This window comes from Mycoplasma parvum str. Indiana, from assembly GCF_000477415.1.
GTDB lineage: Bacteria > Bacillota_I > Bacilli_A > Mycoplasmatales > Mycoplasmoidaceae > Eperythrozoon_A > Eperythrozoon_A parvum.
Window position 1 is genome coordinate 1 of record NC_022575.1, and the last position, 57,671, is coordinate 57,671.

Annotated in this window: 57 protein-coding genes and 15 tRNA genes (1 of these 72 running past the window's edge); 59 read left to right on the plus strand and 13 right to left on the minus strand. The window is 26.1% G+C overall.

The genetic code is table 4. The features are described 5' to 3' along the window. The 5 genes from PRV_RS00005 to PRV_RS00025 all read left to right on the plus strand — a co-directional run bounded on the left by PRV_RS00005 (position 1) and on the right by PRV_RS00025 (position 5,523). Complete coding sequence (locus PRV_RS00005) at positions 1 to 1,041, plus strand: helix-turn-helix domain-containing protein (protein ID WP_022768652.1); 1,041 nt, start codon at positions 1 to 3, stop codon at positions 1,039 to 1,041. 76 nt (positions 1,042 to 1,117) lie between these two features. Then, positions 1,118 to 2,269, plus strand: a complete 1,152-nt coding sequence (locus PRV_RS00010; protein WP_022768653.1) for a beta clamp domain-containing protein — start codon at positions 1,118 to 1,120, stop codon at positions 2,267 to 2,269. An 8-nt stretch (positions 2,270 to 2,277) separates the two neighbouring features. Further along, positions 2,278 to 3,183: a hypothetical protein gene (locus tag PRV_RS00015; protein ID WP_043896013.1), complete on the plus strand. Its 906-nt coding sequence runs from the start codon at positions 2,278 to 2,280 to the stop codon at positions 3,181 to 3,183. A 4-nt stretch (positions 3,184 to 3,187) separates the two neighbouring features. Further along, a complete protein-coding gene (locus tag PRV_RS00020; RefSeq protein ID WP_022768655.1) occupies positions 3,188 to 4,258 on the plus strand; it encodes an HrcA family transcriptional regulator in 1,071 nt (356 codons plus the stop codon). Between the two features lie 47 nt (positions 4,259 to 4,305). Continuing rightward, the gene (locus PRV_RS00025) at positions 4,306 to 5,523 is read left to right on the plus strand and encodes an ATP-binding cassette domain-containing protein (protein WP_022768656.1); all 1,218 of its coding nucleotides are present in this window, start codon (positions 4,306 to 4,308) and stop codon (positions 5,521 to 5,523) included. Here PRV_RS00025 and PRV_RS03160 read toward each other — a convergent pair. The 3 genes from PRV_RS03160 to PRV_RS00035 all read right to left on the minus strand — a co-directional run bounded on the left by PRV_RS03160 (position 5,516) and on the right by PRV_RS00035 (position 6,210). Next, entirely contained in the window at positions 5,516 to 5,926 is a 411-nt protein-coding gene (locus tag PRV_RS03160) for an L-threonylcarbamoyladenylate synthase (protein WP_330216746.1), read from the minus strand. The genes PRV_RS00025 and PRV_RS03160 overlap by 8 nt on opposite strands. Then, a complete protein-coding gene (locus PRV_RS03070) occupies positions 5,890 to 6,042 on the minus strand; it encodes a hypothetical protein (RefSeq protein WP_022768663.1) in 153 nt (50 codons plus the stop codon). The genes PRV_RS03160 and PRV_RS03070 overlap by 37 nt, the downstream gene beginning before the upstream one ends. 94 nt (positions 6,043 to 6,136) lie before the next feature. Further along, positions 6,137 to 6,210, minus strand: a tRNA-Gly gene (locus tag PRV_RS00035). Positions 6,211 to 6,305: 95 nt separating this feature from the next. Between PRV_RS00035 and secE the strand changes: the two genes are divergently transcribed. From secE to PRV_RS00105, 14 genes are all read left to right on the plus strand, one after another. Then, on the plus strand, positions 6,306 to 6,542 hold the full coding sequence (gene secE / locus PRV_RS00040) for a preprotein translocase subunit SecE (protein WP_022768667.1): 237 nt from the start codon (positions 6,306 to 6,308) through the stop codon (positions 6,540 to 6,542). A 32-nt stretch (positions 6,543 to 6,574) separates the two neighbouring features. Further along, complete coding sequence (nusG, locus tag PRV_RS00045; protein WP_022768671.1) at positions 6,575 to 7,594, plus strand: transcription termination/antitermination protein NusG; 1,020 nt, start codon at positions 6,575 to 6,577, stop codon at positions 7,592 to 7,594. Between the two features lie 16 nt (positions 7,595 to 7,610). Further along, entirely contained in the window at positions 7,611 to 8,228 is a 618-nt protein-coding gene (locus PRV_RS00050; protein ID WP_022768679.1) for a PTS sugar transporter subunit IIA, read from the plus strand. Positions 8,229 to 8,491: 263 nt separating this feature from the next. After that, complete coding sequence (locus tag PRV_RS00055) at positions 8,492 to 9,640, plus strand: aminoacyl--tRNA ligase-related protein (protein ID WP_022768691.1); 1,149 nt, start codon at positions 8,492 to 8,494, stop codon at positions 9,638 to 9,640. A gap of 12 nt (positions 9,641 to 9,652) precedes the next feature. After that, positions 9,653 to 10,939 carry a glucose-6-phosphate isomerase gene (locus PRV_RS00060; RefSeq protein WP_022768694.1) on the plus strand — a complete coding sequence of 429 codons (1,287 nt, stop codon included), beginning with the start codon at positions 9,653 to 9,655 and terminating at the stop codon, positions 10,937 to 10,939. Between the two features lie 309 nt (positions 10,940 to 11,248). After that, entirely contained in the window at positions 11,249 to 12,547 is a 1,299-nt protein-coding gene (locus PRV_RS00065; RefSeq protein WP_022768698.1) for a phospholipase D-like domain-containing protein, read from the plus strand. A gap of 24 nt (positions 12,548 to 12,571) precedes the next feature. Further along, positions 12,572 to 13,570: a ribose-phosphate diphosphokinase gene (locus PRV_RS00070; protein WP_022768702.1), complete on the plus strand. Its 999-nt coding sequence runs from the start codon at positions 12,572 to 12,574 to the stop codon at positions 13,568 to 13,570. Between the two features lie 41 nt (positions 13,571 to 13,611). Then, complete coding sequence (tyrS, locus tag PRV_RS00075) at positions 13,612 to 14,802, plus strand: tyrosine--tRNA ligase (protein WP_236608085.1); 1,191 nt, start codon at positions 13,612 to 13,614, stop codon at positions 14,800 to 14,802. Positions 14,803 to 14,810: 8 nt separating this feature from the next. After that, positions 14,811 to 16,184, plus strand: coding sequence for a signal recognition particle receptor subunit alpha (locus PRV_RS00080; protein WP_022768711.1), 1,374 nt, complete (start codon positions 14,811 to 14,813; stop codon positions 16,182 to 16,184). 49 nt (positions 16,185 to 16,233) lie between these two features. Continuing rightward, positions 16,234 to 16,311: transfer RNA gene (locus PRV_RS00085), tRNA-Arg, on the plus strand. Between the two features lie 20 nt (positions 16,312 to 16,331). Then, entirely contained in the window at positions 16,332 to 16,757 is a 426-nt protein-coding gene (rpsF, locus tag PRV_RS00090) for a 30S ribosomal protein S6 (RefSeq protein ID WP_043896019.1), read from the plus strand. Positions 16,758 to 16,765: 8 nt separating this feature from the next. Next, positions 16,766 to 17,260 carry a single-stranded DNA-binding protein gene (locus tag PRV_RS00095; RefSeq protein WP_022768717.1) on the plus strand — a complete coding sequence of 165 codons (495 nt, stop codon included), beginning with the start codon at positions 16,766 to 16,768 and terminating at the stop codon, positions 17,258 to 17,260. Between the two features lie 17 nt (positions 17,261 to 17,277). After that, a complete protein-coding gene (rpsR, locus tag PRV_RS03090; protein WP_022768720.1) occupies positions 17,278 to 17,637 on the plus strand; it encodes a 30S ribosomal protein S18 in 360 nt (119 codons plus the stop codon). A 53-nt stretch (positions 17,638 to 17,690) separates the two neighbouring features. After that, complete coding sequence (locus PRV_RS00105) at positions 17,691 to 19,115, plus strand: replicative DNA helicase (protein WP_022768724.1); 1,425 nt, start codon at positions 17,691 to 17,693, stop codon at positions 19,113 to 19,115. A 23-nt stretch (positions 19,116 to 19,138) separates the two neighbouring features. Here PRV_RS00105 and PRV_RS00110 read toward each other — a convergent pair. From PRV_RS00110 to PRV_RS00130, 5 genes are all read right to left on the minus strand, one after another. Next, a tRNA-Leu gene (locus tag PRV_RS00110) sits at positions 19,139 to 19,226 on the minus strand. Between the two features lie 26 nt (positions 19,227 to 19,252). Continuing rightward, a tRNA-Thr gene (locus PRV_RS00115) sits at positions 19,253 to 19,327 on the minus strand. Positions 19,328 to 19,329: 2 nt separating this feature from the next. Continuing rightward, positions 19,330 to 19,404, minus strand: a tRNA-Val gene (locus PRV_RS00120). Between the two features lie 4 nt (positions 19,405 to 19,408). Then, positions 19,409 to 19,484 (minus strand) — tRNA-Glu (locus PRV_RS00125). Between the two features lie 8 nt (positions 19,485 to 19,492). Beyond that, positions 19,493 to 19,567, minus strand: a tRNA-Asn gene (locus PRV_RS00130). Between the two features lie 151 nt (positions 19,568 to 19,718). On the opposite strand from PRV_RS00130, the gene PRV_RS00135 reads away from it, so the two are divergent. The 35 genes from PRV_RS00135 to hprK all read left to right on the plus strand — a co-directional run bounded on the left by PRV_RS00135 (position 19,719) and on the right by hprK (position 46,182). After that, complete coding sequence (locus PRV_RS00135; protein ID WP_022768728.1) at positions 19,719 to 20,945, plus strand: DUF2179 domain-containing protein; 1,227 nt, start codon at positions 19,719 to 19,721, stop codon at positions 20,943 to 20,945. A gap of 20 nt (positions 20,946 to 20,965) precedes the next feature. Further along, complete coding sequence (locus tag PRV_RS00140) at positions 20,966 to 22,417, plus strand: aldehyde dehydrogenase family protein (protein ID WP_022768732.1); 1,452 nt, start codon at positions 20,966 to 20,968, stop codon at positions 22,415 to 22,417. Between the two features lie 86 nt (positions 22,418 to 22,503). Beyond that, on the plus strand, positions 22,504 to 24,462 hold the full coding sequence (locus PRV_RS00145) for a DNA gyrase/topoisomerase IV subunit B (RefSeq protein ID WP_022768736.1): 1,959 nt from the start codon (positions 22,504 to 22,506) through the stop codon (positions 24,460 to 24,462). Between the two features lie 2 nt (positions 24,463 to 24,464). Next, the gene (locus PRV_RS00150) at positions 24,465 to 26,999 is read left to right on the plus strand and encodes a DNA gyrase/topoisomerase IV subunit A (RefSeq protein ID WP_022768739.1); all 2,535 of its coding nucleotides are present in this window, start codon (positions 24,465 to 24,467) and stop codon (positions 26,997 to 26,999) included. Positions 27,000 to 27,322: 323 nt separating this feature from the next. Continuing rightward, complete coding sequence (locus PRV_RS00155; protein ID WP_144062280.1) at positions 27,323 to 28,270, plus strand: hypothetical protein; 948 nt, start codon at positions 27,323 to 27,325, stop codon at positions 28,268 to 28,270. 81 nt (positions 28,271 to 28,351) lie between these two features. Next, positions 28,352 to 28,747 (plus strand): hypothetical protein, encoded by a 396-nt coding sequence (locus PRV_RS00160; protein WP_022768746.1) that lies wholly within the window; start codon positions 28,352 to 28,354, stop codon positions 28,745 to 28,747. Between the two features lie 127 nt (positions 28,748 to 28,874). Then, positions 28,875 to 29,879, plus strand: a complete 1,005-nt coding sequence (locus tag PRV_RS00165; RefSeq protein ID WP_144062281.1) for a DNA gyrase C-terminal beta-propeller domain-containing protein — start codon at positions 28,875 to 28,877, stop codon at positions 29,877 to 29,879. A 44-nt stretch (positions 29,880 to 29,923) separates the two neighbouring features. Next, a complete protein-coding gene (locus PRV_RS00170; RefSeq protein ID WP_022768753.1) occupies positions 29,924 to 30,454 on the plus strand; it encodes a hypothetical protein in 531 nt (176 codons plus the stop codon). 223 nt (positions 30,455 to 30,677) lie between these two features. After that, complete coding sequence (locus tag PRV_RS00175; protein WP_022768757.1) at positions 30,678 to 31,076, plus strand: hypothetical protein; 399 nt, start codon at positions 30,678 to 30,680, stop codon at positions 31,074 to 31,076. Positions 31,077 to 31,167: 91 nt separating this feature from the next. After that, positions 31,168 to 31,728, plus strand: a complete 561-nt coding sequence (locus PRV_RS00180; RefSeq protein WP_022768761.1) for a hypothetical protein — start codon at positions 31,168 to 31,170, stop codon at positions 31,726 to 31,728. Between the two features lie 491 nt (positions 31,729 to 32,219). Beyond that, positions 32,220 to 32,489: a hypothetical protein gene (locus tag PRV_RS02980; RefSeq protein WP_022768768.1), complete on the plus strand. Its 270-nt coding sequence runs from the start codon at positions 32,220 to 32,222 to the stop codon at positions 32,487 to 32,489. Positions 32,490 to 32,638: 149 nt separating this feature from the next. Further along, positions 32,639 to 32,893 carry a hypothetical protein gene (locus PRV_RS00185; protein WP_022768771.1) on the plus strand — a complete coding sequence of 85 codons (255 nt, stop codon included), beginning with the start codon at positions 32,639 to 32,641 and terminating at the stop codon, positions 32,891 to 32,893. Between the two features lie 388 nt (positions 32,894 to 33,281). Then, positions 33,282 to 33,626 (plus strand): hypothetical protein, encoded by a 345-nt coding sequence (locus PRV_RS00190; protein WP_144062282.1) that lies wholly within the window; start codon positions 33,282 to 33,284, stop codon positions 33,624 to 33,626. Between the two features lie 114 nt (positions 33,627 to 33,740). After that, positions 33,741 to 34,283, plus strand: a complete 543-nt coding sequence (locus PRV_RS00195; protein WP_022768784.1) for a hypothetical protein — start codon at positions 33,741 to 33,743, stop codon at positions 34,281 to 34,283. A 160-nt stretch (positions 34,284 to 34,443) separates the two neighbouring features. Further along, positions 34,444 to 34,590, plus strand: a complete 147-nt coding sequence (locus tag PRV_RS03020) for a hypothetical protein (RefSeq protein ID WP_158430844.1) — start codon at positions 34,444 to 34,446, stop codon at positions 34,588 to 34,590. After that, a complete protein-coding gene (locus PRV_RS00200) occupies positions 34,569 to 35,525 on the plus strand; it encodes a hypothetical protein (RefSeq protein ID WP_022768792.1) in 957 nt (318 codons plus the stop codon). Before PRV_RS03020 ends, PRV_RS00200 begins: the two co-directional genes overlap by 22 nt. Positions 35,526 to 35,650: 125 nt before the next feature. After that, positions 35,651 to 36,607, plus strand: a complete 957-nt coding sequence (locus tag PRV_RS00205; protein ID WP_022768795.1) for a V-type ATP synthase subunit I domain-containing protein — start codon at positions 35,651 to 35,653, stop codon at positions 36,605 to 36,607. Positions 36,608 to 36,805: 198 nt separating this feature from the next. Continuing rightward, a complete protein-coding gene (locus tag PRV_RS00210) occupies positions 36,806 to 37,303 on the plus strand; it encodes a DpnII family type II restriction endonuclease (RefSeq protein WP_022768798.1) in 498 nt (165 codons plus the stop codon). A gap of 118 nt (positions 37,304 to 37,421) precedes the next feature. Then, entirely contained in the window at positions 37,422 to 38,135 is a 714-nt protein-coding gene (locus tag PRV_RS02845) for a TRM11 family SAM-dependent methyltransferase (RefSeq protein WP_407937399.1), read from the plus strand. Then, a tRNA-Cys gene (locus PRV_RS00220) sits at positions 38,126 to 38,200 on the plus strand. The genes PRV_RS02845 and PRV_RS00220 overlap by 10 nt, the downstream gene beginning before the upstream one ends. 4 nt (positions 38,201 to 38,204) lie before the next feature. Beyond that, positions 38,205 to 38,280 (plus strand) — tRNA-Arg (locus tag PRV_RS00225). Between the two features lie 7 nt (positions 38,281 to 38,287). Then, a tRNA-Pro gene (locus tag PRV_RS00230) sits at positions 38,288 to 38,365 on the plus strand. A 7-nt stretch (positions 38,366 to 38,372) separates the two neighbouring features. Next, positions 38,373 to 38,449, plus strand: a tRNA-Met gene (locus PRV_RS00235). 7 nt (positions 38,450 to 38,456) lie between these two features. Further along, positions 38,457 to 38,546, plus strand: a tRNA-Ser gene (locus PRV_RS00240). An 82-nt stretch (positions 38,547 to 38,628) separates the two neighbouring features. Next, a tRNA-Met gene (locus tag PRV_RS00245) sits at positions 38,629 to 38,706 on the plus strand. A gap of 3 nt (positions 38,707 to 38,709) precedes the next feature. Continuing rightward, a tRNA-Asp gene (locus PRV_RS00250) sits at positions 38,710 to 38,786 on the plus strand. 13 nt (positions 38,787 to 38,799) lie between these two features. After that, a tRNA-Phe gene (locus PRV_RS00255) sits at positions 38,800 to 38,875 on the plus strand. Between the two features lie 56 nt (positions 38,876 to 38,931). Beyond that, positions 38,932 to 39,099 (plus strand): 50S ribosomal protein L33, encoded by a 168-nt coding sequence (gene rpmG / locus PRV_RS00260; RefSeq protein ID WP_022768801.1) that lies wholly within the window; start codon positions 38,932 to 38,934, stop codon positions 39,097 to 39,099. A 6-nt stretch (positions 39,100 to 39,105) separates the two neighbouring features. Beyond that, the gene (locus PRV_RS00265; protein WP_022768805.1) at positions 39,106 to 39,321 is read left to right on the plus strand and encodes a hypothetical protein; all 216 of its coding nucleotides are present in this window, start codon (positions 39,106 to 39,108) and stop codon (positions 39,319 to 39,321) included. Between the two features lie 264 nt (positions 39,322 to 39,585). Next, the gene (locus PRV_RS00270) at positions 39,586 to 41,484 is read left to right on the plus strand and encodes an RNB domain-containing ribonuclease (protein WP_022768809.1); all 1,899 of its coding nucleotides are present in this window, start codon (positions 39,586 to 39,588) and stop codon (positions 41,482 to 41,484) included. Then, positions 41,457 to 41,882: an SsrA-binding protein gene (locus PRV_RS02905; protein WP_022768813.1), complete on the plus strand. Its 426-nt coding sequence runs from the start codon at positions 41,457 to 41,459 to the stop codon at positions 41,880 to 41,882. Before PRV_RS00270 ends, PRV_RS02905 begins: the two co-directional genes overlap by 28 nt. Positions 41,883 to 41,887: 5 nt before the next feature. After that, complete coding sequence (locus tag PRV_RS00280) at positions 41,888 to 42,901, plus strand: aminotransferase class V-fold PLP-dependent enzyme (RefSeq protein WP_022768816.1); 1,014 nt, start codon at positions 41,888 to 41,890, stop codon at positions 42,899 to 42,901. Positions 42,902 to 42,915: 14 nt separating this feature from the next. After that, positions 42,916 to 43,929, plus strand: a complete 1,014-nt coding sequence (gene gap / locus PRV_RS00285) for a type I glyceraldehyde-3-phosphate dehydrogenase (RefSeq protein ID WP_022768820.1) — start codon at positions 42,916 to 42,918, stop codon at positions 43,927 to 43,929. A gap of 16 nt (positions 43,930 to 43,945) precedes the next feature. Further along, on the plus strand, positions 43,946 to 45,184 hold the full coding sequence (locus PRV_RS00290; RefSeq protein ID WP_022768824.1) for a phosphoglycerate kinase: 1,239 nt from the start codon (positions 43,946 to 43,948) through the stop codon (positions 45,182 to 45,184). A 44-nt stretch (positions 45,185 to 45,228) separates the two neighbouring features. Next, positions 45,229 to 46,182 (plus strand): HPr(Ser) kinase/phosphatase, encoded by a 954-nt coding sequence (gene hprK / locus PRV_RS00295; protein WP_022768828.1) that lies wholly within the window; start codon positions 45,229 to 45,231, stop codon positions 46,180 to 46,182. Here hprK and PRV_RS00300 read toward each other — a convergent pair whose 3' ends face one another. Genes PRV_RS00300 through PRV_RS00310 form a run of 3 tightly spaced genes read right to left on the minus strand, consistent with a single transcriptional unit; the run spans position 46,183 to position 49,661 of the window. Next, on the minus strand, positions 46,183 to 47,121 hold the full coding sequence (locus PRV_RS00300) for a P-loop NTPase family protein (RefSeq protein WP_022768832.1): 939 nt from the start codon (positions 47,119 to 47,121) through the stop codon (positions 46,183 to 46,185). A 22-nt stretch (positions 47,122 to 47,143) separates the two neighbouring features. Next, positions 47,144 to 48,670 (minus strand): methionine--tRNA ligase, encoded by a 1,527-nt coding sequence (locus PRV_RS00305; protein ID WP_022768835.1) that lies wholly within the window; start codon positions 48,668 to 48,670, stop codon positions 47,144 to 47,146. 10 nt (positions 48,671 to 48,680) lie between these two features. Then, positions 48,681 to 49,661 (minus strand): recombinase RecA family protein, encoded by a 981-nt coding sequence (locus PRV_RS00310; RefSeq protein WP_043896122.1) that lies wholly within the window; start codon positions 49,659 to 49,661, stop codon positions 48,681 to 48,683. Positions 49,662 to 49,734: 73 nt separating this feature from the next. On the opposite strand from PRV_RS00310, the gene tmk reads away from it, so the two are divergent. The 5 genes from tmk to PRV_RS00335 all read left to right on the plus strand — a co-directional run bounded on the left by tmk (position 49,735) and on the right by PRV_RS00335 (position 56,137). Beyond that, positions 49,735 to 50,391 carry a dTMP kinase gene (gene tmk, locus PRV_RS00315; protein WP_022768843.1) on the plus strand — a complete coding sequence of 219 codons (657 nt, stop codon included), beginning with the start codon at positions 49,735 to 49,737 and terminating at the stop codon, positions 50,389 to 50,391. Between the two features lie 3 nt (positions 50,392 to 50,394). Further along, the gene (locus PRV_RS00320; RefSeq protein WP_022768846.1) at positions 50,395 to 52,248 is read left to right on the plus strand and encodes a M3 family metallopeptidase; all 1,854 of its coding nucleotides are present in this window, start codon (positions 50,395 to 50,397) and stop codon (positions 52,246 to 52,248) included. Positions 52,249 to 52,334: 86 nt separating this feature from the next. Continuing rightward, positions 52,335 to 53,612, plus strand: coding sequence for an aminoacyl--tRNA ligase-related protein (locus PRV_RS00325; RefSeq protein WP_022768850.1), 1,278 nt, complete (start codon positions 52,335 to 52,337; stop codon positions 53,610 to 53,612). A 3-nt stretch (positions 53,613 to 53,615) separates the two neighbouring features. Beyond that, positions 53,616 to 54,743: a hypothetical protein gene (locus PRV_RS00330; RefSeq protein ID WP_022768854.1), complete on the plus strand. Its 1,128-nt coding sequence runs from the start codon at positions 53,616 to 53,618 to the stop codon at positions 54,741 to 54,743. A gap of 53 nt (positions 54,744 to 54,796) precedes the next feature. Beyond that, positions 54,797 to 56,137 (plus strand): M17 family metallopeptidase, encoded by a 1,341-nt coding sequence (locus PRV_RS00335; RefSeq protein ID WP_022768857.1) that lies wholly within the window; start codon positions 54,797 to 54,799, stop codon positions 56,135 to 56,137. A 79-nt stretch (positions 56,138 to 56,216) separates the two neighbouring features. Here PRV_RS00335 and PRV_RS00340 read toward each other — a convergent pair whose 3' ends face one another. Both PRV_RS00340 and PRV_RS02855 read right to left on the minus strand, forming a co-directional pair. Further along, a complete protein-coding gene (locus PRV_RS00340; protein WP_144062283.1) occupies positions 56,217 to 57,347 on the minus strand; it encodes a hypothetical protein in 1,131 nt (376 codons plus the stop codon). A gap of 200 nt (positions 57,348 to 57,547) precedes the next feature. Beyond that, positions 57,548 to 57,671, minus strand: the 3' end of a protein-coding gene (locus tag PRV_RS02855) for a hypothetical protein (RefSeq protein WP_022768867.1). The gene runs 926 nt beyond the window's last position; only the last 124 of its 1,050 coding nucleotides appear in the window; its start codon lies off the right edge, out of view; the stop codon is at positions 57,548 to 57,550.

The following is a 57,671-nucleotide window of genomic DNA, read 5'->3' on the forward strand; positions in this document are numbered from 1 at the left end:
TTGTCGAAAAAAAAATTTTTTAAAAAGTTAGAAAAAGAGTTAATAAATGAATTAGTTAAATTTAAGAGATTTTCTGAAAATGATTTTTATATAGAAAATTTAGAAAATAAATTAATTATCTCGAAAATAAACAGATTATTAAAAGAAGGGTCAGGAAAAACTTATCTTATATTAGGGGAAAAAGGTTCAGGAAAAACTTATCTTTTTAAATGATTATTAAAAGATTTAGAGAATTTTTTATATATTGATTTAGAGAATTTTCAAAAAAATTTTCTTTATTTATTGAATAATTCAAAATTATTTATTTCTTTTTTAAAAAAATGAAATATTATATTGTTAGATAATTTTGAATTATTAGATTCAAAAAGTAAGTTTTATAAAGTAATTGAATTACTTAAAAAAGAAAGAGAAGAAGAGGGAAAATTAAATATTTTTATAGAAAGTTCAGATAAAAATTTATTTGAATATCAAAATTCTTTTTTTGATAAAAATAATATTTTTTATTTAAATTCTCCTAATTCTATTTTTTTAATAGAAATAATAAAAAAATTACTTCAAAAATATTTCAATGAATTGAAAATTACTGAAAGTTCTATTTCTTTTTTGTCTTTATATTTAGGTAAAGATTTAAAAATTTTTATTAATAAATTATTTAAATTATTTTTCTTTTTGCAATGTTTTGAATATAATGTCAAAATTTTAGATATTGATAATTTAAAAAAAATATTAAATGAATTATTTAATTTAAAAGAAAAAAAAGAATTAATTAACTATAAAAATAATTCACAAATAGAAATTATTTGTAAGAAAAAAAATTTTGATTTAAGAAAAATAAAAAGTAAATCTAAAAAGAGAGAGATTGTTTTTGAAAGAGATCAAATTATTTATATTTTGAAGGAAAAATTAAATTTTTCTATTCAAGATATTTCAAAAATTTTATTTAAAAGTGAATCAGGAATAATTTATTCACTTAAAAAAATTTATAAGAGAAGAGAAAGTAATTATTTTAGAGAATATTTTGATTTTTTAATACAAATTTAATTAATAAATTAATTTTTATATTTATGTTTTTGTATTATTAATTAATTTATATATATTTATTAATTAATAATTAATTATGCATTTTTCAATTAATAATAAAGTTAATTCAAAGATTAGAGATTTTTTGAATATGAATATAAGTACTAATTTTTTAACTCAAGATAAAGAAGAAATATTAATTAAAGCTCATAAAGATGAATTATTATTTTTTTCTAATAATGGATTTACTGAATGTAAATTAATTTTCAAAAATCAAGAAATTAAGTATAAAAAACAAGGAGAATCTGTAATAAATGCAAAAATTCTTTTATCAATATTAGAAAATTTAAAAGCTTCTGAAGAAATATGTTTCAAAAAAATAGAAAATTCTCTATTACAAATTTCTTCAAAAAAATTTGAATGTAATCTAATTTGCTTAACTAAAAAAATATTATTTAAGGATATTCATATTGAAGAAGATATGAAAAAAATAACTTTTGAATTTGATTTTCTGAATTTAATAAATTCAAAATTTAAAGATTTTTATAAAAGTTCTAGTAGTCAAATGCAGAAAAATTCAGTTTTTAATACTATAAATTTCAAAAAAGAAAATTTTTCTGAAGAAATCAATATCACTATAACTGATTCTTTTAGAATTCTTTTAGCTATTTTTGAATTACCAAAACTAAAAGAATTGAATAATTTTGAATTTAATTTACCCGTAGAAGTATTGGGTAGTATAGTTAATTTATTTAAAAATGAAAATAATTTAAAAGAACTTGATTTTTATTTAAAAAATGATTATTTATTTATTATTTCAGAAACTTTAAGATTTAAAACCAAACTTTATTCTGGTGGTTATCCTAATTTAATAGTCTTATTTTCTCTACAAGAAAAAATTAATTTTTCTGTAAATAAATCTGTTTTAATTTCAGCAATAGATAGAAATCTATTGCTTTCAGAAAAAAATTTAAATATTACTCTCTACAAAATAATAGACAATAATTTAGTGCTAGAATTTAGAGACTCTTCTAAAGGTTTTTTAAAAGAAGAAATAGAAATTGATAAAAAGAAAGGAGATTTCATTGATTTTTCTTTAAATAGTCTTCATTTAAAACAATTATTGAAGAATATACCTGATTCTGAAATAATTTTTATGATTTCAGAGCCTTTTAAACCAATAATTCTTTTCGGGAAAGAAGAAGGTAAAAATTTTAGACAAATAATATTACCTCTGAAATATAGTTAATTAAATAAGTGAAAATCCTTAATAATTCGATATTTAATTACGACACTAATTTCAGTACTTTTGTCAGAAAAGAAAAAAATTTCAAAATATTAACACATATTTTTATAACTATTTCTGTAATAGTAATTGCCATTCTTACTTCTACAGAAATTAAAAATCTCTTGTATGAATATGTATTTAGATTTTTTATTGTTTTTAGAATGCCTGAATATATTGGAGAATTTTTTAAGAAATTTGTAATTTCAGATTGAAGTAGTATTTCTGAAGATTTTGAGAATTTATTGACCAACTATAGAAGATATGTTTATGGAATAATTTTGGTTTTCACTATGGAAAAAATTAGATTATTTTTTAGATATTTTTATTCCATTAAGAGATGAGATAGATTTGGTTTATCTTATGGAATATATGAAAATAGTAAATTTTTAAAAGTCAAAAAAGAATTACTTTCAACATTAGGAAATGTTTTTAGTTTTGGAGTTTCTTTAATAGTTTTTTTTGTAATTATTGCTTTTTCTATTTATCAACAATTAATTAAAGGAATATCTTTTGAACATAACTTTATGTTTGAAGGAATTATTTTTGCTTGCTTTTTTTGAATAGCAATTGTTGTTTATTTTGCTTTAAATCTTTATCAAAGAATTCATAACTATTATCGAAATTATTTAAAAAATAATGTAATAAATCAAAAAAAAGATGCATGACAAGCTATTCAAAGCTTGTTATGACATTACTTTTTAAATATTTTTGCTTTTGTAATTATTTCTATGAATTTCCCTATAGATCTTTTCTTATTATTTGCTTTCTTTAAATTCATTCCTTGAAAGCTTATTTTCTCTTATTTGAGAGAAAAAAGAGCAGAAAAAAAGAATAATAAATTCTTTTATTACACTAATTCTTTTTTAAATTTCTAGGATAATGTCTTTTTATCCAGTTAAATGTAAAAATTTACCTATTCATGAAAAAGATTCTTTGAATACTAGACAAAAAGAGATTATGAGAATGATAGTAGAGATGTATATAAATGAGAAAGAAGCTATTAGTAGTTTAAATATCAAATCAAAAAAACTTTTTAAATGATCTTCAGCGACAATAAGAAATGAAATGGTAATTCTAGAAAATAAAGGTTTTTTAAAGAAAGAACATAAATCTTCTGGTAGAATTCCCACCAGAGAAGGCTATAAATTGTATATAGATTCTTTAATGGGAAAAATAAAAAGTGTAGATGGAGAAATTAAGACTAAATTAATTGAATTATTTTCTTATAGAAATGAATCAATTGATAATACTTTAAATAAAAGTGCTGAAATTATTTCTAACTTCCTAAATTTACCAATAGTTTTATCTGGAAAAACTAATTTAGATTTAGAAATATTAAAGAAAATAGATTTAGTTGAAATTTCTACTCATGAATTTATTATTCTTGCTGTAACTTCTTCTGGAGAAATTTATAAAGACAAAATTTGAGTAGAAAGATTTAAAGAAAAAGAAGACTTGAGTACATGTGTTTCACTACTGAATGAAAATTTAGTAGGATGTCCATTATCAAAAGTGAATATTGAAGTTAATAAATTATTACCTAGAATTAGAAAAAGTGTTCATCACTATGAATTTGTTTATGAAACAATAATTGCTAAGATTTGTTCTAATATTGTAAATAAAGAGCAATCTTTTTTCAAAATTTATAACAAGAATGCTATTATTTCTCAACCAGAAGTTAAAAATAATCAAATTAGTTTAGAAAGAGTTTTTAATGTTTTGGAAGATTATTCAACTTTTTCTCAATTAAATTTGAATTATTCTAGAACTGGAAAAACTCTAATTAATTTAGAAGGAGCTATGGATGGAATTTCTGTAGCTACTACTATTTTGGATAGTAAAGCTAAAACTAGAAGTATTTCTATTATAGGTCCTTTACGTATGGATTATTTATTAATTAGGAGTTTATTTGAATTTATTAATGATAATTTAGTATTGAATACACAATAATAAACAATAAGATCTAAATGTAATGGTTAAGTTTTAATTTAGTAAGTTTGGCAGAGTCTACACGTAAAGGAAAAAAAGAGGGAAAGTTAGGTGAATTATTACAGTTAAAGAAAGAATATAAAGATTTAGAAAAAGAGAGTAAACAACTAAAGAGTTATTTAAATCAGAATATATTCAGTGCTTTTGATAGCACTGAAAACTCTTCTGAACTTAAATTAGAAGAATTATTTAAAGCAGAACAAGGTTCTTTTGCATTCTTTAAGAAATTATCTAAGAGTGGAGTTTTTGACTTTAATTTTCCGGCTTTGGAAGTTAATAATTTAACAAAATATTATGGAAATAAAAAGCTCTCTTCTTTAACTAATATTTCTTTTAAAGTATTTTTTGGTGATTTTCATGTAATTGTTGGTCCTTATTCTTCTGGTAAAACAACTCTATTTAATTGTTTAATTTCCAAAGAAGAATATGAAGGAGAAATACTATTTAATTCCATTGATTATAAAGGAGATATTTCTAAGATAACAAAAGTTTGTGCAAGTATTAGTTATGAACATGATTTTGATTTATTTAGTAGTCTTGAAGATGTAATTAATACTAAATTGCAAATAGTTGGAGTAGAAGAAAATTGCATGAAGAATTATTTAGATATTCAATTAAAAGCTTTTGGTTTGGAAGATAAAAGAGGTTCAATGATAATAGATCTTTCATTATTGGAAATAAGAAAAGCTCAATTAGTAATTGCTTTAATTTTCGATTCTCCTATTATTCTTTTAGATCAACCTCTTTTGGGGTTACAACATTCAGAAAAGATAGAACTTTTGGAAATTCTATTTAAATTGAAAGCGCAAGAAAGAGCAATTATTTTGACCTCTCATGAACTTTCTGATTTAGCTTCATATGCTAATTCTTGTACTCTTCTATTAGAAGGTAAAACTTATTATTCTGGTTCTCTAGAAAATTTACTATTAGAAAGTAAAAATAAATATTTTATTTCTACTTCAGATAATGAAACTTGCTTAAAACTTCTTGAAAAATATAGTGAAAAACACTATATTAATGAATTGAAAAATTCAATTTATTGTGTTTTTGATGGTAAATTAAATTTCTTATTATTTCAAAGAGATTGTTCAGAACAAAATATTATTTTCTTTGAAATTAGAAAGGTAAGTCTTGAAATTGAAGATATTTATTCTTCAATTTCTAAATTAGGTAGTAAAACTGCTAGATTAGAACTTAATAAGAAAAAATATTTTTCAACTAATTAAAAATTTTCAATTTAGGGATTTCTCCTTCTCTAAGAATTTCTTTTCTATCGTAATCATAAATAGTAGAAGCAATATTAGAGACAGGGCAGCCTGAATAAACAATAATAAATTTATCTCTATAAGTTTTAAAGATATATTTGGCCTCTCTTAAATTTTTTATAGGCTTGCAGCCTGAGATATTAGCGCTGGTGGAATAAAGTGGTCCTAAATGTTCACATAATTTAAGAATTATGGGATTATTGGGCATTCTATAAGAAATGCCTTTATAAACAATAGTTAGAGGTCCTGGTCAGAACCTCTTTAGAATTTCCTTTAAATCATCTGGTATTGGATTAGGTAGTTGATCAAATTTACTTACAAAGAAGATTAATTTTTTTTTAAAGGTCTTTTTTTCATTTCATAAAGTAAATTTTTATTGAGAGAAACTAAAGCAATTTGAGTATCTGTTTCAATTACTAGTGCTTTACCAGTCATTAAGGTTCTATAAATAGTTACATAATTGCTTAAAAATTTTTTCATAAATTTATTACTAATTGAGTTTTTTCTTTTAATAAAAGAAATATTTAATAGAAATAATTTATTTTTTTATTTTAAAGCAGTTAGGGAAATAATATGGAGCAGAATATGAGAATCAAACTCACGACTCAACCTTGGCAAGGTTGTATTTTATCACTAAACTAATTCTGCGAATATTTCAAAATTTAATAAGATAGAAAGAAATTCTACCCTTATTAAATTATTTATTTAGAATAAAGTTTATTTTGTAAAAAATAAATAATAAATTGGAGGAAAAAGAAAGAACTTTAAATGAATATTCTTGATGACAAGTTCATTGATATTATGGAAAAATGAGAGCAATTACTTTTATTGAAGAATTTATTAAAAATTTTCAACGAATTCAATGAAGTGATAAAAAAAGAGTAATAAAAGAAACTTGTTTTGTTCTAATTATTACTGGAGTTTTAACAATTTTCTTTTATTTAGTTTTTTTATTTAAAAATTACATAATTGGTAATTAATTCTTTAACATTTTTTAAAGTTTTTATTTAGATTGGAAGACAAGTACTATGAAATTCTCAAAATAAAAAAAAGTGCTACCATAGAAGAAATTGAAGCTTCTTATGAAAAGCTTAGCGAAGAAATAGTTTTAAGTAAATTGACTAAAGCTGATAAGAATATTCATTTAGAGTCATTAAGGCAAGCTTATTCTTCTTTAATAGATCTAAAAATGGAAGAAGAGAGAGAAAATACTGGAATTCCCTTTCAGTGATATGTAGCTAGAAGTTATATAGCTAATGAAGATAGATTAATAGAGTCATTATGAGATAAATTGAGACAACATAATTTATCAGATTGTGTAAAAGAAATTATTTCTTTTAAAGAAACAGTAATAGTTGAAAGTGAAGAGATGACTCATGATTCTTCAGAATTACCTAAATTAGCTTTTAAAAATAGTCCTAGTTCTGTTTGAGTTAAGTTAAAGAATGGTAATTTCAAAAGAATTAAATTAACAGTTAAAAGACCTTATAAATGTTTCATTTTCTTTAATATGTTGAGTGATTTTGATTTATTTACCAAAATCAATAGTTGATTACTAGGTTTAACTTTTTTAGATTTCCCTAATTTAAAGGTAATTTCGGAAGAGGACATTAAGAAAATGAAAAGTAATGTCAAAGAAGAAATCCCTAATTTGATGGAATATATAGCTGAAAAAGAATATGAAGTTATTTCAGGTCCGGTAGCTGATCATACTAATGAAAGCTCATATATTTATACAAAAGATGATGAATATGATGATGAGGAAGGAATCCACTTAATGGACAAAAAAGAGGTATTTGTCAATGAAGTGCAGGAAGAAAAAGAAATATTTAGTGCTTCATTTGAAGGTAGTAGAGAAAATATCGTAATAGAAAAATTAAGAATAAATGATTTTGTATTTGTTTCCGAAATGGGAACAAAAGGAGTAGTAATAGCAATAGATTTAAAAGAAAGAATTGTAACAGTTAATATAAATCTTTTTGGTAGAAATCAAACAATTCAATGTAAACCAGAACAATTAAAAGAGTTTTAAAATTAAATTTTTAGATATGCTTTGTAGTTTATTATCTACAATAATTCAGAAAGTTAAAAGCTTTCTGAAACCTTGTGGTTGTTCAGAAAAAGTTTTTAAAGTAGTAAATATTTATTCTCCTATGGACGGAACTATAGTGTCTCAGAGAAGAATTCCTGATGAAGGTTTTTCTGAAGGATATATGGGAGAAGGTCTTGGATTAAAACCTAAAGATAATGGGGAAATTCTTTCTCCATTAGGAGGTAAACTAGAGGTAGTATTTAGAACACAACATGCTTATATCATTAGAGAAAGCATTCATAATATTGCAGTGATGTTACATTTAGGAATTAATACTGTTAATATTCCTGCTGAGGAAAAAGCTTTTGAAACTATTTGAGCACAAGGACAAGATATTAAAGAGAAAGAAGTATTGTGTCAAATGAATTTGGAAACAATTAGGAGAATTATGAAAGAAGAAGAGAAAAAAAGATCTTCAGGTGAAATAAGTGAGGAAGAAAAACCAACTAGTGATATTTCAGCTTTATTAGTGCAAACAGAAAATATGGAAAATAAAAAAGTTGAAATTCTCAAAAAAGATGGAGATGATGTTGAAAAAGGAGAATTAATTATGAGAATAATTTCTTCTCAATAAGTAAAAATTAATTTGATTTTTTCTTTTCTATCAAAAAGTACGAATCACTCCTTCTAGAAGGTAGACTAGCTAGTCCCGGATTAATATCCGGTACTTTCTTTTTACATCCTAGAGGTTATTTTATTTGAGAACAAATTCAATCTTTTTTAAATACTGAATTTGCTAAATTAAATGTTCAAAATGTTTTATTCCCTAGTTTAATACCTTTCCAAAAATTTAAAGAAGAAAGTGAAAATAGTAAGAATTTAGATTTAGATGAAATTATGAGATTACACACAACTAAAGAAAATAGTGTTATAGCTTTAAGACCAACTAGTGAGATATTATTTTCTCACTACTTTAAAGAAAGATTTAAAGAGAGGGAGAGTAAATTACCTATTCTCTTAAATCAATGGTCTTCCGTTTATAGGGAAGAAAGAAATACTAAATTATTTTTTAGAAGTAAAGAGTTTTATTGACAAGAATTACACTCTTTACATGAAAATCAAGAAGATTTAAATAAATATTTAAAAACAATTCATGAAATTTATCAAAAATTATTAGGTGAATTATTATGTATTGATTTCATTTCCGGAGAGAAGACAATTTTAGAAAGATTTCCTGGAGCTCAAAAAACTTTAACTAATGAATGCATTCTTCCGGATGGTCAATCATTACAATTAACAACTACACATAATCTATCTACTTTCTTTTCTGATTTAATGGGCATTAGATATTGAAATAATCAAAATAAAGAAATGCTTCCCTATCAATTATCTGCAGGTTCATCTACTAGATTGCTCGGAGCTGTAGTGGAGATGCACAAAGATGATAAAGGAATTATTCTTCCTTGAGAGCTATCTAAGGAAAATATTGCCGTTTTAATTCTTCAAGGATATAGTGATGAAGATAAAAATCTTTTATCTGCTATTGAAGAGAGATTGAATAAATATCGAATTTATTGAGATGATTCAGCTGCTTCTTTGGGAAAAAAACTTATTAAAGTAGAACAACTTGGAATTCCTTTAACCTTAATTATTGGAGTTAATGAATTAAAAAATAAAAAAATTCTATTGAAATCTAGATTAAATTCTGAAAAATATGAAATTGATCTTTCAAAACTTGAGAGTGAAATTGAAAGCTTTTCGAAAAAATATCAATCAGAGTTATTCGAGAGAAGTAAAAACAAAAAGTTAAATTTAATAAAAGAAAGTTATAAGATGAATGAACTAATTCATTTCATACAAGAAGGTTATTTGGTTTTAGCACCTTGACTAAATGAGCTAGATAATGAAAGACAATTTAAAGAATGTAAATACAATTTTTCTCCTAGATGTATTAAAGAAGAGTTAGATTTAAAAAATACAGCTCAAAGTTGTATTTTTAGTGGCAAAAAAGCTAATTGTTTGGCATACTTCGGTAGAAGTTATTAATTCTTTTTAAAAATGCCAGTGGGAATGAATTTCAGCTTCATTTCTTCAATCTCTCTAGATGAAATGAAAAAGAAATATTCTCATAAATTATTAGAAATATTTAGTAATATACAAACACGAAAAGCTCAAGGAATTGAAATGACAGCTTGGATTCCTTGGGTTTACGAAGATCATTCAGATATTTTTGATCAAATTCAAAAAATAAAAAATGATTGAGTTGCCGATAAAGTTGAAACTGTTGTGGTGATAGGAACCGGAGGCTCCTATTTAGGAGCTAAGGCTTTACTTGATTTTGTATTACCTAAATTTCAACCGAGAGAATTGGAAATTTTCTTTCTTCCTTATTTTGCAAATAGATATGTGGAAGAAACATTAAATTATTTGAAAAATAAGAAATTTGCAATAGTAATAATTTCTAAATCTGGCAGTACTTTAGAAAGTGCTGTTACTTTTAGAATTCTTAGAGAGATGTTATTTAATAGAGAAAGAGAAAATCACTCTAAATATATTATTGCAGTAACTGAAGCTGATAGTAAATTATTTAATTTATCTAAAAATCATGGATATCATATTTTTGAGATTAAACATGGAATTGGCGGAAGATATGCAACTTTAACTCCTGTGGGTTTAGTTCCGGCTATATTAGCCGGAATTTCAGGAAATGAATTAATTAGAGGGGCAAGAGATTGCCATAAAGATTGTTATCATATGGAATTCTCTTTTAATCTTCCTTTTCAATATGCTGCATATAGAAATTATTTTTTTAATGAAAAGAAATTAGCTAATGAATGTTTTGTGTCTTATGAACCTCAATTGAATGGTATTCTTGAAAAGGCAAAACAATTATTTGCTGAATCAGAAGGTAAAGAAGAAAAAGGATTAATGCCAGTAATTCTAGATAATACTCTAGATTTACATTCTGTAGGACAATTACTGCAAGAAGGAAATGTTTCTTTTTTTGAAACAGTTATTTGAGTAAGAGATAAAGAAAGAGTTTTTCTAAGAGAAAGTGTATTTAAAAATGATGATCAATTAGATTGATTAAAAGGTATTAGTTTATTAGAAATGAATCATGCAGCTATGAAGGGAACTGCTCAAGCTCATCAAGCGAGAATTAATAAAGTTAATACCTTAGTATTAAGTCTTCAAGATTGAACTCCTTATACTTTTGGATATTTCTATTTCTTTTTATGTTTAAGTGCAATGTTTTCAGCTTATTTATTTGAAGTAAATCCTTTTGATCAACCAGGTGTTGAAGGATATAAGAGAAGAATGATTGAATTATTAAAAAGAGAATAAAATTAATAAAATTACAAAATTAAAAATTACTCTGATAGCTGCAGATCTCTCCGTAATTTTAAAAAGTTTGGACTTACACTATCCCTCTTATTCTTTAGCGCTTTAATAGCTAGTATCCCCCTCTGGGGGAAACGATATATAGGAATTTCCCTATTTATTTTAGCTTTAATAGGGAATTATTTATTAACAATATATGCAATTCTGAAATTATATAGTAATTTCAAAAAAAGTAATTTATTATTGCACTTTTATTTCATTGCTTTTTTATTACTCCCTTTTATTTTTCCATTCTTATATTTCTTAATGTGAATGGATAAATTAAGTGAAGAATTACTTTATAAATATAAAGAAAAAATGGAGAGAATTCAAAGTTTTGAGAAAAAGATATTATCTCCTACACTTTATACCACTTTATCACCTTATAATACAGATGAATTAGATAATGTTATTAGATACAATTATGCTTCTTATCAAAGACCTTTAAGTAGGAATAATTCATTAAGTTTTGTTATTAAATCTTCCGAACACATTACTTGTATTATCAATATGATTAAACGAGCTAAGCGGTTTATTCATATTGAATACTATATCTTTTCAGAAGGATATATATTTAATTATTTAATACAACTATTTGCTCAAAAAATACAAGAAGGAGTTGCAATTAAATTAATTGTTGATGGTTGAGGAAATTACAAAAAGATTTCTAAGAAAATGATTTTTAGATTAAAAAATTTGGGAATTCAATATAAAGTATTTAATCCATTATTTAAAAGAAATGGTGATTTTTGATGAAATTTCAGAAATCATAATAAATTGTTTATTGTTGATAATGAATTTGCTTTATTTGGTAGTTGTAACATTTCAGATGAATATTTCAATATAACTGATAGATTTTTTCCAACCAGTGAATTATCTTTATTTTTGGAAGGAGAAATTGTTAATTCAATGAATTTATTATTTACTTATCATTGAGAATTAATTAGAGAAAATAATAAAGAATTTGATGTTCTTTTAGATACTAATTATTATTTCCCGCAAGCCAAAAGAAAGTGTGGAAATGTTTCTATTCAATTAATTAATTCTTCCCCTTTAATGGAAAATCAACCTATAAAAACTAATATTCTTCAATTAATTTATTCAGCTAAAAAATCAATTAAGATTTCAACTCCTTATTTTTATCCCCCTCAAGATATTGTGAATGCTTTAAAAACAGCTAGTAAAGCTGGAATAAAAGTACAAATAATTCTACCTAAAGAGGCAGATTTAAATGATAGAATTTTGAGAGTTCATAGAGAGATACTATCTAATTTTTTAGATAGTAATATAGAAATTTATGAATATTTTGGTTTTAATCATGAGAAATTTACATTAATAGATGAAAATACTATTTATTTTGGAACTTATAACTGAGATTACAGATCTTTCTATTGAAATTTTGAAAGTGCTTTAGTGATTAAAAATAAAGAGGCTGGATTAGTAACTAATAAATTATTTGAGGAAATTATGGTTAAAAGCCATAGATTAAGGGATGATGAATTAGTTTTGCCTAAGAGGCTTTTCCCTAATGTTTATATTGGAATAGCAAGATGATGTCAAGCTCTTTCATAAAAATAATAATTTAAATTACATTTAATGAATAATTCAGAAAGTCTTTATTTTGCTATAAATCTTGATGAATCTTTAAAGAAAACTTTAGAGGAAGAATTTAAACTTGAATTTTCTCCCTTAAAGTTATTTGAGTTTCCTGATGGAGAATATTTTTCCAAGCCTACAGTATCTGTTAGAGGAAAAAAAGTATTCATTTTTCATAGTCTTTCTTCTCCCGTGAATGACAATATTATGAAATTATTAATTACTGTAGATGCTTGCAAAAGATCTTCTGCAAGTGAAATTACCTTAATAATTAATTATTTGTCTTATGCTAGACAAGATAGAAAGACTGAGGAAAGATCTCCTATAACTTCTAAATTAATTGCTGATTTAATCAGCAATTCAGGGGCCACTAGAATAGTTACAGTAGATTTACATTCAGATCAAATAGAAGGTTTTTTTAATATTCCTATAGATCATCTTTATACTACCCCTTTATTTGCGGAATATTTAATTAGTGAATATGGAGAAGATATAAAGAATTTCACTATAGTATCTCCTGATTTTGGAGCTACTAAAAAAGCAAGGATGTTATCTAATTTACTTTCTATACCTATAGTTATTATGGAAAAATTGAGAGATAAAGAGGGAAGTATTGAGGAACATAATATTTATGGAAAGGTAAATTTCAAAAAATGTTTAATTTTAGATGATATTATAGGTACTGGTGGTACTGTTCTAAAAGCTTCTAGAACTTTAAAAAAGTTGGGAGCAGAAACTGTTTTAGTTTGTGCTACTCACGCTTTATTTAATGGAAATGCTTGAAAAGCTTTTGAAGAAGCTTTTGAAGAAGGAATAATAGAAAAAGTAATAATTTCTGATAGCATTCCTGTACCAAAAACTTATAAATTCATTAATATAGTAAGTCTTGCTAGACTATTATTTAATGTCATGAAAATTTATGAAAAAGGTTGTGGCTCGGTTTCCAAGATTTATGAAGATTGAGCAATAAAAATAATTGAAAATAGAGCCAGAAAATAAAAAAATCAAATTTTATTAATTTTCTTTATGAAAGTGGAGTAATTTATAACTCTACCCCTTTATGTAATTTAGCTAATTTAATAGATTCCGGAAGTGGAATCTATTTAGGTTTTGATTTAACCGCCCCTTCTCTTCATTGAGGGCATTATCTTCTATTATTAGTGCTCAATAAAGCTTCTGAATTTGGCATTCAAACAGTACTAATTTTGGGAGATTTTACTACTAAAATAGGAGATGCTTCTTGAAGAAAAGAAGATAGAAATATATTAGGAGAAAAAGAAATTAAAGATAATTTGTCGGGAATTAAAGAACAATTACAAAAGCTTTGCCCTAATTCAGAAATTGTTCTAAATTCTTCTTTTTATGAAGAATTTTCTATAGAAACAATTTCTGAATTACTTAAGCACTTCAAATTATCTACTCTATTATCCAAAGATTTTTTAAGTTGTAGACTATCACAAGATAGTCTAACATTAAGAGATGTTTTTTATCCAGTATTGCAATCTTATGATTTTTATAACTTAGTAAAAAATAAGAATATTGCCATTCAAATGGGAGGGCAAGACCAATGAGGCAATATTACTACAGGTATTGAATTTATTAAAAAGAAAGAATCTAATTTATTGGTAGGGGGTTTTACTATTCCTCTATTAACTGACTCTAATGGAGTTAAATTTGGAAAGAGTGGCAAAAATACACTCTTTTTAAATGAAAAATTAACTTCACCTTATAAGGTATATCAATATTTTTGAAATTTATCTGATGATAAATTAAAAGAATTATCCATTTTTTTATTCAATAGTGAATTGAATGTGGGAGAAAAAATAAATCAAAAAGAGAAAGAAAAGATAATTGAAAATTTATTTTGTGGGGTTTATTCTAAGGAGAAATTTCAAGTAATTAAAAAAATCTCTTCTTTTTTATTTTCTAAAGAAGAGATAAAAAATAATAGTTTTACTGAGACTGATTACAAAGAATTATTCAAAATTTTACCTTCTTATCAGTCAAAAGAATTAAATAATATTTCTAATATATTAATTAATTTAGGCTTTTCTTCCTCTCATAGTGAGTCTAAAAGATTAATAGAAAAAGAGAGATGTGTTTCTTGTTTTTCTTATTATTTTCAAAATCATAAAGAAATGTTAAAACCAGAATTATCCAATTCTTCTTATTTTTTAATTAAGAAAGGTGAAAAAGAATTTGGTATTTTTCACCTTTCTAATAAAAATTAAGTAATAATATGCTACTAGCCAATATAATTCAAAAAATCTTAACTAGAAAAATTAAGCATAATTTTTTGGCTAAAAGAATTACTGAAAAAGATATAGATCTTATTTTTGAGGATTTAAAAGAAGAATTTATTAAATCTGATGTTAATTTAAAGGTGGCTACTCAATTCTTTCAAGAATTGAAGGATGTTTTAATGGAAGAAAAGAAGATTTTTTTAGGAAAAGAAGAAGTTCAAAAAGAGCTCTATTTAAGAATTAGGGATAAATTAATTGAATCATTAGGGGAGAAATCAGAAGTTTTAAAAATAAAAAGAAAAGGGACTAACAAATATTTATTAGTTGGTGTAAATGGAGTAGGTAAAACTACTACAGTAGGAAAATTAGCTTATTATTTACAGAAAAAAGAGAAGCTTGAAAATATTGAAGTAGTTAGTTTAGATTACAATAGAGCAGCTGCATTTGAGCAGCTTCAACAATTAGTTACTCCTTGAAATATTCCATCTTCTTTTATTCCAGAATTAACTTCTACTGAAGAAGTTAATAAATTTAAGGAATTTTTAAGTTCAAAGACTTCTCAAGCTATTCTTTTTGATAGCGGGGGTATTCTGCCAAGTTCCCCTGAGAGCTTAGATTATTTAAAAAAGTTATCAAATTTAATAGAGCCTACAGAAACAATTATTGTTATAGATGCCCTATCAGGACAAGAATCATTGGATATAGTAAATATTTTTTATAATACTATCCATATAGATAGTATTATTGTTACTAAATCAGATTCATTATCTCCATTAGGGGCAGCTTTATCTTCTCATTATTTTTTAAAACTTCCTATTAAATTTTTGGGTGAAGGGGAACATATACAAGATTTAATACCTTTTTATCCAGATAGAATTGTTTCTAGAGTTATAGGAGAAGGAGATTTAGTCAGTTTAGCTGACAAAATTGTTGATAAAGGTGTTAATACTGGAAGTGCAGAAGATATGTTTTTCAAATTTTTGCAAGGTAAATTTGATTTAGAAGATTTAATTAAACAATTTAAAGAAATTAAAAAGATAGGTTCTTTTAGCGGAGTGCTTAAAATGTTTCCTAAATTAGGAAAATTATCTTCTATAACTTCGACTAATTTAGAGGGATTAGAAAATGAATTTATAGCTTGGGAATATTTAGTTCAATCAATGACTGATTATGAAAAAAAAAATCCTAAAGTCTTTAAAACAGAAAGTAGTAGAAGAGTTAGAGTTATTAAAGGTTCTGGTAGAAAACCAGAAGAATTAAATCAATTATTAGCTAAATGAGCTGCAAGTAAGAAAAAATCTGAAGAAATGAGTAAAAAATTAGCTGGAAATCAAATGGATTGAAATCATCTTTTTTCATTCATGAAATAATAATTAACTAGTTATTATAAAAAATATAATAATCTCAGGGGTTAGAAGTGTAGCAATAGCTCAATTGGGATAGAGCACAAACCTTCTAAGTTTGCGGCTGTAGGTTCGAGTCCTTCTTGCTACGCCATTTTTATTAATTAATTCAAAATGTCTAAGTACGAAATAATGTTTTTAATAGATGCTGAATATGATGAAGAAGGAGCTAATAAAGTTGTTTCTCCTTTATTAGCTCTCTTCGAAAAAGAAAGTGACTATAAATTAATTATTAATTGAGCTGTTAAATTAGCTTATCCAATTAAAAAAAGAAAGAATGCTCATAGATATTTAATTAATTTTGAAACAAATGATATTTCAAAAATAGAGGAATTCAAAAGATTATTTTCTTTAAATCATCAATTTTTAAGATATTTAGTTATTAATTTAGAAAAAACTTATGGATATAAAAATAGTATTAATCCTAAAAAAATTGCTAAAGCGCAGAGAAAAGCGCAAAAATATGAAGAATTCAGAAGTAAAAGACAAAGTAGAAATTATGATAGAGCTCCACAGAAAAATTATTCACAAACAATATAAATTAGAACTTGTTACCTAGAGGTTATTTAATAGGAAATTTTACTTCCGATCCAGTTCCAGGAATTACTAATTCTTCTTTAGATTACTCTAGATTTTCTGTTGCTTGTAGTGAAAATTATACTAGAATTAATCAAAGTGCAAAAACTCATTTTTTTCAATGTATAGCTTGGGGGAAAAGAGCACAATATATTTCCACTTATTTAAAGAAGGGAGATAGTGTTTTTATAGAATTTACTCTTTACACTAATAACTACACTAATATGGAAGGTAGAGTAGTTAAAAGAATAGATTTACAAGTGGAGAAAATAGAAATGTTATATCAAAAATTACATAGAAATTTTGATTCTGGTACTATCTCTACTGATAGTAATTTAGAAGATAAAGATTTATTGCATAATCAAAGTAAACAAATTATTACTAGTGCAGAAACTTGCAAATCTAATGAAGAAATAGAATTAGATTTAAGTGAAATTTATAAATCTAGTGAATCTTCTTCTACATAACATTAAAAATATCTAATTTGAAAGTAGAAGAGAAAGATAAAACGATAATAGAAGAAAATAATTCTACTCCTATTAATAATCAAGATAATAAACAGGAAGAACAAGTTCAACTTTCTTCTGAAAATAAAACAAACTATTTTACTAGAAATCCAAGATTAAGAAGAAATAAAAAATTTAAAAAAGTTTGTTGACTTTGTAGAAGGGGTATTTTAACAGTTGACTATAAAGATACAGAATTTTTAAAAAATTATTTAAAGAGATATAACAAAATATTGATTCATAAAATTTCAGGTAATTGCCTTAAACATCAACATCAATTATCTCAAGCAATTAAAAGAGCTAGATATATATCTCTTTTGCCTTTTGTTCCTGAATAATTTTTTAAATAAATTATTAATTAATTTTTTTTAATTAAGTTTTTTCCTCCTCAATGTGAGGGGAGAAAACTAGAAAAGTTTTAAGTGGAATTGAGATAGAAAAAGCTGAAAAAGCTATTCTTTCCTCTTATATATATAACTATTTGGAAGTTATTAATTTTTCTGAATTAGAGAATATTCCTCTTGATTTCTTTGAAAAAGAAGAATCAAGAGCAATTTTTAAAGTGCTTTTAGATATGGAAGTTCAAAGTAGAGGTTATGACCCTATCTTAATTTATGAAACATTAAAAAAACATAATAATCAAGATATTGAGCTTCTAAATAAGTGTTCTACTTATTTAGAAACATTACCTAGAGAGGCTCAATATATTAATTTCAGAAAATATTTATCAATATTACGAAATAATTGAGTTAAAAAAGAATTAAATAATTTATCTCAAGAAATACAAAAAACCGAATTAAATCAAAATAATATTGATAAAGCAGTACAAGATTGACATGATTTATTTATCAATATTACTACTAAAAATAGCAAATTAAATTATTTATTATCTTCAGAAGTCTTACAATCTTATGAAGAATTAATAAAAAGAAATCAAAATGATAAAAACAGTTCTTATTTAAGAACTGGTTTTCCCACTTTGGATTCGAAAATCAAAGGTTTTAAGCCGGGACAATTTGTGGTGATAGCTTCAAGGCCTGGAGTGGGAAAAACTACTTTTGCTATAAATTTAATAGAAAATAATTTATCAAGAATATTGTTTTCTAAAGAAAGTGATAAAAATTGCGCTATAGGCATTTTTTCTTTAGAAATGACTAATGAAGCTCTTATGGAAAAATTAATTTCTTTAGATTCTAAGACTGAATTTTCCATTCTTAGTAGAATAATGGAAGGTAAATCTATATCAACGCAAGATTTAGAAGTTATTAATTCTACTAAGCAAAAACTTTCTAAAACTAATTTATTATTTTGTGATGATGTAAATATTACTTTAAATAAGATAATTGCAACAATTAAATTTTGAAGTCGTAAATATGAACTTAAATTAGTAGTAATTGATTATCTTCAATTAATCAATTTGCCTTTAGATAAAGAATTAAATAATATTAGTACTCATCAACGAATAAGTATTATCTCTAGACAATTAAAAATATTGTCTATAGAACTAGATATATGCATTCTTTCCCTTTCTCAATTGAATAGAAAATTAGAAGAGAGAAAGGGAAATGAAAAAATACCTATGTTATCTGATTTAAGAGATTCAGGCTCTATAGAACAAGATGCTGATATAGTTATTTTTCTATATCCTGCAATTAAACAGGTTAATGAAGAAGAAGATTTTGAAGAGGATAGCAATGAAAGAAATAATTCTTTAGAACAAATTGTTCTAAAGATAGGAAAAAATCGACATGGACCTGTCGGTAGCATTCGATTTAAACTAGAGAAAACTCTGGGTAGATTCTCTTTAAATCGTTAGATATTATATTTCTTCTAGTAAATTGGTGCGTTTAGAGGGGATCGAACCCACACATCTTATTAAGATACTAGCTCCTAAGGCTAGCGCGTCTGCCAGTTCCGCCATAAACGCACTGCTTTCAATTGTATTCGGCAAACTGGTGCCGAATACAGGATTCTAACCCGTCTCATTCGATTACAAGTCGAACGCTTTTACTACTAAGCTAATCCGGCAATGGTGGAATGTAAGGGATTTGAACCCCTGACCTACTGCTTGTAAGGCAGTTGCTCTCCCGCTGAGCTAACATTCCAATTTGGCGATCTGTATGGGATTCAAACCCATGCATGCATGCGTGAAAGGCATGTGTGTTAATCACTTCACCAACAGACCTTTAAAATTGGCGGCCACAGCAGGGATCGAACCTGCGACCAAACGGTTAACAGCCGTTTGCTCTACCACTGAGCTATATGGCCATATTTAAAAATAAATTAAAGATTTAATCTCTAAACATTGATTTTTAAAAGATAGTTTAGAGAATCTCTAAATCTTTTAAATTTTAGATTTTAAAGTAGGTAAACAATAAGTTAGTAATTCATATTAATTTAATAAACTTCTAATTTTTTAATGTCAACTTTTAATACTTCTTATAACAATCAAGAAGCAAAGTTAGATTCTATTGATACTAAACAATTAACTTTCAAAGTTACTGGAGGGTTATCTTTTCAGTATTTTTGAACTTTAAAAGACAAAAAGAAAAAAATAATGCTCATTTTACTTCTTTCTTTCTTTTCAGGTACTCTTAACTTCTTTTTTGTAGAAAAAATAGGTCTTTATAGCCCCGGAATGTTTTCTATCTGACAATCTATAGCTAGATTGTCAAAAAGTCAGATGGGAAATGGTAGTAAAGCAGTAGATATAGTATATTTACTACTCTTTTGAGTAGTAAATAGTATTATGAATATAGCTTTAGCTATATGTACTTTTAAAGGGATAGGCAAAGAGATGACTAAATATAGTGTTATCTTCATTGTTGGGGCTACCATTACTGGTCTAATATGAAGCAATTTAGAAGAAACTTTAAATCTAAAAGATTTTTATCTCTTTTCCGATCCTTTCAAGAATATTAAAACTTGTCAGCAGAATGGTAGTTATGCAGAAGATAGCATTAATAGTAAATTTCTCATTTGAGAAACTATTAGACCTACATACAATAATAGTGTCGCAAAGAAAGCGACAAATAATGGCGTAATTCTATTATTCCTATATTCTATAGTCTATGCAGCTTTAAATTCTTTATTAGCTTCCCTCCTATATGCTTTAGGAGCATGTGGGGGAGGAATTGATTGAATTATTTTTTACTTATTTAAGACGAAGTCTTACTTCGCAAATAAATTAATTATGTATACTGGATTATTTTTTTCATTTATGTCATATACTTTAGGAAGTTATTTACCATGAGCTCTAAAGTGAGATAATAGCAAACATGGAGGAGTTGGTAGCTCTTATGTATATAACTTCTTTTCTCCTCTATTTTTTGCTATCCTTGCAGCTAACTTTGTAAAGAAATTTATTTTTAGTGTTTTTTATCCAAGATTTAATTTCATTAATGTAAAAATCTTTACTACTATGTGGTTAGAAATAAGAAATGAATTAATTAATAGAAAATTTCCACATAGCTTTACTATAATACCTTCTTATGGTAGTTATAGTTTAAGATCACAAACTCAATTAGAGTTTGTGTGCTTACTTATTGAATTACAGGAGTTAGTTAAAATAGTTAGGAAAATAGATAAGAATTGTTTTATTTGTTCAGTACCTATTAAATCTTTAAATGCCAGAATTGGCATTTAAAAAAGATTTTGAGTAACTGTATGTATAAGATTAGTGCTTTTATTAATGGAGAGCTTATTTCTTCAGAAGGTTTGCCAACAATAGAAGTAATTTCTCCATTAAATCAAGAATGTATTGGTCTAATTCCTTGTTTAGATAAAAAAAGAACTAAAGAATTATTCGAAAGCTCTAAAGAAGCTTTTGAAAAATGAAGTTCTTTAGATTATGATACTAGAGAGAAATTTCTTTTTCTTTTTAGCTCTAAATTGCAAGAAAATTCTAGAGAATTAATTCAAGTAATTAGATTGGAAAGTGGTAAAAGTGAAATAGATGCTAAAAAAGAAATAGATAGAAGTTGTGAATATATTAGTGAAAGTATTCACTTTTTCAATTCACATATAAGAAATCCTAGAGAATATAATTCTGAAAAATATTCTCTTTTATCGGTTGATATTCAAGCTTTATATTACAGAGTTCCTCTAGGAGTAGTTCTCTCTATTACTCCATTTAATTATCCATTGAATACTATGATTACTAAAATAGTTCCAGCTCTTTTAATGGGTAATTCAGTAATTCAGAAATCCTCAATTAATGGATCTATAACGGGATATTTAGTAGCAAAAATATTTAATGAATTGAGCATAGATGGTTATTTAATAACTCCTGGAGTATTAAATTACTATGTGGGAAGAGGTTCCTCTCTTGATGATTTCATTAAAGAAGAAAAACCTGTAATTTCTGCTTTATCTTTTACAGGTAGTAGTGAAGCGGGTTTTTCCATTTCAAAAACTCTTTCGGGAATTCCACAAGCACTTGAATTAAGTGCTTTAAATACAGCTTTATTATTAGATGATGCAGATTTAAAAATTAGTGTTAAAGAGATAATTAAAGGAGCTTTTAATAGTAGTGGGCAAAGATGCACCTCTATTAAAGCTGTTTTTATACCTAAACAATTGGAGGAAGAATTTTCTTCGTGTTTATTGGAAAGCTTAAAGAAAGCTAAATTAGATAATATTCCTCTAATTAATATAAAAGCTTTAAAAAAAGTAGAAGAAGCTTATAAAGATGCTTTAAATAAAGGAGCATCTTTATTAAGCTCTTCTATTAATTGAGAAAATCAAAAAGATTTATTTATTTCTCCCATAATTTTTTCTAATATAAGTTCAAATATGATAATTGCTGCTCAGGAAATATTTGGACCTATTCTAGCAATAATAACTTATGATAAGTTGGAAGATGCTATCTTCCAAATAAATAATTTAGGTTATGGTCTTCAAGCGTCTATTTTTAGTAAAAATATAAAGTTTGCCGGAGAAATAGCTTTAAAAATAGATGTTGGAAGAGTAAATTTAAATCTAGCTCCAGCTAGATCTCCCGACTTATTTCCTTTTCCTGCCTCAAAGAAGTCAGGAAATAGTGAACAAGGAATAATTAATTCACTATATTTTTTCTCTAAATTTAGAGGAATAGTTTTTAAAGAAAAAAATATTTAGTTTTTATTTATTTCATTAAAAAATGCTATTAAAATTTAAAATAGGTTCTTTTGGTTAATTCTAAGAGCTTTTAATACTCGTTAATAATGAATATAGAAGATCAAAACGGTCAAAATAAGTTGAATACTTCAACTTATGATGATAGCTCCATACAAGTTCTTGAAGGTCTTGAACCTATTAGAAAAAGACCTGGAATGTATATTGGTTCGGTTGGAATTGAAGGGTTACATCATTTAATTTGAGAAGCATTAGATAATGCAGTAGATGAAGTTACAGCCGGATATGCTTCTCAAATTAAATTAACTCTTGAAGAGAATCATATAGTTAGTGTAGAAGATAATGGAAGAGGAATTCCTATTGGAATTAACTCCCAAACAGGATTATCTAATGTAGTAACTATATTTACTTACCTCCATGCTGGGGGTAAGTTTGATAATTCTAGCTATAAAACTTCAGGAGGACTTCATGGTGTAGGTATTAAATGTGTAAATGCCCTTTCCACTTTTTTGGAAGTAAATATATGTAGAGAAGGAAAAGAGATTTACACTAAATTCTCTAATGGTGGTAAGGTAGAAACTGAACCTTCCACTATTAGAGAAGGAGTAACACAAACAGGCACAAAAATAAGATGACAACCAGACTTTACTGTTTTAGATCCTAATTCTTACGATTTGGAACTTATTAAAGAAAGAATAAAAAATCTTTCTTTCCTTAATAAAAACATTTCTTTTTATCTAGAAGATAAAAGAACAGGAGAAAATATAGAGTTTTTATCTGAGCAAGGATTGACAGATTGAATAGGAGAAATAAATCAAGGGACTGAAGTAGTTCATCCCATTCAAAATATTTTTATTGATGAAAAAAAGATACAAAGGAAAGGGAAAACAAAAATAATGAAATGTGAAATTTCATTTCAATATGTATCTAATAGAAATAGCTCAATAATTCATTGTTTTTGTAATAATATAAAAACTCCTCTAGGTGGTACTCACTTAGAAGCGGTAAAAGAAGGGATTCTTTCTTGTGTCAGGGAGGCTGCAGTCGAACAAAGAATGATTAAGAATCAATATGAATTGATTAAAGATGATATAGTTGCTGGAATTAGTTTAGTAATATCCCTTTATTATGAGGAACCCTCATATAAAGGACAAACTAAAGATAGCTTAATTAGTAACGAAATAAAGCCAATATTAAAAGAAGAAGTTCATCAATGACTTCATAAGTCATTTGAAGAAGATGTAGACAGTTCTAAATTACTATTAGAACATATAAAAAGAGAATATCTTAGAAGGCTACATAGAGAAGAATTTAATGAAATGAGTAAAAATGTTCAACAGGAAAATTTATTAGGTTTTGCGGAAAAATTAGCTGATTGTACTATTAAGGATAGAGCTTGTTCAGAGCTCTATATAGTAGAAGGAGACTCTGCCGGAGGTTCAGCTAAAGGGGCTAGAAATAGAGAATTTCAAGCAATTTTACCTATAAAAGGTAAATTAGCTAATGCAAGCAAGAATACTAAGAAAATACTAAAGAATGAGGAAGTAGCTAATTTAATAAATGCAATTGGTTGTTCTTATGGGAGTGCTTTCGATATCGAAAGCTTGAAATATAACAAAATCATTTTAATGACAGATGCAGATGTTGATGGCTCCCATATTCAAGTTCTTATCTTGAATTTTTTCTATCAATATATGAAGAATCTTCTGGAATCAGGTCATGTGTATTTAGCAAGACCTCCGTTATATAAAGCTTCATCACGTAAAGAAACAGTATATCTCTTTACTGATGAAGAAAAAGAAGAATTTAATAATACAAAGAATAAAAATAGATCTTTTGAAATTAGTAGATTTAAGGGATTAGGAGAAATGTCTCCCTCCCAACTATGGGAGACAACTATGGATCCTAAAACAAGAACTCTTTCTCAAATAAAAATAGAAGATGATGAGGAAGCACAAAAAACTATGGAAAAACTAATGGGCAAAAAAGTAAAGCCTAGAAGAAAATTTATTGAAGATAATTATGATAAGGCTATGTTAGATATTTAACTATGAACGATACGTCTCCCAGCAAGATTAGTAAAATTCTGGAAATTATTGCTTCCTCAAAGGTTGAGGAAGGGAATATTACTACTACTTGCGATCAATCATTCCTAAATTATTCCTTATCTGTAATTACTTCTAGAGCCCTTCCCGATTTACGGGATGGGCTAAAACCAGTTCACAGGAGAATATTATATGCTGCTTATGAAGAAAGATTATTTAATGAGGGTAGATTTAAAAAGTCTGCAACACTTGTGGGTGCAGTAATGGGATCTTATCATCCTCACGGTGATAAGTCCATTTATGATGCTTTAGTTAGATTAAGTCAAGACTTTAAAATGAGATATCCTTTACTAGAAGGTCAAGGGAATTTTGGCTCTATAGATGGAGATGCTCCGGCAGCTATGCGTTATACAGAAGTCAAAATGAGTAAATTAGGGCAAAAATTCCTGGAAGGAATTAAAGAGGAGTGTGTAGAATTTCTAGATAATTATGATGGCTCTAAAAAAGAGCCATCAGTATTACCTATTATAGCGCCTTCAATACTTCTTAATGGTAGCGAAGGAATTGCGGTTGGTATGGCAACTAAAATTCCTTCGCATAATTTAAAAGAAGTATGCGAGGCTGCAATAGCTTTAATCGATAATCCTCAACTAGAGGATGAAAGGTTGATTGATTACATTAAAGGTCCTGATTTTGCAACTGGTTGCGAAATTTTAGGTACTGAAGGCATTAAGAAATATCTTAAAGAGGGAATTGGGAAGATTTGATTACGGGCTAAAGTGGAATTGAATAAAGAGAAAAATCAATTAATAATTAGAGAGATTCCTTTTGGGATTGTTAAATCCAAATTGATTAAAAAAATAGCAACTCTTTCTACTATTGAAAAAAAGTCAAAAGAAAGAAAAAATGCTGTTTTACAACGTTTTATTTTAAATATTAGGGATGAATCTAACTTAAAGGAGGGAATTAGATTAATTATTCAATGTAGGGAGGGATCCGATTTAAATGCTGTTTTGAATAATTTGTATAAATACACAGCTTTACAAACACAATATACCTTTAACTTAACATTATTGAATAAGGGAAAACCTGAAAGAATGGGGGTTGGGGGTATTTTACGTAACTATTTAATTTATCAGGTTGAAGTTTTGAAGAGAAAAACCAACTTCAATTTGAGGAAATTGGAAGAAAGAATTCATCTTCTTGAAGGAAGATGAGTTGTTGTGAATGATTTACAAGAAGTAATACGCATAATTACAGAAGAAGAATCACCTGAAGAAAAAATAAAAAGTTATTTCAATGATTCTAAGAGAGAGAATAGAATTCTGCTTTCTGAAAAGCAGATTGATGATATTTTTTCTCTGCCTTTAAGGCAGCTGAAAAAAATAGAAAGGAAAAAATTGAAAGATGAATTAGATGAAAAAAAAGAAAGTAAGGAAGAATGCTTGAAGATGTTGAGTAATGAAAAGGAACAGTTTTTAAAGATTAAAAAAGACTTGAAACAATTGATTGGTGAATTTGATAAAGATCGAAGAAAAACTCAAATCAATGATGAACAGTGTTATAAAATTGGAAAAACTGAATTGATTCCAGAAGAAAACTTAATTATTAAATGTACTTCGGATAATTATATTGGTGCTGTTTTGCTAAATGAGTATAGGGTGTACAAAGGAGTAAGTAAGGGGGAAGAATCAGAACACAGTGAGGACAGGAAATGGGGAGTTAATTCTGCTGTTTTAGTTGCTAGCTCTAAGGAAAGCTTGTATATGTTTACTAATTATGGACGGGTTTATAAGATTGAAGCTCATTTGGTTAAGGTAGGAGAAAAGAAGAGATGACCAAAAAATCCGGAGAAATTAGATAAAAGAGTCAATTTAAAGAAAGGAGAAAAAGTTGTGAAAATTATCACATTTGGGGGAGATGTGGACACTAAAAATAGGAATTTATTTTTAGTGTCTAAACGAGGCTATATTAAGAGACTAAAGCTCGAGAATTTGAGATGTATTAGAAAGAATGGTAAACTTGTAAAAAGAATGAAAGAGGGTGATGAATTGGGGGATGTTACCATTGGAAGAGAGGATGGAATTATAATAATAGTTACTAGGAAGGGGAAAATGATTAAATTTGATACTAAGAAAGTTAAACTTAGAGGACGGTTGAGTGGAGGGATTAGAGGAATTAGACTCAATCAAAGTGTAACAGATGAAGTTGTTGGAGTAAATGTGGGAAGTAGTTACGGATGGGATGTTATTGTAACGAAAAGTGGTCAGATTAAAAAAGTGAAAAGCACACTGATTAAAACGAAGAATCGAGGAGGAAAAGGGATTTGTGTGAGTAGAGTGGGAGAAGAAATTGCTGCTGCGCTTTGAGTTGATGAAGAAGACTGAACAAAATTCATAGTTGGAACAAAGAACGGAAAAATTGTAAGTGTGGAATGAAGTAATATTCCGGAACGGAAACAAAGGGTATCGCGAGGGAAAGATGTAATTAAATTAGATAAACGTAAAAGAGATTCAATTGATTTTTGTATTAAGACTTAATATTAAGTTTTTGAAAAAAGAGAAATAAAATAAAAATCAGAAAGGTCTGGAAGAGAAATCTCTTCCAGACCTTTCTGATTAATTAATCATTTTGAAAGATCACAAAGCGGAAATGTGGGTTTCTAGAAGAAGTGTGTGAATTTTTATCAAAAGAAAATGACATTAAAAAAGAAACAGAGGAACCAATTAGTAATGATACAAAGGCGTTTTTTAATTTGGATTTTGTTATTTGCATTACAATATATATTATAATAATGAATGAAAGATAATCGAAGGGAAATGTATAATAGAAATAAGAAGATAAGCGTTAGAAAAGATTAAAAATGTTACTAAAACACGCTCCTAAGATCGTGTGGGTTTTTGTTCCAGGAGCAGTGGGGGCAGGGGGAACACCTACTATGTATTATTTTTTTGGAGGAAGAGAAATAAAAGAACTGATTAGAAAATATGGGGAAATTGTAAAATTTGGGGATTTAACAACCCAATCGGGGTGACTCTATACCACCCCGATTGGGGTTCACTGGGAAGATATCTGTGAATTTTGAAAGAATCAGAAGGAAAGGGATTCTGGTAGTGAATGTGAAGATATAAGAAAAATGTATGAGGAGGGTAAAATTGATACGATATGGGTGGATGGAAGTGGTTTTGAAGAAGGTAGAGAAAGGGATGTAAGTGAGGAAAGGATGCGTACGGTACAAGAGGAAAATTGAGGGAAGGAAATTAGGTTTGATTTAAATGCAAAAGGAGACGAAACGTTGAATGAAAAATGAAATGGTATAAGAGAAAAAATCAGAAAATATTTGGGAGAACAAAATGGGCATAATCTAAAAAAAGGAAGGAAATGTTACAAAAGAGACAAAAAGGGAATTGTGTTCAATTGGTTTCAAGGATGAATAAATAGTTGCATCAGAAGAGAATCAAATGGGGGTAACAAAGAGAGAGTGTTGTTTGAAAAAACAGCTTGATTAATAGCAAGTAATGCAATGTCTATTATGGATTCAGCTCTAAGGATTAGTTTGACTAAAAATGATCTCGCAATTAGGTTTGTGACAAGGGAAGGAAAGATAAAAGAAATTTTTAGGCTTGGATGGAAAAATGGGACAGAACGAGAGACTTGGGATGGACTAGTGGTAAGAGGTGAATGAATTAAAGAATTTGGGTATGCACATAAAAAAAATGACAAAAATTTAAGATGAGGAGAAAAAGTGAAAACGGGTAAATTTGGTTGGAACCCTGAAAGTGAAGAAAAGAGAAAAATAGCATTTGAGTAATAAAAAAGAAAATAAAACAAAGAACCATAAAAATCATGTTTGATTTATTTTTAAAATTTGATAAAGGGTACTAGTTAAGTTATGATTTTTTTTCAAACAGATAGTTTTTCAAAATTTTTAGTTTTTATATCTTTATTGTTTATATTTTCGTTTTCATTGAATTACTGGAAAGATTCAAAAGGAATGACTTGAGAAGAATTTTTTCGATGATTGTTTGATACTCTAAAGAATAAATGAATTTTGGCTGTTAGAAATTTAATGAGTATTTCTTTTTGAAAAAATTTATGTTTTAGAGTAAAACGTTACTTTAGACGTAAAAGATTTGGTTTTGGTAGAAGAGGTTTTTCTACTGAGGGAGAGTTTTGTTTGCCTCCTTGGGTTGAAGATGATCTGGATTGTGAAGATGATGAAAAAGATAATGAAGGAGAAGAAAAGAGTGAAAAAAATGAAGAGCAAGAGTTGAGTACTGAAGAGTAAGTAGTTTTTCCTCTTCTAAATTTTTAGAGAGGATTTTTTGCTAATTTATAAATGGGGATAAAATTTTGGTTTTTATGGAAAACCAATAGATGATATTTAAAATTATTTAATGTTTTAGATAAAATAATTGATAAAGGATAAGAGTATGTTAGTTATTTTTACAAAGCTTGAAAAGATATTTTCTATTCCTGAAGAGAAATTTAATATTGGAGAAAGAAAAGGAGAAGGAATTAATTTAAAAAAATATCTCTCACAGGGGGATATAGTAAAGGATATTATTCGCACTTCTGAAGAGAGTGATTTATTAATTTTTACTGCTTTTGGGAGAGTTTATAGAATAAATTCGAATAAGGTTCAAGTATTAAGAAAAGCAAGTAAAAAAGTTGAATTGCAAGATGTTAGAGAATTATTAGATTTGAAAGAACCAGAATTTCCTAGTATTGATAAAGTAGTGAGAATTATTTCAGCAGATCAAAAAGATTATCAAAATAATCCCTTTGCATTCCTTGGTACAAAAGAGGGTATGGTTAAAAAGATGTTTTTGGGGGAGTTTCAAAGTGTTAGAAGGTCTGGAGCAAAAATTATTTCATTGAGAGGAGATGATGATTTACTTGATGTGAAAATAATAGGCAAAGATGATGAAATTTTTTTGACTTCAACTTCAGGTCATCTTGTTAGGTTTAAGTCTAGTGAAGTTAGGGAAATGGGAAGGGAAGCTATCGGAGTGGAAGGAATTAATTTAAGTAATAAAAAGGATCTTCCTAATTTTCAAGTTATATCGATTTCTTGTAGAACAGAAGGTGAGGAGATATTTACTTTAACAAGAAAAGGTAAAAGTAAATATACTAAATTGGATGAGTATAAGTTAACTGGTAGAGGGCGAAAGGGAATGTACGCTTATAAATTTAAAGAAAAAAATGGAGAATTGCTTACTTGTTTTGCTATTTCTGTCTTTAATACTTCAGAATTTCTTTTTTTGATAACAAGTAGTGGAAAAGTTGTTAGATTAAGAGCAGATGCAATTTCCAGCAGAAAAAATAGAGCTTCAGCTGGCGTTGGAATTATTAGATTAGACAAGAAAAAGCAAGAAGAGGTAGTTCATTGTTTTAAATATATGGAATTCAAGAAGTAAAATAATTTTGAGGAATTTGAATTTTATTTAATTAAAAATTTCTAATGTTTTTTCATGATTGAGCTGCTGCTGGAGGAGTTATGGGAGGTGTTATACCTTTTGTTATTGGTTTAGCTTATTATATTTGTCAATTCATAATAAAAGCTAAACACGAGGGTTGAAAAAATGTAAGTGTTGAGGAATGGAAGGAGTTTGGTAGAAATATTGAAGGAGGAATAGAAGGTATTTTGGGGAGTGCCTCTAAAGTTCCTAAAGTAGATTTACATTGCGAGGAATGTAAAAAAAGGGCGGAAGAAATGAATAACTATATAGAAAGTTTGAATCAGAAAGTTGAAGCTTTGAGGAGTAAATTGATGAATCACGTTAGCAGTAGAGTTGAATCTACTTTAAATAGGGGTTTAGATCAAAAAACAATGCGGGAAGAAGAAAAAGATTTAACAGATACAGTTGTTTCGGCGTCTAACGATGGCGATGATACTCAGGACACCATAAATAGCGAAGAATTAGAACAATCAACTACCACCGCTCCAGAGGTTTTAGAAGGAGGGGAAATGGAGTCTTTGGGATTAGATTAATTTTTAAAAAATAAAATTTAATTAATTTTTTATAAAAAAGAGGCTTTAAAGCCTCTTTTTTATTTAAGAAGAGTGGGATTAAGTTATAAAGCCAAATGAGATAATTCTTAATTAAAGTTATTTATTCAAAAAAATTTTATGCTTTTTTATAAAAATATGATATTAAATAAATGGAAGTTAATAATAAAAAAGAAAAATTTATTTTTAAATTAGAAAAAGTAATATGTTTTTAATAAAAGAAATTATTAAAGCTATAATTGCGATAATTACTTTGAATGGTTTTATTGGAGGAAAAAACTACGAAAATACAAATTTACAAAATGAAATTCATGACGAACAAAAAGATAAGAAAGATTTAGAAATGTCGATAATAGATAAAAAAGAAGAAATAGCGAAAAATATTATTACAAATCATGAAGTTGTTAATAAAGTAGTGGACAAAAAGAACGATTTACTAGTAAATTTTTATTTAGTTTTATTAAGGAATTTTTTGTACAAAATGCTAGCTTGAAAGAGAAAAATTAAAAAAAATAATTTTTCAAGAAAGAAGAAAAAATATTTTAAAAAGAAACTATGGATAAACAAAGAATGAAAGACAAAAGAAAAAGATGATAAGCAATAATGAAGAGAAATTTAGAGATAATTTTTTTGTTTTTAATTAAAGCTATTTAGTACTAAATAGCTTAGCACTATTAATAAGAAATTAAATTTTTGTGTTAACAAAAACTGTTAAAATTCTAATTTCAACTTCAATATTAGGAGGCACATCCTTAATAGTTGGAAATGGGTATTTATATAGAGAAGAAATTAAAGACTGAATAGATAGCTTTGATACTAAAAAAGTAGAAAGAAAAGAAAAATTAAAGAAAGAAGAAGAGGAGGTATTACTAGAATCTGTCTGAATTTATTGAGATAAAGGGGAGAAGAAAAAAGATTGTAGTTTGCAAAGAAAAACTTTGCAAGAGAGCGAAGATACCAATCTTATTATTAATAATTCTTCTCATCCATCACACTCCAATGTTTCTTGCGAAACATTATGATCTCAAGAAAAAGATTCTAAAAAAGAAGGGTTTTGAATAAGAGGTGAAAATAGAAATGTTAAAGAAATTTTAAGCAGAAATTGGCGAGATTTATTAAACGCTCAATTTGTAGTGCAAAAAGAAAAAGTAAATTCAGATAATATTTCAGATAAATTTAATGAGTTGAATAAGAACTTTTGTTCAATAAATATGAAAATAAAAGATTGAGTTGAGATAGAATGTTTAGTTTATTAATAAATATTTTTAATTAAACCAAACATTTAATTATTAGTTAATTTTTTAAAAAAAGGCTTTTTAAAGCCTTTTTTAATCGTTAAAACATAAAAAATTTCAACAAAACTAAATAGTCTATTCTGCGAAAGTTTAATTTAATAAAATTGTGTCTTTTTATTTAAAAATGACATTAAATAAATAGAAGAAATTTTTTAATTTTTAAAATCTCAAGTCCTCATCAATAGGGCACTCTTTGAATATATATATATAGGAAAAAATATTTTATTATTTTTTATTTCTGAATTGAATAAATATGTTTTAAAAAAAGTTTATTGAGAATTTTTAATTAAAACAACTATTTTAAGTAAATTTGTTTTATTTGAAAAAAGAACAGCATTTGAGGAAATTAACTCATTGAATAATTCATAATAATTAAAAATAAAAACAATGAATATTACAAATTCCAAAGAAATTAAAAAATAGATATTCAATAAAATAAATTCTCAGTAAATATGAAATTATCTAATTTAGTTAATAAAGTTATTTCTTTATTAAGTATTTCATTTATAAGTGGAGGGGGAATTTCTTTAATAATTGGTTTAACTGAAAAATCACAAAGAAATAAAAATTTATCCAAATTCAAGAAGAATGATGTGGAAGACAATAAAAAATATTTGCCGAAGATATTTCTTCTTCTACTTCTTCTTTTAAGGAAATTGAGAAAGAACAATTTACAAACTTTAAAGATAATTCTGTTAAAGATAAAGTTGAATTATCTATAAAAATACATGAAGAAAAGAAAGAAATTATTTTAGAAAAAAATAGTTCCAAAAAAGTTTCATTAAATTCTTAATCAAAAAATATTAATCCTATTCAAAATGACACACAAAAAAGGAGAATTAGTAAAAGAATAACTGATAGTCAAAAAGAATTGATTGGTAGGGAAAGGTGAAATCAAGAAAGAAAAGAACAAAAAGTACAGCTTGAGAGTATTTATAGATATAGTGAAGCTGGTTATTCTGAAGCTAATAAGTCAGGATGTATTTTATATAGAGATGGGGATCGAATATCAGAAGAAACTGATATAGTTGAAGGTACTGAAAAAGAGGATATGCGAGATCCTTGTGATTGGAGAACTAATTGATCTTTAGAAAAATATAAGGAGGGCAAAAAAGGAGGTTTTTAAATAAAAGGAAAAAGAAAGAATATTAATAATTTATTTAAATTCAAAGACAATTGAAGTTATTTGTTTGCTGAAGGTTTTATAAAGAATTTAGAGAATTCTAATATAGTTATTGAAAATGTGGGTAAATTAAATATTGAACTTTGTAAAGTAGAAGTTGATATGAAATAGATTGATTAGAAATAGCTTGTGTTAAAAAATAGTTTTTAAATTAATATGCCATCATTTTCAATATTTTCTAAAACATTAGTTATCATTATTTTTACTGGAGGAACTGCAGGGGAAATTTTAGCAGGAACTTTAAAAAAAGCCTAGAGGAGATAAAAAAATATTATTAGAAACTCTTTGTATTCATAGAGCAAATATTCGTCAAGAAAAAGTGTGCACTTGATTGACGGAGAATAGCACTACAAATAGAATGCCCAATATAATTGGCGAAGAAGATCAAATGGAAGAAATAGATGATATATGCGATAGTATTGATACTTTATGATCATCTGACAAACAATTATTAAATGAAAAAGAAGGACTATTAATTAGAGGGCATCAAGATAAAGTAAAGGAATTAATTAAGTTTAATTGGGATGATTTATTAAAGTCTCCGAATTATAGAAATCAAAATATACAAAATTCCGATTTTATTTTGGATGAATTTAATTTTCTTAGCTTGCAGAATTGTCAAGTTAAAAAAGAGAAAAACAATGATTGAATAGAAATAAAATGTCTTTTAACTTAAAAAAGTAAAGTAAAAAAGATTTATATTCTCCCATACATAGGGAGAAGTTTAAAAAAGTTTAAAAGATGCTAAATTAGTTTATAATTTCTTAAAAAGAATAAATTTTTTTAATTTATGTCTTCTTTAATGACTAAAGCTTTATTGATGATAGGATTGTTGGGCTCAATTGCAGGAGGTTCATATCTCATATATGAAAATCTTTTTAATGTGATATCAATTAATCATTCTGAGATATTGGCAGAACATTTTAATAATAAAGAGAAAACATTTAAATTGATTTCAAAAGATCAAAATGAACATAAAGATTTAGATTATGAATCTTTTTGTGAGTTTTTTAAGAAAAAAGAAGATGAAGGGGAAAAAAGCATAAAAGGTAAACCTTGCAAGAAATATATGACAAAAATTTTAGGTGATGACCTTAATAATTGACCTTTAATTTGATTAAGAGTAAAAAAAGACAACTTTAATAAAATTGCTAAAACAATTGGAATAATAGGTGATAATTTTTCTTTTTCTAATGAAACAAAGAATTGAACTTATAGCTTTTATTTATGTTCTATGAAAGGAGAAAGGATAAATAATGAGGCAGAAGAAAGATATGTTGTTAGCTGCGAAATTAATCCTGAAAAACAACAATCTTTAGGGAAAAATAAATAAAATTCTTAAAACAGACAAATCTTTTTAAATAGTAAAAGTATTTATTTTTTTTCAGTTCTATTTTTTAAAAATTTATCAATAATCCCCTTATTAATGAGGTATTTTGTGTATATACATTACACATAAAATTTAATTTGCATAAAAATTTTTTCAGTAATTGTTGAGGTATAGACATGGAGTTTATTTAGTAGTTCCTTTGGCTGCCGGCGGCAGCACAACTTATTATCTTTCTTCTAATAATTGAGATTTAAATTCATCTTTTTCAAATTTTTTTAGTAAATTCCCGTGGGGGGGGCAATCTCAATAATTTCTCGTTATGAATCCTTATCTAAAAATAAAGCTTTGCGATTGCAAGATTCAAAAGCTAAATCTTTAGAAGATGAATTAAAAATAGATAATCTTGAGACTCACCTCAATAAAATCAATAATTTAAATAATTTGTCAAATGCGATTTTTTCAGAAGCTTTAGAAAGAAAAAGTCCAGTTTTTGATATAAAAAGAAGTATTGAAAAAATTACTAAAGAAATAAATAAAGAAAGTGGATTATCCACAATTGATAGTGAATCTAAAATCGAGTTATCAAATTCACAAAGCAAATTAACCAATTTTAAAGAAAACTTTAAAAAAGTTTACGATCAAGTAAAAACATGAGAATCTCGGGGAGATTCTAAAAAAATAAGACTTCAAAAAGGTTTTCAACTTCCAGAAAAAATAAATCCACCATCTTTAGAGCAGAGAGAAGCTTTATTAAAATACTATGAAATTTTTTCTAATTTAAAAGGAAATGAAAGTGAATTTTTAAAAGGAATAGATAATTTAAATAAATATTCTGATTATCAAAAAGTTGGTGGTCAAATTCCTAGAAATAATCGAGAAATAATATCAGCTCTTAAAAAAATTGGTTGGAATAAAAATAGTAAAGTTGGTTTTGGAGAATATTTAAGAATTAAAAATCAAGAAAATGATGATCCTTTTTCTATATTGTTAGATGTCGAATATTTAAATGATTCTAGAGCTAAAGCTTTGGAATGAGAAGAAAAGATATTAGCGTTTAAAGGCGCAAATCCTTATAGTAAATGTAATTGAAAATGGAGTAATCATTATTGCTCATCGCAAATTGAAGCATCAACAAAAAATTTTAGGGAGGTACAAGAAGATATAGAAGCACAAATGACTGTAAAAATAGCTTCTATATTAATAGAAAAAATGACAACAAAATTAAATTTAGAAGAATTTAAATAAGAATATTTTGAGATATAAATATGGAATTTATTTGTTATTTCCATTATTAATTGGTGGCAATTCAATTGTTTTTTTATTGCCAAATAATAAAAATATGAAAGGCTTTACTTCCAGTCTTTTAAATCTTGGGGGGGGGCTTTAATAATTTAGATTTTCATAATGTTTCAGGAAATAAAAGTCTTAAATTAAATAATTCTTCAATTGACAGAACAAAACTTGAGCTAGATAAAGTAGATTTAGAGAAAAAATCTCTGGAAGTCAATCTTCCGGACTATTTGGAAAATATTAAGCTTGATTTAAAAGTAACTGGAAATCTTTCAGAAGTTGAAGGAACTCTTTCTTCAATTAATCAAGAAATTAAAAAAGAAAAAGATATTGAGGGAGTAGGAGAAGAAAGAGAATCAAGATTAAAAGAATCTAAAAAAGAAGTTGAAAAATTTTCTGGAGATTTTAAAACAGTTTTAGAAAATTTAAAAGATTCAAAAACACATAGTCAAGCCTCTGGAACAAAATTAGTAAAAAAAAGATCTTTGCCTGATAATAATGAAGAAATAAAACAATTAACAAAAGAGCAAAGAAATAGTGTTTATCAGTTTTTTAAACAAAAATCAAATTTAGAAGAAAATAAGGAAAAATTATCAAAAAAATTGGAACAAATACAGCTTGGAGCGTTAGATGAAAAAAATAAACTCCAACAACTTAGGGAAGTTCAAAATAAAAATGAAAGAGTTTTAAAATCTTTAGAAAAAATAAATTGATTTAGTCAAAAGAATATAAAATTCGATGAGTTTACTAAATTTAATTACTGAGACAACAATCCATATTCAGATTTATTAAGTTATGAAGAATGAACAGAAATTAATGAAATTTTTAAGCAAACAGGCAATAGTCTTGAAGAGATGAGAAAGGATCCTTTAAGAAGAACTTGCTCTCTTTTTTTGATGATCTTTTTTTCTTCTCATGTTTGTTATCGAGGGGAAAATGATTTAAAAGAATTACAAGAAAAAATAAAAAAGAAAGTTCCTTCAATGGTGGCTTTAAGTTTATTCCAAAAAATGGGAATAAAAGTTAATGAAGAATAAACAAGTTAAGAAGATAAAAACCTAACTTTTAGACTTTTAATTTTTTTCTCCTAAAAAGGAGAAAAAATATTATTTTTTGAAATATTAAGCAAGATTAATAAAACAATTAAAAAATTTAATTCACTAAATTTTTCGAAAAATTATTACTTTTTTAAAAAAAATAGAAATTAATAAATGATAGTAATAATCTATTAGTAAATGAAAAGAAATTTTGACAAATGATTTTCTAGTTTTAAAGCAAATATTTCAAATTATCAATATTATGTGGATTTTGAAAAAGTATTAAAAAATGTAAATGATATAAAAATTGAATTAAACATACTTAATTCATTATTAGGGACAAATAATTTTGAAAATGATTTTCAAAAAATTGTTAAAAAATATCCAGAAACTCTTAAATGTATACCAATATTGTTAGCTACGAGAAGACATGAAATTTATATTTCAGAGGCAGAAGAAACTTATTTATTTTCTTTCGAAACAATGAATTATTCTGTAGAAAAATATACAAATTTTATGAAACAAACAGGTTTGTCTAATATTTTTCAAAAATGTTTAATCAATAATTTATTAGATTATGTTTTGGGGGTGGAAGTTGGACTTGATTTTCATAGTAGAAAAAATAGGGCAGGTTTATTAATGGAAAAGCTTGAAAAAATGCAACAATATCTTTGAAAGAAGCTTTTGATAATATAGATAAAGTTTTCAACATTCACGATTTAGAACAAGGAATTTTATTTAATCTTTTTAATAATTGTTAAATAAAAAAATTATTAAATGAGGTCCTTAAAATTTTGAATTAGAAACTAATACTTTATGAAATTTCCCCGATAGGGGGAATTGAGCGACTCATGATTCTAAATATAGAGGAAATTGATCTCCTTATATTCCTCGAAATATTTTATTGAGATATTCCAAAGAAGGAGATTTAGTGTTAGATCAATTTGTAGGAGGCGGAACTACTTTAATTGAGGCTAAATTACTAAATAGAAATATCATTGGAATAGATGTAAATGATGAATCTATCAAAAGATGTAAGGAAAAAACATCTTTTGAATATGAAAAATCTAATAGTAAGGTAGAAATATTTAAAGGAGATGCTAGAAATTTAGATTTCATAAAAGATGAAAGTATTGATTTAATTTGCACTCATCCACCTTATGCCAATATTATTCAATATAGTGAAGGTAAAAATATTCTTGAAGATTTATCTAATTTAAAAGTTTCTGAATTTTTAATAGAAATGAAAAAAGTAGCTTCAGAATCTTTTAGAGTGCTCAAAAAGAATAAATATTGCGCAATACTTATGGGAGATACAAGAATAAATGGTCATATGATCCCCATGTCTTTTGATGTATTAAAGATTTTTGAAGAAGTTGGTTTTAAATTAAAGGAATTAATTATTAAAGCTCAGCATAACTGTAAAACTACAGGTTATTGAAAAACTAATAGTTTGAAATACAATTTTTTACTAATAGCACATGAGTATTTATTTGTTTTAATAAAATTTAGTGATTTGGTGTCTTAGCCAAGTTGGTAAGGCATAGAGCTGCAACCTCTAGATCATCAGTTCGAATCTGATAGACACCTCCAGAATCTCCTAATAGCTCAACGGATAGAGCACTAGCTTGCGGTGCTAGCGGTTATAAGTTCGATTCTTATTTAGGAGGCCAGTTTAATCGGGACATAGCTCAGTTTGATTAGAGTGCCTGGTTTGGGACCAGGAGGTCGCAGGTTTGAATCCTGTTGTCCCGACCATTTATTTGGCAGGATACCTCAGTTGGTTAGAGGGATCGGTTCATATCCGATAGGTCGCGGGTTCGAGCCCCGCTCCTGCTACCAATAATTAGGAAGCTTACCCAAGCGGTCGAAGGGATCAGTCTTGAAAACTGAGAGGCATTAAAAGTGCGCGGGGGTTCGAATCCCTCAGCTTCCGCCATTTATTGATTTCCAATAATTTTGTTGGAAATAATTTGTTTAAATAAAATAAGGGTTTTTGTCGTAAAGACTTTTCCTTTTGTCGCGGGGTGGAGCAGTTTGGTTAGCTCGTCAGGCTCATAATCTGAAGGTCGTAGGTTCGAATCCTACCCCCGCTACCATTTGGGCTTTTGGTGTAGTGATCTAACATACCACACTGTCACTGTGGAGATCGCGGGTTTGAATCCCGTAAGGCCCGCCATTTAAAATTTTGGGGCTTTGTAGCTCAGTCGGTAGAGCAACGGTCTGAAGCACCGTGTGTCGGCAGTTCGATTCTGCCCGAAGCCACCAAATATGACAATTTAAATCTTTTATTTAACATTTATATTTAGTATTTATTCCTATTAATGGCATCAAGAATTCCTATACTTTTTAAATGTTTAGTATGTAAACATTTATATTATTTAAGTCAAAAAAAGATAGATAAAACAGCTAGCAAAAAAAAATTAGAGCTTAAAAAATTTTGCAAAAGATGTAGAAAGCATCAATTACATATAGAAGAAAAAACTGATTAACAAAAGATGATAAAAATTTTTTTAGATGGAGCTACATTTATAAAAGTTTTTTCTACTTCATTTACTTCTTTGGCTGGGCTGACAACAGGAGCTTTTTATTATGCAGCTTCTAAGCAAAATAAAGTAGATGAACAAACTTCTTTAGCAATTAGTAGACAAAAAGAAGCTTTAGAAATTCAAAATGAACATTTAGGTAAATTAAGAAGAATAACTTACCAATAATTTTTAAACCTATATTTCTTTAGAAATTGTCATTTACATTGTTTCTTTCTTTCTTCTTCTTTTAGGTCTTTTACTTTCTTCCTCCGGTTCAACCGGAGGATTTTCAGTTTTATCTGGTTATGATATTGAACTTTTCAAAAAAACTAAAGATTATGGAATTATCAAAATATTGAAATTATGTATGTTTTTAGGAATATTATTACTTTTTATTTTATGCATAGCTTATGCAAAACAAAATAAATAATTTTTTTAAAAAAATAAAGTTTGCGAAAAAATAATAAAAATGATCTTTCTTTTAAAAGAATCAAAATAAATAGATTTAGTGAAACGGGGTTCATACCCCGTTTTGGAATAACCATTAAAAAAGAAAATTTGATGGGAGCACTTCATAACGATTTAGTAGCTTTTAGAGAATTTCCCTATTCAGGGAAATTAGACTCTCAAAGTAGATTAAAAGAGGGATATGTGGCACAAATTATTGAGAGATTTAAAACTAATTTTGTTGTAGAAGTAATAAAAATAGAAAACCCAAATAAGATTTGGGTTTTTTTTGATGATTCTCAATTTTCCGGTTTACAAGAAATTTCAGGATTTTTTCCTGATATTAAAAAAGGTGAGAAAGTTTTACTTAAATTACATACTTTTCCCCCAAAAAAAATAAGTGGGGAAATCGTAAAAGTATTGGGAGATTCTAAAAATGGGGAGATTGAATATATATCTTTATTAGAAGATTTAAATTTAAGGTCTTCCTTCAATAATAAAGAGCTTTATAAAGAAATTCAAGAATTAGAAGAAAAACAAGAAAAAATATTAAAAAATACCGAACTTTATCAAGATTTAAGAGATAAAAATTTTTTTACTATTGATGGAGATACTGCAAAAGATTTTGATGATGCTATTTTTGTTGAAAAAATAGATCAAAAATATGGAGTTTACATAGCTATTGCAGATGTATGAGCTTTTTTAGTTAATTGCCCTTCTATTTTTAAAGAAGCGAGAGAAAGGGGAAACTCTATTTATTTATTAAATAGAGTAATACCTATGCTTCCTTCTATATTATCTGAAAAGCTTTGTTCTCTAAGAGAAAATGAAGAAAAACATACTATTTGTGTTTATGTAGAAGTTAATCAAGAAGGAAAAATATTATTTAATACCTTTAAAGTTTTTCCCTCAATTATTATTTCTAAAAAAAGATTTACTTATAGCTTTTTAAATCAATATTTTGCTGGAAAAAATCAATTAGAAGGAATTGAATTAAAAATTAGAGCAACAATTAAAGAAGTTTATGAAGTTTTTCAATTAATTGACAAAAGAAGAAAAAAAGAAGGAAAATCTTCTTTAATGATTATGCATTTTCAATTAGAACATCAAATTAATGAAAATGAAGAAATAATAAATGTTGAAATAGAAAAAAATAATTATCCAAGAATAGCAGAAAAATTAATTGAAGTTTTTATGGTTTTAGCTAATCAATTAATTGCTAATTTTTTAAATAGTAAAAATATTAAGTCAATTTATAGAGTGCATAAAGTTCCCGATCCGATAAGAGTTCAAGCTTTTTTTAATATTTTTAGAGAATTAAATCCTTCTAGTGATATACCCGAAAAAGCAGAAAATACCATTAAAACATTTAATTCTCTATTAGAAAAGAGTAAAAATAATAAATATTTACAAATAATTCAATATCATGTTTTACAAGCGTTACCGAAAGCTGAATATAGTTTAGAAAATATTGGTCATTTCGGTTTAAACCTCAATAATTATTTGCATTTTACTTCTCCTATTAGAAGATTTGCTGATTTAATAATTCATAAGACATTATGAATGTATTTTTTTGATAATAAGGGATATTCAAAAAGAGAAAGAGAAAATCATGAATTTGAATTAGAAAAAATTTCTTATCAAGTTAATCTTTTAGAAAAAATAGGAGTAACTGCGGAAAAAAGATTTATTTCTAGAAAATTATTTAAATATTTATGTCATAAATATCCAAATAGAGAATTTAATGCAGTTATTTTTGCTAAAAATCCCTGAGGTTATTTATTGAAATTGGAAGGTTTTTATGATGGTTTCATGAGAACTTCCAAAAATATTAAAGTAGGAACTAATATTTTGGTAAGGCCCGTTAAATATTCTTGAGATGAATTTGAATTTATCAATTAATAAGAATTTATTTACAAAACAATAAAAAACAACTTTATAAATACAACGTTTTTAGAAGTTATACTGCAGGAATAGTTCTAAATTCTACTGTAGTTGGGCAAATTTTAAAAGGATCTATTAATCTTTCCGGAAGTTATGGAAAAATTATTTCTTCAGAAATATTTTTAGTTAATTTTGCCTCTTCAAAATGAAAATTATTACTCAATAAAAAAGAAATTAAACAAATTTCAGACTTAGTAAAAAAAGAGAAGTATGTCATAATTCCTGAAAGTCTTTTTTTAAAAAATAGAAAAATTAAAGTGGAATTAAGTCTTTGTAAATATAATAGGAATTATGAAAAAGAAAGAGATAAAAAATATAAAAGATCGAGGAGAGATAAATATAGTGAAGATTATTAATTTTTTTGATTTATTTTGATAATGCAGCTACTTCTCTAAAATTCCCTTTTTTTTGAGAAGAATGATGCAAAAGTTATAAAAATACTTCTTGAATAGAGAAAAAAAATTACTATAAAAATTCTTTAAAAACTAAACTATCTGAATTTTTGGGAGTTAACTCCCAAAATATTTATTTAACTCCTTCTTCTACTTATGCAATAAATGAGATATGAGAAGCTTTATTAAATAAAAATATTTTTCAAAATATTTATCTTTTTGAAAAAGATCATATTTCTAATATTTCAAGTATTTTGTATAAATTAAAGAAAGATTTCCAACAAATTGAATTACATTTTTTGGAACATAATCAAGAGAATTATCAATTACTCCCTAATTCTCTTCTTTTAGTTACAGTTAGGGATAATTTAGGTCTTTTTGAGATATCCAAAGATATTATTGAAAAAATTAGAGTAAATCATCCTTCAATATATATTATTGGGGATTTCAATCAATATATTTCTTTATCTCGCCCAAAAGAAGAAATATTTAGTTTATTTGATTGTTTATTTTTTTCTGCTCATAAATGATTTGGCCCTTTTGGATTAGCTGTAATATCTTTTAAAGAGACAGAAAAATTGAGATTTCAAGATAATGAAAAATATTCATTAGATTGGAGATCTATTTATATTTGAGATAAATTATTTTGAAAAATACAAGAAGAAATAGATAAAAAAAGACAAAATTTTCATAATTTAAAGGAAGAATGGGAAAAAAATTTTCCAATTCTTCCTAATTTAAGCTATAAAAGTACCAAAAATTCTTTAATTTTTTTAATGAAATATAAATCAGAATATTTCCATGATCTTATTTATTGATTAGAGAAGAATAATATCATCTTTCGTTCAGGAGATTTATGTAGTAATGCGCAGGAAAAAGAATTGAGTTTTGCTATTAGATTTTCTCTTTCTATTCTAAATAGAATAGAAGAAATTCAAAAATTATTTGAACTTTTAAAAGTTTTCATTTTAAAAATTGGTTAAAATCTCAATATGGTATGGAAATTTATAGAGTAGCAATTAATGGTTTTGGGAGAATTGGTAGATTATTATTTAGAAATTTATTAGATTCTCAAAGTATTAAGGTAGTTGCAGTTAATGATGTGGTTGATATTGGAGTGTTAGCGCATCTTCTAAAGTATGATAGTGCGCACGGCACATTAAATGATTGGGAGGTTAGTCATGACGCTGAAAATATTCAATTAAGAAATTCAAAAACCGGAGAAATAAAAACTACTAGAGTTTACAATTTCAACCAAGAAAAGATTTATCATTGGGGAGAAATGGATGTTGATTGTGTAGTGGAATGTTCAGGGAGATTTCTAACAAGGGATGCTGTTAAATGCCATTTAGATGCTGGCGCTCCTAAAGTTTTAATTTCTGCTCCAGCTAAAGATGAAAGTATTAAAACTGTTGTTTATAACGTAAACCATAATTTAATTGTTAATTCGGATAATGTAATTTCAGGTGCTTCTTGCACAACTAATGCTTTAGCCCCTATAGTAAAAATTATGCATAGAAAATTTGGAATTCAGTCTGGATTTATGACTACTGTTCACGCTTTTACTTCAGATCAAAGATTGCAAGATTCCCCTCATGTTGATTTAAGAAGAGCTAGAGCTGCAGCAGGTTCAATTATTCCTACAACTACTGGAGCAGCTGCAGCTATAGGTAAGGTTATACCAGATTTAAATGGAAAATTAGACGGAATTGCTCATAGAGTTCCTGTATTGACAGGTTCTTTAGTAGATCTTTGTTTGAAGTTAAACAAACCTGCAACTGTTGAAGAAATTAATTCTGCTATTAAAAGTGGAGAAAATGAAACATTACTATATCTAGAAGATCCTATTGTTTCTTCAGATATTATTGGCGATACACACGGCTCTATTTTTGACTCTCTATTAACTAAAGTTCTTCCTACTGGAGAGGTGAAACTATATGCTTGATATGATAATGAGTCTTCTTATGTAAATCAACTTTCAAGAACTCTCCATTACTACGTTTCTCTTTAATTTTTTTCTAAGTTAAATGAGATTTAGTAAGCTCACTTTGCGTGATCTTGCTCTCGATAATAAAAGAGTTGTGCTTAGATTGGATCTAAATGTTCCTATAAAAGATGGAAAAATATTAAATAACACAAGATTATTGGGAGCAGTTGAAACTATTCAATATTTATTAGATAAAAAGTGTCAAATAGTTATTTTAAGTCATTTTGACAGAGTTAAAAGTTATGATGATATTACTTCTGGTAAAAAAAGTTTAAAACTTGTTGCTGATGAATTTAAAAAAATGTTTTCCAATAATAAAGTAGTTTTTGTTGATGATGTTCATTTTGCTGCAGTTAAAAAAATTATTGATAATGAAAAGGCAGATATTTATGTATTAGAAAATACTAGATATTATGATGTTGATCATGATTCTAAAGAAATTACTAAATTGGAAAGTGGAAAATCACCTGTTTTATCGCAATTTTATGCTGATTTAGGAGATGTTTTTGTAAATGATGCTTTTGGAACTTCTCATAGAGCTCACGCTTCAAATGTAGGAGTTGCCGAAAGACTTAAAGATACAGCTATAGGTTTATTAGTAGAAAAAGAATTAAAAGCTTTGGATTATGTAAGTGAGTGCAAAGAAGGTAAAAAAGTAATGATTTTAGGAGGAAGTAAAGCATCTGATAAATTGAAATTAATTAAAGAAATTATTAATCATGTTGATGCTCTAATTATTGGTGGAGGGATGTCCTATACTTTTTTGAAATCACAAGGAAAAAATATCGGTCTTTCTTTATTGGAGCAAGATCAAATTTCTCAATGTGCTGAGATATTGAATAAATATTCAGATAAAATCTATCTTCCAGTAGATCATATAGTGTCTGATAAGTTTGAAGATAAACCTGGAAGGCTGGTTGAAGATGATGTAGAAGATTGAGGAACTGGAATGGCTTTAGATATTGGGCCTAAAACTATTCAATTATTTCATAGAGTTTTGGAAGATGCAAGTATTATTATTTGGAATGGACCTTTAGGGGTTTTTGAAATGTCTAATTATTCTAGAGGAACTTTCGCTATTTTAGATAAATTAGTTGAATTAACTCAAAATAAAAATGTTTATACCTTGGTTGGAGGAGGAGATTCTGTATCTGCTGTAGAAACAAGGAAGGTTGCAGATAAATTAAGTTTTGTTTCTACAGGAGGAGGGGCTACTTTAACATTTTTGGAGAAAGGAAATTTACCTGGAATAGAAGTTATTAGGGATAAGTTAAGTTAAAGAAGTTTTTTAGTGGAGTAAAACTCCACTAAATTAATTTATTCATGCAGCCTTTTGTTTTAGTTTCCTCAATTTATAAGAGATTTGGTGGAAAATTTGTAAACAAAACAAGCTTAAATAATCAAAGAAGTGTTGTAGAGCCAGCTTTAAGTCGTCTTGGAATGGAATTAAATGGAGCTTTTGCGAATAAAAAAATTAATTCTGTTGTTGTTTGAGGAGGTATGGAGTGTGAATTTTTATTTAGTTTAGAAGAAGATAAAAGATTAGATGTTTTGAAAAAAATTATTTTGAAAAATCCACCCTTATTTTTATTAAGTTCAAATTTTTCTGAGGTGAATTTAATTAAAGAATTGAATGAAAAATGAAATGATAATAGTTCTGCAATTATTAAGTTGGATTATTCTACTAAAGAAATTTTTTCTTCTGTTGGAACTTGATTGTCAAAAACTTTAGCAACTTGAACTACTATTCATGGCTCTGTAGTTAGTGTTTTTGGTGAAGGGGTATTAATTATTGGTGAGCCTGGAATTGGAAAAACAGAGGTTATTTTAGATCTTTTGAGCTTAAATCACCTCTTTTTGGGGGATGATGCGATAAGAATTACTCGGTTAGGGAATGCAGTAATAGCAAGAGCAAATCCCCAATCTAGTGAATTTATTCAGATAAGAGGTATAGGATTCATAAATATTAAGGAAGCTATAGGAAGATCAAAAATTATTGATGAATCCAAAATTAATGTAATAATTGAATTAAAAAGTTATAAAAATTTCTCACAAAATATTCCTTTAGAAAATTGAGGAGAAGAAATTAAATATAAAGAATTATTAAATGTGAAAATACCTTATTATATTCTTCCGGTTCAAGCCGGAAGAAATATTAGTGAATTAATTCAAGCTTGCGTGAATGATCATAAACTAAAAAAAGCTGGTTATAACTCTGCAGCAGATTTTGATAGAATCACTAAATCTTATTTATTAAAAAATAAGAACAACCAGTAATTAAATTTGTAAAGTTGCATCTATTAATTTATTAGTTATTTCAGTAATATTAAAAGTTTGAATATCTTCTTTTTTTTCACCAAAACAAATGAATTTAATAGGGGTTTTGAAATCATTTCTTAGATTATAAATAACCCCTCCTCTTACAGTATTATCCATTTTGGTGAGTATTATTCCTGTAATAGGCAATACATTAAAAATTTTTTTAACCTCTTCATGCGCAAATTTTCCTAATGTTGAATCTAAAACTAATAAAGTTTCTTCAGGATTGCGATTTAACATTTTGTGAACTAATTTAAAGTTTTTTTGTATCTCTGTAAATAATCTTTGATTATTATATTGTCTTCCAGAACTATCAAAAATTATTAAGTCATATTCTTTAGTATTTTTTAAAGTTCTATAAATTAGGGCATTAACAGTTTCCCCATATTTTGGGGTAACTATTTCTACATTTAATCTTTTAGCTAATATTGATAATTGCTCAACTGCACCGGCTCTAAAAGTATCTCCAGCAACTAATAATATTTTTTTGGAATAATTTTCTTTTTGAAGAAAATAAACTAATTTAGCTATAGAACTAGTTTTACCAACTCCATTGGATCCAACTATAAAAAAAACATTAGTTTGATTGTTTTTTAAATTTAATTTATTGTCATCATGTTCATTTTTTTTGGAATTGTAATAATCAATTAATGCGGAAGATAATTCATTTTTAATTATTGAAATATCTATTTTTTTGATTTTTTTTAATTGATAAATAGTATCTTCTGTTAATTTTTTTGCTAATTCTAGTTGAAAATCTAATTTAATTAATACTTCAAAAATTTCATTTTTGATTTTTTCTTCATCTTCAAGTTGTGAAAGTTTAGTTCATTGAGAAAAATAATTAACAACATTAGAAGTTTTTAATTTTTCAATTAATCCGCTAAATAAACTCAAAATTTGTTATAAATTTAGAAGTTTATTTATATTTTTCAAAAATATTAGTAGAATCGTTAAATTTAATAATTTCAAAATTTTTAATATTATTGAAAAAATTTAAATAATTTTCATGATTAATTGAATTTATTGAAAGAGAAGCTTTAATTTCTTCTAATTTTTTTTTAGTAAAAATAGGAGAAAGTACAAAAAATATTAAAGATAATTGTCTATATAAAAAAACATTTATTTCTTTGAAATTCTTATCATCTAAAGATAATTTTCAAGGCTCCAAATAATTAAGTAAATAATTTGCTGAATGCAGCAATTCTTTTATTTGATTAATTAATTCAAAAATTTTTATATTATTTACTAAATTGCCTAACTTATTTAAAATTTCTGAACCTTTTTGTATCTCTTTTTTTATTTCTTCATTTTCAAAAACAGCATTAATTGAACTTGTTTGATATTCCTGTTTTGAAATAATTCCTTTGAATCTATTTATTAAATTGCCTAATAAATTAACTAAATATTTATTGTAGGACTGTTTTAAAAGATCTTCCGAAAAGGGATGATCTTCTTCTCAATTAAGAGAAAGAAAATATCATTTAATGCTTTCTAAGTTATATTTTTCAATTAAGGAAGCTAAGGAAGGTATTGATTTACTATTAGGATCTGATTTTGAAATTTTTCTATTATCATTCAACAGTCATCCGTGAATTAATAATTTATTAGGAGTTTTTAATTTTTGTAGAGAAGTAATTATTGGAAAATAAATAGCATGAAATCTAAATATTTCTTTTCCTATTATTTGTATTATTTTTGAATTTGATGAATTTAATCAATAGTTTTCTCTAATATTTTGAGAGCTAATATAACCCAATAAAGCTTCAAATCATACATATAGAGTAAATGAAGGAAATTCATTTAATTTAATTCCCCAATTTAAATTACTTCTGGTAATAGAAAGATCTTCTAATGAAGGTAAAAAACCTTCATTTAAATCTTTTAAATATCTAGATGGAAAAATAACATCTTTATTATTTTTGTAATGATTTTTAAGTCATTCAATAAATTCTGTAATTTTAAAAAAGAAACTTTCTTCTGCTCTTTGAATTAAATCATGCCCTAATTCACATTTAGAATTATTTGAATAATATTTATTCGAATAATTAGTTTCACAATTAATACACTTATAACCTGTTCACTCTTTCTTATATATTTTGGATTGTTTTAATAAATTCTTAAAAGTTTCTCTAGCATATTCTTTATGGAGTTCATTAGTGGTTCTAATAAAATAATCAGGATTTATTTCTAATGCAGAAGATAAATTTTTAAATTTAAGACTATTTTTTTCTACGAATTCTTCCACTTTTAATCCATTTTCTTTAGCTTTAATTTCAATTTTTTCTCCATGCTCATCTACTCCTACGAGTAGACTTGCTTTTTTATTTATTAATTCATAATACTTTTTAATTAAATCTCCAATAATGAGAGTATAAGCATGTCCAATATGTGGATCTCCTGAAGCATAGAATAAGGGAGTGGTTATTAAAACATTTTCTGACAAATATCCTTTATTACACTCCTAGGGCATTTTTTAATTTTTCTAATTCTTTTTCCATCTCTTTACTTTCGAATTTTTCCTTAAGAGTCAATAATCCTTGCCCTAAATTTTTATTTTGGTAATATAGTCAAGCACCTTTTTTCTCTATCAATTTCTTCTCTATAGCTAAATTTAATAATTCAAAGATTTTATTAAATCCTACATCAAAATATAGCCCTAAAGATACTTGTAACATAGGGTTATTAAATTTATTTTTTACAATAGTAATTTTTGTTTGATAGCCTATAATTTTTTCATTTTGTTTTATAGCTTCTTGTCTTTTTACTTCTACTCTAATACTTGCAGCATATTTTAAAGCCCTTCCTCCAGTTGTAGTGGTTGAGGGGAAATAAGTTTGTTTTATTTGCTCTCTAATTTGATTAATGAATATTATGGTAGGATTGGATTTCAATAAATGAGATTGAATTATTCTCAATCCTTTACTCATTAATCTAGCTTGCAATCCTATTGATTGATCATTTAATGAAGCATCAAGTTCTGCTTCCGGAACCATTGCCGCCACTGAGTCAACAATAATTAAGTCGGCTTCCTTATCTTGAATTAATGTGCTTATAACTTCAAAAGTTTCTTCCCCACTAGAAGGGGTGCAGATATATAAACTATCTATTTTGACTCCTATTTTTTCTGCCCAAGGAATATTTAGAGTATTTTCTAAATCTATATAAATACAAATTTTTCCTTGTTTTTGGGCTTCAGCTACAGCATGTAAAGCCAAAGTAGATTTTCCTGAAGCATCTGATCCGAAAATCTCAATAATTTTACCTCTAGGTCAACCTTTTGTTCCTAAAGCTTGATCTAATTGATAAGAGCCAGAAGGAATTGATTCTTGTAAATCAATATTTATTGTTCTTTCTTTTTGGGAAAGTTCAGATCACAAATGAATGCCCAATTTATTCAATTTTTCTTGAATTTCTTTGGTTTTATTTGAAGCCATACTCACCCTTTCTATCTTTTCATTCTTTTAATTTCTTTAAATCAATAAAAAGGCATAATTTTTTTAAAAATAGATGTTCATAGTAATAGAAGGAATTGACAATTCCGGAAAAACTACTTTAATTAATTTTTTAAAAAATGTTTTAATTGATAATCCTTTAATTCTTAAAAAATTCTCTAAAGTCTGCTTTACTTCGGAACCTTATGGCCCAAAAGGAGAAACAACAAAATTTATTGAAATTTCAAAAGCTATATTTTCCAAAGAATATTCCATTTCTGCGGAAACAGAATCTCTTTTATTTTTGGCGGCAAGAAATGAAAATTTAGAAATTTTTATTAGACCTAAATTGAAAGAAAATTCTTTAATAATTTGTGATAGATATTTTCTATCAACTTTGGCTTATCAAGCTTATTTAAAAAAGGTTGACTTTAATTGATTAAATCTCAATATGAACTTTATTTCAAATCAGTTAACACCTGATTTAATATTTGTTATTGGAATAACTAAAGAAGATTGAAAAAGAAATATTAATAATAAAAAAAAGCAAAAACAATTAAATAAATTAGACTGTCTTTCCTATTCTTTTGAAGAATTAATAGAGGCTTATGATTGAGCTAGTAAAAAATTACAAGAAGCAGGTGAAAATATAGTTAGCATACCTAATAGTCTGTCATTATTAGAAAAGAGCAATTTTATTATTTCTAAAATTTTGGATTTAAGCATAAAGTAAATAATGAATAAAAAAGAAATGAAAAATAATTGAAATTTAGAAATTTTATTGGAGAATAAAAGTTTAGAAGAGTGACTTAAAAATTATTTTGAGATGCAGCAAAATATCTTAGAGCTTTACAAAGGAGGAATTTTTCAAGATCTTGAAAAATTAATTAAATTTCATCATTTAGAAAGAGAATATGATATTCTCTCCAACAGAATAAAAACATATATTAATAATCATCAAAATACTGATCAATTTAATAACAAGTGATTTGCACTTGAACAAGAATTGTTACATAAATCAATTCCTTTTGCTCAACAATTGACTGATTTTATGGAAAAGGCTATTAAAAATAAAAAAATAATTCTAACTTATTTAGAAGATCCAAGATTTTTTTGTTTTAAGAGATATTATGAAAACATTTTTAGATACCAAAAACATAGATTAGCTCCTAAATTAGCTAAATTTGAATTAACTTTTGCTCCGTTATCTTCCTCTTATTATGAAGTTTTTAATATTCTTTCAGAAAAAGAATTCAAATTAACTGGCGTATTAGACCAAAAAGGGGAAGAAAAAACTATTTCTGTTTATCCAGAATATATTAAGTACATGAGAGAAGAAGATAGAGTTTTGAGAAAAAATTTGTATCACAAATATACTGAATTTTCTTTTTCTAGAAGAGATAGTTTTTCTAGATTACTCTATTATCATTTTTTGTCTGCTAATATTGAATCTAAAAATATTTCTTTCAAAAAGGGATTTGTAGATAGCGCAATATACAGTGATGAAATTAGTAGAAAATTTTTATCCATTCTGTATAAAAATACTAAAAAAATTCAATCAGAGGTATTTAAATTTAGAGAATTGAGAAAAAAAATAATTATGAAAGTTTACAATCTTCCGGATTTTCAAGATTGAGATTCTTATCTTGAATTAAAAGATGAGGGAGAAAGTAAAAAATATTCTATTGAAGAGGCTAAGCAAATAGTATTAGACTCATTATCTGTTTTAGGAGATAAATATATTGAATTTTTAAAAACTATTTTTAAAAATCAATGAATTGATTGATTGCCTAGAAATGGAAAAAATAGCGGAGCTTATTTTTCTGGTGGATCTTATAAATTGCCAGGAAAATTTATTCTTCTAAATTACAATGAATATTTCGATGATGTCTTAACTTTGGCACATGAATTGGGACATGCCATTCATGAAATGCAAATAGATACTAAAGATACTTTTTATTATTCTCCAACTATATTTACTGCAGAAATTCCTTCTATTTTAAATGAACTTTTAATGAATTATTATTTTTTAAAAATCTTTAAAAAAGAAGGAAATAAATTTAAGATGCTTCAAATATATGATCATTTATTAAATACTTTTGTAAGTACTGCAGTTATTCAATTAATATATAGTGAATGAGAGTTTTTAATTAATGAAAAAATAGCTAATAATCAATCAATTGATTCAGAAGTGGAAATGGATTCTTATTCTGAACTTATCAATCTTTATACTGGAAAGAAAATCACTAAAAATATTGAAGATTTAAGTTGACAATCTTTATCAAAAATATTTTTAATTCCCCATTTCTATAGTGGGGAATTCTATTTATATAAATATGCAGTAGGTCTTTTTACCTCTCTAATATTTTCCAAAAAAATATTAGAAGGAGATGAAAATTCTAGAGAAAAATCCAAAAAAGATTATTTTGATTTTTTGGCTTCAGGAAATTCTCTTTCAAATCTTGATAGCTTGAAATTATTATCCATTTCTCTAGAAAGTCAAGAAAGTTGAAAGATAATTAGTGAAACTTTTAAAACTTGATTAAAAGAATATTCTGAATTAGCTAAAGAATTGTATGGAATTTCTTAATTAAGTTTTTAATTTCATATTATTTGATTTATTAATAGAAATAATTAAGGAGACTGAAAGTCTCCTTTTTTTAAAGACTTTAAAAAATGAGTAATAAAAAAGAAGAAATTTCAAGAGATCATCTTTCTTGTTGTGATCATAGAGCAGTAGGGAGAGCCAAAAATCTATTTTATTGTGCTGAAGAAGTAGGTTCAGGCTTTTATCTTTGATCTTCTGAAGGTTATAAATTAAGGGAAATAATTAAAAAATATATTAATGATTTTCAGAGAGAAATTTGTGAAATCAATTTAGTACAAACTCCTATTTTAGGGAAAGCTGAAATGTACCAAAAAACTGGTCATTTACCTTTGTACGACGAAAATATTTTTCCAATTATGGAAAAAGAAGGTAATCAGTGAATTTTGAGGCCAATGACTTGCCCACACCATATATTACTTGCCAAAGAAATAATTAAAAGTTATAAACAATTACCTTATTTAATGGGAGAAAATTCTTGTTTACATAGATATGAATATTCAGGTGGATTGCTTGGTTTAAAGAGAGTTAGGGCTATGGAATTAATTGATACACATGTTTTTGTTTTTAAAGAGCATTGTAATTCAATGCTTTTAAAAACATTAGATTGAGTATGATCTCTTTTAACTAAATTTCAAATAACAATTAAAGAGATAATTTTGGCAACTAAATCTTCAAGTCAAAAATATTTAAGTTCTGGAGATGAATGACTTGAAGCTGAAGAAATTTTATTTAGAGCCGCAGAAAATTGAGTTTCTGCAAATAAATTGGAAATTAATTTAGTTAGAAAAGAGGGGGATGCTGCTTTTTATGGCCCAAAAATAGATTTCAATGTATTAGATTCATTAAGTCAGGAATTTACTATTTCAACCATTCAATTAGATACTCAAATGTGTAAAAAATTAGATTTCAACATTTTAGATTGCTCACAAAATCCTGTGAATCCTTGATTGATTCATATAGGATTAATAGGAACTCTTGAGAGATTTATTGCTTATTTACTAGAAGTTTGAAAAGGAAATTTACCTTTTTGACTTTTACCGACTCAAATAATTTTCCTTTTAGTCAATATTGAGACTCCAACTCAGGAGTTAAAAGATTTAATTAAAAAATTTACAGCTTATGGATTTAGAACAAAATTGGATTTAAAGCCAGAAAGACTTTCTAAAAAAATTTTGAATGCTATTTCTGATAGAATTCCTTTTCAAGTAATAATAGGTGAAAAAGAATTAAATAATTTAGAGCTTATTAATTTCAGAGAAATAGGAAAAGATAATATGCAGCAATTATCTTTTCAAGAATTTATAAAATATCTGAATCAAGAAAGTATATTTAATAAAGTTTTTTAAATTTTGCTTCCAGAAAAAATAATTGCTTTAGAAGTTGATTTTTTTCATATTAGTCAAACTTTTTCAGCTGAGGAAATTAATAAATTTATTCAAATTTTATATGAAATGAGTATTTACAATAATTTATTTTTATTTACTAATGATTCTTATAGTTTTGTACTTCAATTTTTACAAGCTTGAAATTTACCTATGGGATATATAGTTTTTAATTCTGGAGCTTGCATTTATCATTTAGCTTCTAAAAAAAAGATATTTGAAAAATTTTTATCTAAAAATGCAGTAGTAAAAATTGTAAGATTTTGCTTTTTTAGACAATTAAGTGTTATTTTGCATACTTCAAATAATTTGTCCTTTACTTTTGGAATTAATTATTTAGATATTTCCAAATATAGAGGATTGGCTTTTAAATATAAATTATTGATGTTCAGATATATTAGTTTAAAAACTTGAGGAGAAATTAAAGAAGTTTTGGATAATTATTCTATTTATAGTATTGAATTACTATTTAATGAAAGTGCAGATAAATCTATAGAAAGAAAAATGGAAATTATTACAAAGTTTTTAACTCATTTTGACTTTAAATTCAAAGTTTTTATTGTAGATTCCAAAATTTATTTTTTTTCAGAAGAGAACTCCAAGTTAGAAGTGATTAAGAAAATTACTTCAATGTCTTTAGATGAAATCAAAAGAAATTTAATTTATTTTTCTTTAAGCTTTCCAGATAGTAAATTGGCTTTAAATTCATATTTTTGATTTTCTGATACTAATTTTTCTGAATGAATTAATAAAAAAAGCGAGTTTAATAAACCAATTTATATGCCCAAAGGAAATATTGCTTGAATTGATTGATGGAGGGAAAATGAATATATTTGAAAAGATAGTTTAATGAGAATGGATTGGATTTCCAAAAAGTTAAAAAATATTGATTCAGAAAAATTAAAACAACCAATTATTGGGAATAATAATTTTTATGAATTGAATTTAAAAACAGGAATTTTGTCTCGTAAAACTTTAGAAGATAAAGAAAAAAGATGAGTTATTAAAAAAGATAATTGAAAAGAAAAATTATCTTTATCTTTATTTTTGTGACCAGATCAAATAGATAGTTTTTTAGGGACAGAACAAAAATAATATGAGAAAATATATTATGTATTATTATTTGTTATTTTTAAGTTAGTTTAATAATGGACGACAGAACTTTTAAATTAGTTGCTGAGTCTTCTAGAGAAAAACATTTAGAGTTTCTTTTAGATTATTCTAAGGCTACTGCAATTTTTTGAATAGACTCTAGCAAACTTAATCCTACTGCATTTGCAGTAGAGATTAAAAAATGTTTGCAAAAAATTAATTCTTGACAAATAGATTTATCTACATTTATAAAAGCATGCGAACCCACTTTTACTCCCTATGATATTGAGTTGTATTTAAGAAGTATAGTTAATGCTTGAACTAGAGATCCTGTTTCTTTCAAAAAAAAGAAAGATATTAATTTAAAAGCAGTTGAATTTATTGGAGTTGATAAATTAAGTCAAGAAATCAAAAATATTATTGATGGAGAGGAAGAAGTTAAAAAATGAGGAGAAATGCCTCCAAATATGTTAAGTTCTTCTACATTTGTTTATGAAATTGCAAAAATAGCTGAAAAACAAAACTTAGATTGTGAAGTTTGAGATTGAGAAGAATTAAATAGACAACAATTTAATTTAATTTGCTCTGTTGGAAGAAATAAAAAAAGCTCTTATTTAATTATTTTGAAGGAAAAGAATAGTAATATGAAAAATTTGGATAATAGAAAAAGAATTGTTTTGATAGGTAAAGGAATTTGTTTTGATACTGGTGGTTTAAGTATTAAAACTGGAAATTATATGAGAAATATGAAATTTGATATGACCGGAGCTGCTTTGGTGGCTTCAATTTTTATTACTTTAGCTAAAAATGGTTTCTCTAAAGAAAATGAAATAATTGCACTTTTACCTATTTCCGAAAATTTAGTAGGTGCCGATTCTATGAAAGTTGATAGTGTAATTACGTCTTATGGAGGTAAAAGTGTTGAAATTTCCAATACTGATGCTGAAGGAAGGTTAATTTTGGCTGATTCTATTTCTTATGCTTCTAAAAAATTGAAAGCTTCAGAAATCATTACTGTAGCAACTTTAACAGGGGCAGTTAAATATGCTTTGGGAAGTAAATATGCTGGAGTTTGAACTAGTTCTGAAGATTCTTGAAAAAAACTTGAAGAATCTTCTGCCTATTCAGGAGATTATATTTGAAGACTACCTTTGGATGAATATTATTTGGAAGAGTTGAAGAGTGAAATCAGTGATTTTAAGAATTCTGCCGCTACCAGTGCGGGAGGCGCTTCAAGGGCAGCAGCTTTTTTAGCAGCTTTCAAGGATAAAGAAAGCTTTATTCATTTTGATATAGCTAATGTTTCAAATACTGAAGGTAAAAGTAGTTTTGGTTTAGCCCCATTATTTAAAACTATTTATTTCTATTTAAATAGAAAGGTAAATCATCTTTCATAAAAATTTTTAGTTAATTAAATAGATTTTTTTCCTCCCCTTAGGGGGGGGAAGAAAGACAAAGTTGAATTGATTTAAAAGTTTATTTCCCTTGTTGAGTAAATAAAGATTCAATTTTTATTTCTTCTTCTCCGATCATTTTATTAAGCATTTTTGAACCAATTTTTAAATTGATTAATTGTTCATTCATTTTTTGAAAATTTTTCTCATCCATTAATGATGTGGAACATTCACCCGAATCATGCATGAGAACACAAACAGCTGAAAACAATAAATGTTGAAAATTATTTTTTACTTCAATATTTCTTTTAATTCTTGTTTTAGATTCTTTAATTAATTCCCATTCTTTATTATCAATCAGATTTAAATAAGGATTTTTTTCATCCAATTTTTCTTTTAAAAGTGATTGTATTTTAGTTTTATCTTTTTCTCAATCAATTTTCTTTAAAGAACTAATAATCTGTTTATTATCTTCATTATTATTTTTTCCTTGATTATTTTTATTAATATCGGAAGATTTATTGATTTTGGATATTCTATTAGTTAATTTTTCTCTCTCTTCATTTAAGTTAGAAAATTTTTCAAAATAATTTTGCAATGCTTTTCTGTCATCTACTTTTAAATGTGAATTTTCTAAATTTCGCAATTTTAGATTTTCGTACAAATGTTTATTTTTTAAGATGTCAAATTGTTTTATGGCCTCTATATTTTGTTTTCATTCTTGTATATTTTTTCTTGCTTTTTGAAAATTTTCAGAATGAGATTTTAATTCTTCCATAGCTTTCTTTAATTTTTGTTCTCTTCTATCATTAATTTTTGTTACTTTAGTTTCTTTATTGATTTCTTTATGAATTTTTTTAACCATATTTTCTGTATTTTTGTTATTCATTATTTCGGGATTTTCAATTATTTTTAATAAGTTTTCGGATTCTTTTATTTGCTTAAATGCTTCATTTTGAACATAAAAATCTTTTATATTTTCTAAATTACTATTGTTAGTTTCTGATAATTTATTATTTGAAAAATTCAATGAAGAATTTTGTTTATTATCTTTTGCAAATCAATTTCTAAAGAAAGAAGAAAATTTATTTCCTAGTTTGAATTTGGATGATGAGTAGTTACTATTTGTGAAATTAGCCGTTAAAGAAGCTACTCCACTAACTCCAATTAAAGAAAAAGCGATCAGATAAAGTTTGTGTTTTAGCTGAAACAATGATTTTTTTCGAAACTAGGGAAATTAGATTATAGACTTTTAATTCATTTGTTAAAAAATTTTTGAAGATAGGGGTAAGAATCCCCTACCCCCCCTAAGGTTTAATTTATAGTTGGTTGGATTTTTTTAAAAATATAAGTTTTTTGTATTCATATAATTAAATTTCCATTTTTATTTAAAATTGTGAATTAATTTTTGAATTATTTTTTGTTTTGGAAATTTAATTTACATATATTTGCATTAGTATTTTTAGTATTGTTACATATAGAATTTTTAAATTTTCCCTCAAAGTATTGCAAATCAATAATATTTTTCTTTAAATTT